Source organism: Streptomyces sp. PsTaAH-137 (assembly GCF_003259365.1).
Lineage (GTDB): Bacteria > Actinomycetota > Actinomycetes > Streptomycetales > Streptomycetaceae > Streptomyces.
On the sequence record NZ_QLLY01000012.1, the window covers coordinates 5,089 to 61,911 of the forward strand.

Consider the following 56,823-nt stretch of genomic DNA (forward strand, 5'->3'; position numbering starts at 1 on the left):
GGCCGGTGGCCGCTTCTCGCGCAGTTCCCCGCGCCCCTGAGATGCGCACTTCGTGCGGCATCTCATCAAAGGAGGCGCGGGGAGCCGCAGGCGGACGTCAGGCGCGAATGATCCCGAGGATCTCGTCGCGGATCTGTTCCATCGCGGAGCGGGTCCGGGCCTCGGTGTTCAGGCGGAGGAGGGGCTCCGTGTTCGACGGGCGGACGTTGAACCACCAGTCGGACGCCGTGACGGTGAGGCCGTCGAGCTCGTCCAGGGTGATGCCGTCCCGGTCGCCGTACGCGGCCTTGATCGCGGCGAGGCGGTCGGCCTGGTCGGCGACCGTGGAGTTGATCTCGCCGGAGCCGGCGTAGCGGTCGTAGGACGAGACGAGGGCGGAGAGGGGGCCGTCCTGGCCGCCGAGCGCCGCCAGGACGTGGAGCGCGGCGAGCATGCCCGTGTCCGCGTTCCAGAAGTCCTTGAAGTAGTAGTGCGCGGAGTGCTCGCCGCCGAAGATCGCGCCGGTCGTCGCCATCTCCTGCTTGATGAACGAGTGGCCCACGCGCGTGCGTACGGGCGTGCCGCCGTGCTCCTTGACGACCTCGGGCACGGACCAGGAAGTGATCAGGTTGTGGATGATCGTGCCCGAGCCGCCGTTGCGCGCGAGCTCGCGGGAGGCGACCAGGGCCGTGATCGCCGACGGGGAGACCGGGTCGCCGTGCTCGTCGACGACGAAGCAGCGGTCCGCGTCGCCGTCGAAGGCGAGGCCGAGGTCGGCGCCCTCGGCCCGGACGCGGGCCTGGAGGTCCACGAGGTTGGCCGGGTCCAGCGGGTTCGCCTCGTGGTTCGGGAACGTGCCGTCCAGCTCGAAGTACATCGGTACGACGTCCAGCGGGAGGCCCGCGAGGACGGTGGGGACGGTGTGGCCGCCCATCCCGTTGCCCGCGTCGACCACGACCTTCAGCGGGCGGACGGCGGTGAGGTCGACCAGGCCGCGCAGGTGCGCCGCGTAGTCGTCCAGGGTGTCCCGCCGGCTGATCGTGCCCGTGGTGGCGGCCGGCTCGGGGGCGCCCGTGTCGCTCCACTCCTCGGCGAGGCGGCGGATGTCGGCGAGGCCCGTGTCCCGGCCGACCGGGGCGGCGCCCGCCCGGCAGAGCTTGATGCCGTTGTACTCGGCCGGGTTGTGCGACGCCGTGAACATCGCTCCCGGCAGGTTCAGCGCGCCCGACGCGTAGTACAGCTGATCGGTGGAGCACAGGCCGATCTCGGTGACGTCCGCGCCCTGAGCGGTGGCTCCGAGCGCGAACGCGCGGGAGAGGCCCGGGGACGAGGGCCGCATGTCGTGCCCGACCACGATCGCCGTCGCGTCCGTGATCCGCACGAACGCGGCGCCGAACAGCTCGGCCAGCTTCTCGTCCCACTGGTCCGGGACCACCCCGCGCACGTCGTACGCCTTGACGATCTGCGACAGATCAGCAGCCATGGCCCGGTCCAGCCCTCCTGAAGTACTTCACGGACCCCACAAACTACCGGTCCGCACCGACAACAGAGCGTGACCCCCTCATTCCTCGCAAAGAACCCGCCGTCCGCCATCGGTGCTGGTCACGCGAGCGTCACGGCAGCATCCAGGACAGCACCGCCGTGCTCTGGGCGTACACGATGAGACACATCACGAGCAGCAGTCCCAGGCTCCACGGCAGCACCTTGCGCAGCAGATCGCCCTCCCGGCCCGCGAGGCCGACGGCCGCGCACGCGATGGTGAGGTTCTGCGGGGAGATCATCTTGCCGAGGACACCGCCCGAACTGTTCGCCGCCGCGAGGAGTTCCGGCGACAGGCCCGACTGCTGGGCGGCCGTCACCTGGAGTGCGCCGAAGAGGGCGTTGGCCGAGGTGTCGGAGCCGGATACCGCGACGCCGAACCAGCCGAGGACGGGTGACAGGAAGGCGAGGCCCGCGCCCGCCGCGGCCACGAAGTGCCCGATGGTGGCGGCCTGCCCGGAGAGGTTCATGACGTAGGCGAGGGCGAGCACGCTCGTCACGGTGAGGATCGCGAACCGCAGTTCGTGCACGGTCCCCAGCCACTCGCGTGCCGCCACGCGCGCGTGCACGCCGATGACGACGGCCGTCAGCACGCCCGCGATCAGGACCAGCGTGCCTCCGGTGGAGACCAGCGGCAGCGTGAAGACGTTGCCGCTCACCGGGTCGCCGTCCGGGTTCGCGACGTTCAGGAAGGGCCAGTCGAAGACGCGGTTCGCCTCGGCGAGCCAGTCCTTGACGGCCGGGATCTGGGCGAGGGAGAAGATCACGACGATGAGCGCGTACGGGGCGTAGGCGCGCAGCACTTCGCGCCGCGGGTCCTCCTCGTCGAGGTCTTCGCTGCGTACGCCGGTGAGGACCGCGGCGCGCACCGGCTCGGCGGCGGGCCTGCGCGCCTGCGGGACGGCGACCAGTGCGGCCGCGCCGATCAACGCGGCTCCGATGTCGGCGAGTTGCGCGGAGACGTAGTTGGAGGCCGCGAACTGGGCGACGGCGAAGGCGACTCCGCAGGCCAGCGCGGGCACCCAGGTCTCGCGCAGGCCGCGTCGCCCGTCGACCAGGCCGACGAGCACGAGGGGGACGACGAGCGCGAGCAGCGGGGTCTGCCGGCCCACGACGGAGGCGACGGCGTCCAGGGGCAGGCCGGTGACCGACGCGAGTGTCACGACCGGGGTGCCCATGGCGCCGAAGGCGACCGGCGCGGTGTTGGCCACCAGGGAGACGACCGCGGCCTTCACCGGGTCGAAGCCGAGGGCGACGAGCATCACCGAGCAGATCGCGACGGGCGCGCCGAATCCGGCGAGGGCTTCCAGGAGCGCGCCGAAGCAGAACGCGATGACGAGGGCCTGGATGCGCGGGTCGTCGGAGAGCCGGCCGAAGGAGCGGCGCAGGATGTCGAAGTGCCGGGTGCGGACCGTCATCCGGTACACCCACAGGGCGTTGACGACGATCCACATGATGGGGAAGAGCCCGAACAGCACGCCCTGCGCGCCGCTGGAGAGGGTCTGGCCGAGCGGCATGCCGTACGCGAGCCAGGCGACCAGGACGGCGACGGCGAGGCCGATGAGGCCCGCGCGGTGGGCCTTCATGCGCACGGCGCCGAGCAGGACGAGGACGGTGACGAGGGGCAGGGTCGCGACGAGGGCGGACAGGCCGAGGGAGCCGCTGACGGGCTCCAGTTGCTGGACGAACACGGGCGCCTCCCGGAATCCCGGATTCCCATGGACAGGGTGGCGAAAATGTTCTGTCCACAACAAACTCGCGTCAACGTGCGTGACAGAGATGGTGGCGAAGATCCGGTGAAGGCGGCTGCCGCGGGCGCGCTGTGCCCCCGTATGCGGTCAGTTGTCGGGCGAGCGAAGGACCCTGAGGTGGCCGCGGCGGGCGACCTCCATGGGGTCCGCGGTGCGCGGGCCGGCGCCGCCGGCCTCGGCGGCGCGCTCCTGGGGGCGGGCCGCCTCACGCACGGCGTTGGCCAGGGCCTCCAGGTCGTCGCCGCTGGGGCGGGACGGGGCGCTGCCGTCGGTGAGGCGGACGACCTCCCAGCCGCGCGGCGCGGTGAGGCGCTCGGAGTGCTCGGCGCACAGGTCGTAGCAGTGGGGTTCCGCGTAGGTGGCGAGCGGGCCGAGGACCGCGGTCGAGTCGGCGTAGACGTACGTCAGCGTCGCGACGGCGGGACGGCCGCAAGCGGTGCGCGAACAGCGACGTACAGGGCTCACAGCGTTGGACGGTACCGCACTCTTGAGCGGGCCGCGACGACTCTCCCCGAGGTCACCCCACCGTGTCGTGGTGTGAGACGGCGCACACCGGCTCGCACGGGCGCCTTCATGACCTGCGGCGACCCGGGGTCGTACGCCCCACGGTGCACATGAAAGCCGTCACCACTCGGGACAAATGGCGTCAACTTTCACGAGTTCAACGGTCCGGGAGGGATACAGAATCCGGCCCAAGAATGGCTTGATCGGTCGGGAAGCGACATGCGGCGGCCCGTCCGGGACTGCCCCGCTTCGTGCGCCGCTCCGGCGTCCCCAAGGACTACGCTGCGTCGGTGATGGAAAGGCCAGACAGTCAGGTACCGCGCTCCCCCGGCGAGCCGCGTCCGCCGCGCCGCCGCGACCGGCACGGGCGTGGCATGCGCGGGCCCGTGGCGCCCCCGCAGGTGCCGCTGTCCGCGAGCCGCGCCGACACCTTCGCGGACCTCGTGCAGGACTCCGTGGAGCGCCTGGAGCGGCGCTGGCCGCAGCTGGGCGAGGTCGACTTCCTCGTCCTCGAGGTGCCGCGCCTCACGGCCGAGGACGAGGCGTTCGGCGGCGACTCGGTGCCGCTGGGCGGCACGATCGCGGCGCGGGACGACCGCCCCGCGCGCGTGGTGATCTACCGGCGCCCCATCGAGATCCGCACCAAGGGCCGCGACGAGCGCGCGGCCCTGGTGCACGACGTCGTCGTCGAGCAGGTCGCCGAGGTCCTGGGGCTCACCCCGGAGACCGTCGATCCCCGCTACGGGGACGAGGAGGACTGACCGTCTCCCCCGGCGCTACTTCTGGAGCACCGCCAGGTCCTCGTCGGACTGGGGCACCGAGACCGTGCCCCGGTCGTCCGGCAGCGTCTGGATGGTGAACGCCGGGACGCCGTCCTGCTTCTCCTCCAGCATCCGCGAGCCGTAGACCTTGCCGCCCGACACCGGCTCGACGGTCAGCGCGTACGAGCCCTTCAGGCCGCTCGGCACCGGCGGGGTGACCGCCAGAGTCGTACCGGCCTTGACCGTGTACTCCTTCGTGACCGGGGTGCCGCCCTCGGAGCCCGCCGACGCGGTGACCTTCACCTTGCCGGTGGCGCCGGGCGCGGTCAGGGCGAGCGTGGAGCCCTTGGAGCGGTTGTCGGCGACCGTCGCGCGGGAGCCGATGTCGCTGGTCGCCGGGATGAACGCGGTCTCCTGGTCGGCGCCCTTGCCGCGGGTGACACGCAGGGCGGCCACCACCGGCACGGAGTCCTCGCTCGGGGTCAGGATCAGCGAGCCCGGGTCGCCGCGCGTGACGTCCTTCAGGTCGACGGCGGTCGTCATCCCGGACTTCACGTGCAGCGTGTCGTGCCCGGCGGGGGTGATCTTGCCGCTGGACGTGGCGAGCTGGAGTTTCAGGTCGGCGTCGTCCTGGCCCGGCGCGAAGGCCACCAGGCGCACGTCCGTCGCGTCCTTCGGGATGCCGGGCAGCACCAGCGAGGACGCCGGATCGGTGGAGGCGGGCAGCCAGTCGCCGCCCAGCTTCGCGTCGGCGGCGGAGACGGCGGCCGCGACCCGGCCGCTGCGCGCGGTGACGTGCAGCGTCAGGTTCGGGTACGCCGTGTCGGTCAGGGTCGACAGCAGCACCGGGACGCTGGAGTGCGCCGCGATCTGGATGCCCTCGCCGACCTCGGACTTGATGGCGCCGTCCGGGCCGTACAGCTGGACGTCGACGACCGCGGGCTCGTCGTCCGGGTTCGTGAGGTGGATGTAGTCGCTGCGGTCCTTGGCCGTGGAGGCACCCGGGAAGTAGAAGTCGGTGTCGGGCTGCGAGCAGTCCACGCCGAGCAGGCCGCGGCCCGTGCCCACGTCCACCGTGGTGGTCTGCTGGACGGTCCAGCCGGGCGCGAGGGCGCCGTCGGCGGTGCCGACCAGGGCCGGCGCGTCGCCGCCCGAGGCATCGCCCGTGAAGGGCTTGCCGGGCTCCTTCGGTGTGACGACCGCCTTGGCCTTCTTGCCCTTGCCGCCGTCGTCACCGCTGTCGGTCGCGCTCGTCCCGGCGGGCATCAGCTGCGCCGTGCCCTTGCCCTCCGTGCCCGCGGACTTCGGGGTGTACGAGGTGTACGCCGTCTCCGCGAGGTCGGACTGGCTGGGCTGCGGGCACAGCAGGCTGGAGCGCTCGACGGGCAGCCGGGCCGCCGCCTTGACGGGCGTGCCGTCCTCGCCGCCGGACCGGACGGAGGCGAACCCCGTGACGGCGGCCAGGGCGGTCACGGCGGCGATCAGGGACAGGGTCGTGCGGTTCACTGCTGGCTCCCGTCGGGGTGCTCACCGTCGGCGCCGGTGCCGCGCTGCGGGTGCTGCTCGTACGTCGGGTCGTACGTCGGTTCGTGCGGCGCCTGTTGGTCGTACGCGGGCTGCTGCTGCTCGTACCCGCCGTGCTGGTCGTACCCGGCCTGCGGGTCGTACGGGACCTGCTGGTCGTAGCCGCCTCCGTACGCGTACGGGTCGTACTGGCCCGCCTGGTAGGGGTCGGCCTGCTGGTCGTACCCGTAGCCGCCCTGCTGCTGGTACTGCTGCTCGCCCGCGGTGTACGCGCCGTACTCGGCGCCCGCGTAACTGGGCTGCTCCCACTCGCCGTACGCCTGCTGCTGCGGGATGTCCGCGACCTGGTCGGCCTGGTCGGCCTGGTTCCCGTCCTCGACGGGAGCCTGCGTCTCCGGAGCGGCCTGCTCGGCCTCGGCCTCCGCCTGGGCGCGCAGCCTGCGGGCCCTGCGGCCCTCGCCCTCGACGGCCTGGGCGGGCACGACGGGCTCCTCGGGGAGGTCGTCGTCGATGTCCTTGCGGCGGCCCGGCAGGGCGAGGACCACGAGGACGATCGCGAGCGCGCCCTGCGCCCACAGCCAGACGGTGTGGGTGAACGGTGTGTCGTAGGTGACGTCGAGGCGGCCGCCGGACGCGGGCAGTTCGAAGCCCTGCGCCCAGCCGTCGACCGTCGTCTTCGTCAGCGGCGTGCCGTCGAGGGTGGCGGTCCAGCCCTCGGCGGCCTGGTCGGCGAGGCGCAGGACGCGGCCGTCCTTGCCCGGGCCGACGGTCGTGTGGATGTCGACCGGGCCCGCGGCGACCGGCAGGGCGTCGTCCGAGGTCGAACCGGAGTCCGCCGTGGGCAGGACGACCGCCCGCGCCACCTGGCGGTCGACGCGCCACAGCGCGGTGCCGTCCTGCTGGCTGAGCCGGGTCAGGCCGGGGGTGGAGTCCAGGACGCGGCCCATCTCGCGCGGCGCCCCGTCCCGTACGAGGACGTAGCGCACGGCGAAGCCGCCGAGCTGGTCGGCCTGGTCGGCGCCGGAGCCCGCGACCAGGTTGGCGACGACCTTGTCGAGCCGGCCGTTCTCACCGGCCGCGTCGGTCAGTTCGCCGTCGCCGAGGCGGGCGCCCGCGCCGCGCACCAGCGCATACGACACATCGCCCGTGTCGCCGTCGAGGACGAGCGTGCGGGCCTGGTCGCGCGTGCCGGCCTCCTCGGCGACGAACGCCGGGACCTGCACCGGGTCCCGCCGCTCCAGCGGGCCGTCGGCGCCGCGGATCATCCAGCCCGCGGCGAGCAGCAGCGGGCCCGCCGCGGCGGCGAACGCGATCAGCGCGGCCACCGGCTGGCGCCAGCCGAAGCTCTGCTCTGCCACGCGCGTGCGTGCGCCGTCGGCGCCGAGCGCGGCGGCGGCGAGGAGGGCGATGCCGTAGACGAGGGTGGCGGGGCCCGCCCACGTCGAGCTGTTGGAGAGCACCGCGAAGACCAGGGCCACGAGGGCGACGGTCCACGCGGAGAGGACCGCGAGGCGGCGCTCCTGGCGCAGCAGCGCGGCGAGCGCGGCCAGGACGAGCCCGACGAGCAGCAGGCTGCCCATGGTGCCGGGGCCGCCCGGGGAGGCGCCGAGCAGGCCGAGCGCGCCGGCCGAGCCCTTGCCGAACGGGAGCCCGGCCTCGGTGAAGAAGCCGAACGGCAGCAGCGACAGCGACCACGGGGCGAGCACCAGGAGCGGGGTGCCGAGCGCGGCCAGGAAGCGCAGTCCGTAGGCGGTGATGTCGTCGCGGCGCACCACGAGGAGCGCGATGCCGAGGACGAGGGCCATCGGCCACACGATCGGGGTGAAGGCCGTCGTGATCGTCAGCAGCAGGGCGTACGCCCATGTGGCCCGCCAGCTGCCTCGCGCGCCCCGGTCGTTCATGAGCCCGGACGCCGAGGCACCCGCGCGAGCGATGAGCGGGAGCAGGATCGCGAGCACCGAGGTGCCGACCCGGCCGCCCGCGAGGGCTCCGGTGGCGGCGGGCAGGAACGCGTACGCGACGGCGGCCCACGCGCGCAGCAGCCGCGACTCGACCAGCGGCCGGGACGCGAAGTACGCGGTGAATCCGGCGAGCGGCACCGAGCCGATGAGGAGCACGGTGATCGCGAGTCCGGTGGAGCCGAACAGCACGGTGGAGAGCGCGGCGACGACGGCCAGGTAGGGCGGCGCGGCCTGGGTGCCGCCCGTGCTGGTGGCGTGCCAGGCGTCGAGGTAGCGCCCCCACAGGTCGGAGGCGTCACCGGGGGCGGGCAGCAGGGCGCCGCCCGCGAGCGCCCCGCCGCCCAGCAGCCCGCGGCAGGCGATCAGGGAGACGAAGAGCAGGACGACGAAGAGCAGCGGTCCGGGGTTGCGGGCGATGCGCTTGAGGCGGGCGAACTGCTCGACCTCGAAGAACTCGTCGTCACCCGGCCCCGATTCGAGACCGCCGCCGCCGTGCCGTCCGGCGGTCGTGGTCTCCGGGTCGTCGGCGCCGAACAGATTGCCGGCGACCTGCTCGACGGTGAGCCGCACGGTCGCGCCCGGCGGCGGGAACAGCGGCTTGAGCTCCTTGGGGTCGACGACTCCCTTGCCGCGCGAGCGGCGCCCGGCCATGATGCGGCCCGGCCGCAGCAGCGTCGCGAGCAGACCGGTGATCTCGTCGAAGGCCTGTCCGGGCACCTTGCCGACCAGGTACGCGACGGTGCGCAGCACGGTGCCGACGAGGAGCCGGACGAGGATCCAGGGGAGCGTCGCCGTGCGCGCGTTCACCAGCAGGGTGTAGACGGCGCCCGCCTTGTCGACCTTGTGCGGGGAGGACGCGGTGCGGCCCACGCAGTCGACGGTGCGGCGCTCGCGCGAGGACGCCTCGGCGTGCCGCACGACGGCGTCGGGTGCGACGACGACACGGTGTCCGGCGGCCTGGGCGCGCCAGCACAGGTCGAGGTCGTCGCGCATCAGCGGCAGTCGGCGGTCGAAGCCGCCGAGCTGCTCGAAGACGTCGCGGCGGATCAGCATGCCGGCGGTGGACACGGACAGGACGGGCCGCACGTGGTCGTGCTGTCCCTGGTCCTGCTCGCGGCGGTCCAGGCCCGTCCAGCGGCGTCCGGAGTGGGCGACGGAGACGCCGACCTCCAACAGCTGCCGGCGGTCGTACCAGCCGCGCAGCTTGGGGCCGACGATCGCGACGTCGGAGCCCGCCTCGCGCTCCGCCTCGACGACGGCCAGGAGCTGGGCGAGCGCGTCGGGTTCGGGCGCGCAGTCGTCGTGCAGCAGCCACAGCCACTGCTCGGGCTCGCCGTGCGGGAGGTCCGGCAGGTCGTACGCGTCGTCGCGCCAGGAGCGGCTGACGGGGTCCCAGCCGCTGGGCCGCTTCAGGTACGGCAGCTCTTCGGGCGTGAGGACCCCGGCGCTGCGCACCGCCTCCTCGACGGCCTGGCCGAAGCCGGTGCGGCGGGCGAGGTGCAGGACGCGCTCGTCGCCGATCGCGCGGGCGACGAGGGCCGCGGAGTCGTCGGCGCTGCCGGTGTCGGCCGCCACCGCGTTCTGCACCGGGCGCTCCTGGCCGAGCACTCCTGACAGAACGTCGGGCAGCCAGCGCGCGCCGTCGTGCGAGACGAGGACGGCGGTGACGACATGCCTGGGGAACTCGGGGGCGCTGCTCGGGTCGAGCCCTGCGGCGTGCCCCGGGTTGAACGCGGCGGCGGCAGTGCCGAATTGGTCTGCCGAGTGGCTGTGCACGGACATCGAGGTACGGGCCCCGGTTCGTTGGACTGCGGTGGACACCCGTGGCGCACGGGGGCGCTGGGGTGTCTCGGACGGGACCTCACACTAACGGCTGCCGACAACAGCGGCCCGCCGCCTGTGGATAACCCACCTGCGCCGGGCCGTACGTACCGCAAATATGGGGACTAGACAGCAGCCTTCTTCAGCCGCCTGCGCTCGCGCTCGGACAGTCCGCCCCAGATGCCGAACCGCTCGTCGTTGGCGAGTGCGTACTCCAGGCACTCGGAGCGGACCTCGCACGCCAGGCAGACCTTCTTGGCCTCCCTCGTGGAGCCGCCCTTCTCCGGGAAGAAGGATTCGGGGTCGGTCTGGGCGCACAGCGCGCGCTCCTGCCAGCCGAGTTCCTCTTCCGTGTCCTCGACCAGCAGATCCGAAAACGACTCGGTCATAGTGCGCCCCTCGTCTAGCCGTGCGTCCCCGTGATGTTGCCGTTACCGATTTCGGCTGAACGACACGAGTGAAATTACAAGTGTGCCGATCCGGGGCAGTCAAGCCGGGATCTGCTATTGGGCCCCTTATTCACTCTGCGGAACCAAGGCTATGCGGAAAGTGTTCAAATCGGCAAAAACCGTGACACTTGCCAGCGGCCCATTCGACTGATCCCGGCCACCCAAGCCCATGGAGACGCCACACAAGAAGGGACGCCGCAGAGTTTGATCTCGTTCCGGCGGCGCCCGTGAAGCGAGCCTGATCACATTCAGATCACAGGATCGCAACGACGTTTGCGCGCCGGTTCACTGCGCCAAGTGTCCGCACTCCGCCCTGAACAAACCTTTCACCAAACAGAACAACCGGAAAGGGCTAAAGATATCTCGCATTCCGGACATTGGGTTGACAGGGGAGGCATGAACCGATGTCCTGGTGGGCATGCTCGCGAACTTGGCACCCAGGACGACGACCGGCACCGCCGGGTCCGTCTGTGCTGCCCGCGCGCACCACAGCTGTTGCTGTTCCAGCTGTTGAGTCGTTGAGCCTCGGGCTCCGACCGCGTCTCCTCCTCTGCACGACCTCCGCATGACCTGCATGACCTGCATGACCTGCAAGAACTCTCTCTCGGCATGCTGCATGGCCCGTCTGCAACGACCCGTCTGATCGACCTGTACGACTGAGGAACCCCACACTCGATGAACAGCGACAGCGACCTCCAGATCGCCGGCGACATCCTCGAAGTCCCCCACCTGCTCCAGCCCGCGCGGGAACACCCCGAGACCGTGGCCGAGTTCGTCGGCCTCGCCCGCTCGATCGCCGCCGACCGCTCCCAGTGGGAGCACCTGGTCGAGTTCGACGCGACGACCCGCTGGTACCACCGGCTGCGCACCGGACCCGGCTACGAGGTGTGGCTGCTGTCCTGGGTGCCCGGGCAGGGCAGCGGGCTGCACGACCACGGCCGCTCGTCGGGCGTGCTGACGCTGCTCCAGGGGGAACTGACGGAGCGTTCGGAGCGGGGCGTGCGGACACTCGCGGCGGGCGCGCAGCGGGTGTTCGCGCCGGGGTATGTCCACGAGGTGGTGAACGACTCCCTCGAACCCGCCGTCAGTCTGCACATCTACTACCCCGGCCTCACCGACATGCCGATGCACACCGCCGCGTGCTCGGTCGCCGCGGAGGCCGCTGTCTGAGGCCGCTGTCTGAGGCCGCGGTCCGGGACCGCTGTTCCGAGACCGCCCGACGCGGTGTCGGTGCTGCCTGCGATGCTGGGCGCATGCGCATTGTGGTTCTGGCAGGCGGCATCGGTGGTGCCCGGTTCCTTCGCGGTCTCAAGCTGGCGGCTCCGGACGCGGACATCACGGTCATCGGCAACACCGGGGACGACATCCATCTCTTCGGCCTGAAGGTCTGTCCGGATCTCGACACGGTGATGTACACCCTGGGCGGCGGGATCAACGAGGAGCAGGGCTGGGGCCGTACCGACGAGACCTTCAAGGTCAAGGAGGAGCTGGCGGCGTACGGGGTCGGGCCGGAGTGGTTCGGGCTCGGCGACCGGGACTTCGCCACCCACATCGTCCGTACGCAGATGCTGGCGGCGGGCTTCCCGCTGAGCGCCGTCACCGAGGCGCTGTGCGAGCGGTGGCAGCCGGGCGTGCGGCTCATCCCCATGTCCGACGACCGCGTCGAGACCCATGTGGCCGTGGATGTCGACGGGGAGCGCAAGGCCGTTCACTTCCAGGAGTACTGGGTGCGGCTGCGGGCCTCCGTGGACGCGCAGGCCGTCGTCCCGGTCGGTGCCGAGCAGGCCAAGCCGGCGCCGGGTGTCCTGGAGGCCATCGCCGAGGCCGACGTGATCCTCTTCCCGCCGTCGAACCCCGTGGTCAGCGTGGGCACCATCCTCGCCGTGCCCGGCATCCGCGAGGCCATCGCCGAGGCCGGGGTGCCCGTCGTCGGGCTGTCCCCGATCGTGGGCGACGCACCGGTGCGCGGCATGGCCGACAAGGTGCTCTCCGCGGTCGGCGTCGAGTCCAGTGCCGCCGCCGTCGCCGAGCACTACGGGTCGGGGCTGCTCGACGGCTGGCTGGTCGACACCGAGGACGAGGGCGTCGTGGAGCGTGTCGAAGCGGCCGGAATCCGCTGCCGGGCCGTGCCGCTGATGATGACGGACCCGGAGGTGGGCACCGCCGCCGCCGAGATGGCGCGCGTCGCCCTCGCCCTCGCCGAGGAGGTGCGCGGCGCGTGAGCGAACTGCGCGTATGGGCCGTGCCCGGCATCCCCGAGGTGCGCGAGGGCGATGACCTGGCCAAGCTGATCGCCGCCGCGGAGCCCGGGCTCGTGGACGGCGACATCGTGCTGGTCACCTCGAAGATCGTCTCCAAGGCGGAGGGGCGGATCGTCCGCGCCGACGACCGGGAGGCAGCCATCGACGTCGAGACCGTACGGGTCGTCGCGCGGCGCGGCACGCTCCGGATCGTGGAGAACCGGCAGGGCCTGGTGATGGCCGCGGCCGGGGTCGACGCCTCGAACACGCCGGCCGGGACCGTCCTGCTGCTGCCCGAGGACCCCGACGCGTCGGCCGAGGCCGTGCGGGCCGGGCTGCGGGACGCGCTCGGCGTCGAGGTCGGCGTCGTCGTCACCGACACCTTCGGCCGCCCCTGGCGCAACGGGCTGACCGACATCGCCATCGGCGCCGCCGGAGTGCGCGTCCTGGAGGACCTGCGCGGCGGCACGGACGCGCACGGCAATCCGCTGAGCGCGACCGTGGTGGCCACCGCCGACGAGCTGGCCGGGGCCGGTGATCTGGTGAAGGGCAAGGCCGGCGGGCTTCCGGTCGCCGTGGTGCGCGGGCTCGGCGGGGCCGTCGTGGCCGAACAGGGCGGCGGCGCACGGGAGTTGGTGCGCAGCGCCCGGGACGACATGTTCCGGCTCGGGACCTCGGAGGCCGTGCGGGAGGCCGTGACGCAGCGGCGCACCGTGCGGGCGTTCACCGACGAGGCGGTGGATGCGGGCGCCGTGCGGCGGGCCGTCGCGGCCGCCGTGACCGCGCCCGCGCCGCATCACACGACACCGTGGCGGTTCGTGCTCCTCGAGTCCGAGGAGTCGCGGACGCGGCTGCTCGACGCGATGCGGGACGCGTGGGTCGCCGATCTGCGGCGGGACGGCAAGAGCGAGGAGTCCATCGCCAAGCGGGTCCGGCGCGGGGACGTGCTGCGCAACGCGCCGTATCTCGTGGTGCCGTGTCTCGTCATGGACGGGTCGCACACGTACGGGGACGCCCGGCGGGATGCCGCCGAGCGGGAGATGTTCGTCGTGGCCGCCGGGGCCGGGGTGCAGAACTTCCTGGTGGCGCTGGCCGGTGAGCGGCTCGGCTCCGCCTGGGTCTCGTCGACCATGTTCTGCCGGGACGTCGTGCGCGGGGTGCTCGATCTGCCCGCTGCGTGGGATCCGATGGGGGCCGTCGCCGTGGGGCATCCGGCCGCGGCGCCGGCCGATCGGGCGGCCCGGGTTGTTTCGGAGTTCGTCGAGGTCCGGTAAGGGGTGTCGCCGGGCCCCGCGCCCCTGAGGTGCGCACTTCGTGCGCCGTCTCATCACCACTCCGCGATGTTCACCTTGCGCATCTTCGGGTGTCTCCGCGGGGGTGAGACTCCTGACAGGAGGATCAGGCGGGCCGCTCGGTGGCGTTGGCCCTCGTACGGGGTCAGGAGGGTCAGCATGTCGGCGTCCGTGGCGTCGCGGTTGCCCGCGAGGGCGTAGCCGACGATGCCGGGCAGGTGCAGGTCGCCCGTCGTGACCTCGTCCGGGGCGCCGTTCGTGCGCTGGATCGTCTCGGCCGAGGTCCAGGGGCCGATGCCGGGCACGAGTTCCAGGCGGGCCCTCGCCGCGGCCGGTTCCATCGCCGCGGCTTCCTCCAGGCGGCGGGCCACCTGGGCCGCGCGGATGATCGTCGAGGCCCGCTTGTTGTCGACGCCCGCCTTGTGCCACTCCCAGGACGGGATGCGGATCCAGGTGTACGGGTCCGGGAAGATCCGCATGCGCAGGTCCTGGCCGCCCGCCGGGCCCGGGGCCGGTTCGCCGAACTTGTGGAGCAGGAGCCGCCAGGCGCGGTAGGCCTCGTCCGTCGTGATCTTCTGTTCCAGGATCGACGGGATCAGGGACTCCAGGACCAGGCCCGTGCGGGTCAGGCGGAGGCCTTGGCGGCGGCGGGCCGATTCGGCGAGCAGGCGGTGGCGGGGGGCGAAGGGCGCCGGGTCGTCCTTCTCGCCGAGCAGCGTCGGGAGGTGGTCGAGGAACCAGGATGCGCCCGCGCCCCAGGCGTCGGCCCGTACCGTGACGGCCGGGGTCGTCGCCGTCAGGCGGAGAGTGGCGGGGCCTTCGGGGGTGCGGCTCGTGCGCCACAGGGTGCCGTCGGGGGTGGCGCGGAAGGTGGGGTCCGCGGGGCCTCGGCGCAGGGGGCCGAGGGTGAGGCCCAGGTGGAGGGGGGACGGGGGCGTGTAGGTGCGGGTGGTCGGGGCCGCCGTCGGTGTCGTGGGGTGGGGCACGCGGAGGTCGCCGCCGCGCACTGTGGTGCGGGTGGGTGTCTCGGTGCGGGGGGTGTATCGGCGGCCTGCCACTGGGGTCCTCTGTCGGGGGGTGCCCTTAGAGGGTAGGGGGTCGGGACGGGGTGACGGTGGGGAGAGGGTCGCCCCCTCCGCCCCTTCCCGTCCCGAAACCGGGGGCTGCGCCCCCGGACCCCCGGTTGTGTTCGTTGTCGGGTGCGGCGCCGTCGTGGCTGGTCGCGCAGTTCCCCGCGCCCCTTACGGGGCTACTGGTCCGAGGAGAAGCGGACCGAGCCCGGGGGGAGGACAGCGTCGCACCAGATGCGGACTCCTGATCGGAGTTCGTTGTCCGCGCCGACGTGGGCGCCGTCGCCGATCACCGCGCCGGTGAGGACCGTGCGGGCGCCGACGGTGGCTCCTCTGCCGATGAGGGAGTCCGTGATCACCGCGCCGGGCTCGACGGTCGCGCCGTCCAGGAGGGTGGAGCCGGAGATCCGGGCGCCCTCGCCCACGCGCGCGCCGGAACCGACGACCGTGCCCTCGGTCAGTTTCGCGTCGGGGGCCACCACGGCCGTGTCGAGGACCAGGCGCTCGCCGCAGCGGCCGGGGACCGCCGGGGACGGGGCGCGGCCCAGGACCAGGTCGGCCGAGCCGCGGACGAACGCCTGCGGGGTGCCGAGGTCGAGCCAGTACGTGGAGTCGACCATGCCCTGGAGGTGGGCGCCTGAGGAGAGCAGGTCGGGGAACGTCTCGCGCTCCACCGAGACCGGGCGGCCCGTCGGGATCGTGTCGATGACCGAGCGGCGGAAGACGTACGCGCCCGCGTTGATCTGGTCCGTCACGATCTCTTCGGGAGTCTGCGGCTTCTCCAGGAAGGCCGTCACCCGGCCCGTCGCGTCCGTGGGCACCAGGCCGTACGCGCGCGGGTCCTCCACCCGGGACAGGTGCAGGGACACGTCCGCGCCGGTCGACTCGTGCTCGTGGACCAGGGCCGGGATGTCCAGGCCCGTCAGGATGTCGCCGTTGAAGATCAGCACCGGGTCGTCCGGTCCCGATCGGAGGTGCGAGGCGACGTTGCGGATCGCTCCGCCGGTGCCGAGGGGCTCGACCTCGGTGACGTACTCCAGGTGGAGGCCGAGGCGGGAGCCGTCGCCGAAGTACGGCTCGAAGACCTCGGCCAGATAGGAGGTGGCCAGGACGATGTGGTCGACGCCCGCCGCTTTCGCGCGCGCCAGCTGGTGCGTGAGGAACGGGACGCCCGCCGCAGGAACCATCGGCTTCGGCGTGTTCACGGTGAGGGGGCGCAGTCTGGTGCCCTTGCCGCCGACCAGGAGGATCGCTTCTGTCACCTGTCGTCTCTGCTTCCTGCTGGGGCCGGCCGAACTGTCTTTCGGCCGGCCAGTGTATGCAGACCGTTCGAGCAGCCCGGGAGCCGGCGTCAGCGACCCTGGAGACGGGCCGAGCTGCTACGGGCCGTGCCGAGCTTCTTGTAGAGACGGCGTCCCGGGCATTCGGTTGCGAACCCGTCCCGGTGACCGGAGATCACCTTCAGCCGTACATTCTTTCCCTTCTTGTACAGATTGCCACCGCCCGACTTCAGATACGTCGTGCCACGAGGGTTCGCCCCGTAGAGGCCGAGTTTCCAGGCCGTGAGGCGTGCGATGGCGTTCACCGCGGCCGCCGGCGGGTTGGAGCTGCCGAAGGTGCCGAGGACGGCGATGCCGGTGCTGTTGGTGTTGAAGCCGAGAGTGTGGGCACCCATGACCGGTTTCGTGACGCCCCCGGCGCGACCCTCGTAGATGTTTCCGCACTTGTCTACGAGGAAGTTGTAGCCGATGTCCCGCCAGCCGCTGCTCTTGACGTGGTAGCGGTAGATACTGCGAATGACGGAAGGGGCCTGTGAGCAGCGGTAGTTGTTGCCGGAGGCGCTGTGGTGGACGAAGGCAGCCTTCACCGTCTTCGTGTAGCCGAACTGGCGCTCGCGCAGCTTCTCGTCGGCGCCCCAGCCCTTGCGCGTGATGATCCGCGGGCGCGGGCCGACGTAGGGGCGGGCCTTGGTCGCGTCGGCGTCGCCGCCGCGGGCCGAGATCAGCTCGTCCTCCGTCTCCTTCTTCGTCAGGGCGGGGATGGCGGCCGCGCCGAGCGGGGCGAGGTCGGCGTTGACGGCGGAGGCGGCGGCGGTCTCCGCGCTGATTGTGGCGCGGGGGCTGTCGGCCTCGGCGCCGGCGGCCGGCTCCGCGCCGGGGTCGACGAGTTCCAGGCGCAGGCCCCTGGGGAGCGGCTCGGCGCCCGGGTCCGCCGCGCGGGATCCCGCCGGGGGCGCTTCGGCCTTGACCCGTACCTCGACGCCGTCGGAGTCGCCGACCCAGAGCGGGGCCGTAGCGCCGCGGACCGTGCTCGACGTGTGCTCCGCCGTGTCGGGGTCGGGGGCGTCGTCGCTGTGGGTCTCCACGTCCTGCCAGGTGGACCAGGTGGAGGTGCCCGTGGTGCGGGTGCGGACCTGGACCTGGCCGTGGAGCTGGGCGTTCGGGTTGTCCCAGACCACGCCGACGAGGGAGAAGGGGCGGACGTCGCGGCGGGGCAGGCCCTGTTCCTGTCGCTGCTGCTGTGGCGCGGCCGACCGGGTGCTGTCGCCGGGCGTCGCCAGGGGGGTGAGGGGGAGGGACTGGGTGGTGCCCGGGACCGCGGATTCCTGCGCCGCGGGCTTCGCCGCGTGCGCGGCTGTGGGCAGGGTGAGAGGGAGGGTGAGGGCGGCCGCGCAGGTGACGCCGATCGAGGAAGCAAGAAGACCACGCATGCGTACGATCGTGGACATAGGTGGGTTAATCCGGCTATCGGGGCTGGGTCATATGGGTGCCGGAAGTGGGTTGGCGGGGCGGGAGGGTGACGGGGCGTCGGGGCTGGTGCACCGGCGCCGGGGCTCGGGCCTGATGGGTGCTCACCCCGCACCGGGGGCCGCCTTGCCCACCCTGCCGCCCCGGGCGGCAGATTGCCCAAGGCTTGGGGCGGGCGGGGGGACGGCAGATTGCCTAAGGCTTGGGGCTGCGGCAGATCGCCCACGGCACGACGGCATCGGGCGGGGCCTAGGGTGGGGGGTGTGAATGATGTTGTGTTGACGGCTGGGCAGGTGCTGGACGAGGCGTTGCGGGGGGATCCCGGGCGGCCCCTCGTCACCTTCTACGACGACGCCACCGGCGAGCGGGTGGAGCTGTCCGTGGCCACGCTGGCCAACTGGGTGGCCAAGACCGCCAATCTGCTCCAGGGCGATCTGGGCGCCGAGCCCGGGGACCGGGCCGCCGTGCTGCTGCCCGCGCACTGGCAGACCGCGGTGTGGCTGCTCGCCTGTTCGAAGGTCGGCGTCGTCGCCGACATCGGCGGCGACCCGGCCCGCGCCGACCTCGTCGTCACCGGCCCCGACACCCTGGAAGCGGCGCGCGCCTGCTCCGGCGAGCGGGTCGCGCTGGCGCTGCGGCCGCTGGGCGGACGGTTCCCGCAGCCGCCCGAGGGGTTCCTGGACTACGCGGTGGAGGTGCCGGGACAGGGCGACCGCTTCGCCCCCTTCGTCCCGGTCGACCCGGAGGAGATCGCGCTCGCCGTCGGCGGGGAGGAGTTCACCGGCGCCGAGGTCGTGGCGAAGGCCCGCGCCGAGGCCACCGCTCCCGGCGAGCGCCTGCTGTCCGGGCTCGGGTACGACACCTGGCAGGGGCTCGCCGCCGGGCTGTTCGCGCCGCTGGCGACCGGCGGTTCGGTGGTGCTCTGCCGCCACCTCGACCGGCTCGGCGACGAGGCCCTGGCCAAGCGCGTGGAGAGTGAAAGGGTCACGGCGACCGTCAGGTAGCCCGTTCGGCTCAGCTCCCCCGGCCCCGCACCGCCGACGGGTCCATGGTCGTAGAGACGCGTTCCATGTCTTCTACGTCGCCGAGGGGGATCCGCACGTGACCGACTCTGCCGCCACGCCGCCGACCGGACCCGGTTCCGGTGCGTCGCCCACCGGCGCCTGGCGGGTGCGGCGGCGCAGGAGATGGCTGCGGAACGCGGCGATCGCCGTCGCGCTGCTGGTGCTCGCGGCGGGCGGTGCGGGCTGGGTCGCGTACGACAAGCTCGACGGGAACATCACCGCGGACGAGGACGCCGCCACCGAGCTGGCCCGCTACGACAAGGAGCGGCCCACCGTCCTGGTCCACGGGGCGCAGAACCTGCTGCTCATCGGGTCCGACTCGCGGGCCGGCGACAACGGGAAGTACGGACACAACGACGGCACCCAGCGCTCGGACACGACGATCCTGCTGCACGTCGCCGCGGACCGGAAGAGCGCCACCGCCGTCTCCTTCCCGCGCGATCTGATGGTCGACGTACCGGCCTGCCACACCTCCGACGGCTCCCAGATCGAACCGATGTTCGCGATGTTCAACTACGCCTTCGAGGTGGGCGGTTCGGCCTGCACGATCCGAACCGTCGAGAAGATGACGGGAGTTCGGGTCGACCACCACATGGTCGTGGACTTCCAGGGCTTCAAGAACATGGTCGACGCCGTGGACGGTGTCGAGGTCTGCCTGGACAAGCCGATCGACGACAAGGACGCCCACCTGAAGCTGGCCGCCGGGCGGCAGCGCCTGGACGGCGAGCAGGCGCTGGGCTACGTACGCGCCCGCAAGACCCTCGGCAACGGCAGCGACACCGACCGGATGGACCGCCAGCAGCGCTTCCTCGGCGCGCTCGCCACCAAGATGCAGAGCAACGGGGTGCTGCTGAACCCGACGAAGCTGTACCCGGTGCTTGACGCGGCCACCTCCGCGCTGACCACCGACCCGGGGCTCGCCAGTCTGCGCGGGCTCTACGACCTCGTGCGCGGGATGCGTGACATCCCGGCCGACCGGATCCAGTTCCTGACCGTGCCCCGGGAGTCGTACGTCTACAACGCCAACCGCGACCAGCTCGTCCAGCCCGCCGCCGACCGGCTGTTCACCCGGATCCGCACCGACGCCCCCGTCGTCGTCTCGAAGGAGACGCCCGCCGACGTGCGCGCCGAGAGCCAGCAGGAGTACGACAGTTCGGATGAGTCCGGAATGTCGGACGAGGACGTGTACTACGAGGACGACGGGGACGGCGAGGAGTACTACGAGGACGGCAAGCCCGGCGCCCACGGCCCCGGCGCCAGGGGACCCTCCCCCTCCCCCGCCCCTACTTTCCGGGGCAACACAGCGGCCCAGGACGCCTGCGGGTAAAGGTCAAGTCATCAGCAGCCTCACAGGTTTCAAGAAATGGTCCGGATTGCCCAGTTGTAGGGGAGTGGAATTTGTCACCGTCGTCGCTTGACGCTGAACTGGGCGGATAGTGTGAGCGATCCGGTGCACCCGGCCATGCCTCGATACTTCGTCGGCGGGGTCGCGCACTGCTTACCGACTTGACCGGGCGCCCCCTTGGTAGGGGGGTGGGGCGCCGCGTGGCCCCGACGGAGGATGCAGAAAACCGTGGACGCGCAAGGCCGTGGGCGGGCTGACAACAATGTCGACCCCGCAGACCAGTGGGTGCTCAATCCCCAGACTGGCGATTACGAACTGCGACTGACTCCTTCCGGAGGGCAGTCGGCCGTGCCGGGTCCCCGCCGCGGCGCACCCCGGCGCGGGCAGCAGGAGGTCCCCCCGCAGCGCAGGCGGCGCGAGCCGCAGCAGCCGACACAGGCCGCGGGCCGCCGCCGCTCGAAGCCGAAGAAGAAGCCGAAGGCCAAGAAGATCCTGCTCTGGACGAGCGGCAGCCTGGCCTTCGTCGTGCTCGCCACCGCGGCGGGCGCCTACTTCTACTACGAGCACCTCAACGGCAACCTGACCGTCACCGACACCCCTGAGGCGAAGAACAGCTTCAGCAAGGACGAGGCGTTCAACGTCCTCATCATCGGTACGGACAAGCGCACCGGTAAGGGCAACGAGGGCTACGGCGACAAGGGCAGTGTCGGCCACGCCGACACCAACATCCTGCTGCACGTCTCCAAGGACCGGTCGAACGCGACGGCGCTGAGCATCCCGCGCGACCTCATCGTGGACATCCCGGACTGCACGGACAAGGACGGCAAGGTGATCGCGGGCACCAGCCAGGTCCGCTTCAACACCAGCCTCGGGCAGTACGACCGCACCCCGGGCTGCACCATGAAGACGGTGAAGGCGGTCACGGGCATCACCCCGGACCACTTCATGATGGTCGACTTCAACGCGGTAAAGACGCTGACCAGCGCGGTCGGCGGCGTCGACGTCTGTGTCGGCAAGGACGTGGACGACAAGGAGTCGCACCTCAAGCTCAAGGCGGGCACGTCCAGCGTCGAGGGCGAGCAGGCCCTCGCCTTCCTGCGCACCCGGCACAGCTTCGGCAACCAGGGCGACCTGGACCGGATCAAGGTGCAGCAGCAGTTCCTCGGCTCGCTCGCCCGCAAGATGAGCTCCAGCGACACGCTCACCAACCCGTCGAAGCTGACGAGCCTGGCCGAGGCCGCGACCAAAGCGCTCACGGTCGACCAGGGCATAGGAACGCTGAACAAGCTCAAGGACGTAGCTCTTGAGCTGAAGAAGGTCCCGACGAAGAACATCTCGTTCGTCACCACGCCGGTCCTGGACAACCCGGCGGAGAAGGTCAAGGCCACGGTCGTGGTCAACGAGGCGCAGGCGCCCGCCGTCTTCAACGCCATCAAGAACGACGTGTCCCTGACCGAGACGAAGAAAAAGAAGAAGGCCGCCGAGTCGGCGAAGCTGAAGGGCACGAAGTCGGAGGCGTCCGAGGTCCGCGTCGACCTCTACAACGGCAGCCAGAAGACCGGCGCCGCTCAGGAGACGCTCACCTGGCTGCAGAACAGCGAGGGCGTCACCAAGTCCAGCCAGCTGGGCAACAAGCCGACGCAGAAGACGACGACGCTGGAGTACGCGCCCGACCAGGCCGACCAGGCCCGGCGCCTCGCCGACATCATGGGGCTGCCCGCCTCGGCGATGAAGCCCGGCAAGAGCGAGAAGAACGACCAGGGCCTGCCGGCGATCATCCTCGTCCTCGGCCAGGACTTCGAGGGTGCGGGCACGCCCATCGACGGCGCCTCGGCGAAGGCGCCGAAGGTCGACGGGCAGCAGACCGCGGACAAGACTGTGTGCGCCTCGTGACCAACCTCGGCCGCCCTTCGGCTGTCTAACCAGGAGACGGCGGGGCAGCCGGGAGATGGGCACAGGGGCGGGGAGGGCGGGGAGGACATGGGGCGAAGTGGTGTGCGCGGGGAGCGTTCACGACCGAGCGACCGCGGTGGGGCGGCGGCACACGCCGGTGATCTTGGCTGGGACGAGTCCCTGTACCAGGACACCGGGGACGCGGCTCCCGGACCGGACGAGCGAAGACCGCGGGGCAACCGGCACAAGGGCGGCCGCACGAAACGCAGCGGTTTTCGAATACTGCGCTGGACCGCGGGCACGCTCGCGGTCCTGGTGCTCGCGACGGCGGGCGCGGGCTATCTCTGGTACCGGCATCTGAACAGCAACATCAAGACGGACAAGCTCAACATCGGCGAGCACAAGGCCGCGAAGCCGACGCCGAACGCGGCGGGGCAGACCCCGCTGAACATCCTGCTGATCGGCTCCGACAGCCGGAACAGCAAGGAGAACCTGAAGCTCGGCGGGTCCAAGGCGAGCGTCGGCGCCGCCCCGCTCGCTGACGTCCAGATGCTGCTGCACCTGTCGGCCGACCGCACCAACATGTCGGTGGTGAGCATGCCGCGCGACACCCTCGCCCGGCTGCCCAAGTGCACCGACCCGGAGGACGGCAAGGTCTACGAGGCGACGGCCACCCGGCAGATGGTGAACACCTCGCTGGGGCGCGGCGGTCCCGGCTGCACGGTCGCCACCTGGGAGGAGATGACCGGCATCCACATCGACCACTTCATGATGGTCGACTTCTCCGGTGTGGTGTCGATGGCGGACGCGGTCGGCGGTGTGCCGGTCTGTGTCAGCGCCAATGTCTACTCGCGTAACAGCCGCGGTGAGGGCTCGGGCCTGAAGCTGAAGGAGGGCACGACGTCCGTCAAGGGCGAGCAGGCCCTCGCGTGGCTGCGGACCCGGCACGGCTTCGAGGACGGCAGCGACATCGCGCGCGCCAAGGCGCAGCACATGTACATGAGCTCGATGGTGCGTGAGCTGCGCAAGAACGCGACGTTCAGCCACCCCAACGCGCTGCGCACCCTCGCCGAGAAGGCGACGAAGGCGCTTCATGTCGACGACGGCCTCGACACGGTCAAGAAGCTGTACGACCTGAGCAACGAGCTGAAGAAGCCCGATCCGAGCCGGATCACGATGACGACGATGCCGTTCGTGTACGTGGGCGCGCGGGTGGCGCCGAAGGAGCACGACGCGGACGCGCTGTGGCGCCTGATCAAGGACGACGTCTCGCTCGACGGCAAGGACAAGAAGAAGAAGTCGCAGGACGAGACCTCCGACGATCCGGCGGCGGCCGACGACAAGATCGCGGTGCAGGTGCTCAACGGCACCCGTACGGCGACGACCGCCCCGGTGCCCGGCCGGGCCTCGCAGGTGGCGCAGGCGCTCGTGGCCAAGGGCTTCACCAAGGCGGTACGGGACCAGTCGCAGTCCCTCGCCGAGGAGAAGACGGTGCTGCGCTATCCGTCGTCCGATCTGGAGGGTGACGCCCAGGCGGTCGCCAAGTCCCTCGGGATTCCGCTGAGTTCGGTGAAGAAGTCGACGGACGTGTCCGGGGTGACGCTGACCGTGGGCGCCGACTGGACGACCGGGAACGCCTACCCGAAGTCGGCCGGCGACGAGGACGCGAGCAAGGCGCTCGACAAGGAGCAGACGCAGAACGGCGCGGACGACTCCAAGTGCATGAAGGTCGAGCCCGGCTACACCTGGTAGGACCTGTACGACGTGAGGGGCGCGGGAGATGAACTCCCGCGCCCCTCACGTCGTATGACGAGCCGTCAGCCCGCGGCGAGGACCGCCGGGCGGCGCGACGCGATGACCTTCTTCGCCAGCGCCTTGGGGCTGGTGAGGAAGCCCCAGCCCCACGTCATGTGCATGGTGGCGAGGGCGACGGGGATCTGGGCGCGTGCCTTGAGCGGCAGCCCCTTGCCCGCGGGCACGGAACCGGCCGCGATCGCCGCGACGTAGCCGGCGGGGATCACGAAGCCCCACGGGGTGAGCGCGGCGCCCACGACGATGCCCGCGGCGATCGCGCACACGGCGGCCGGCGGGGCGAGGTAGCGCAGATTGATGGAGCCCGAGTGGTAGCGGGCGACGACGTGCCGCCAGCGGCCGTAGTCCTTGTACTGCTTGGCGAGCGCCTTCACCGAGGGCCGCGGGCGGTACGAGACCTTCAGCTCGGGCGAGAACCAGATGAGCCCGCCGGCCTCGCGGATCCGGAAGTTCAGCTCCCAGTCCTGGGCGCGGATGAACTCCTCGTTGTACCCGCCCTGCTGCTCCAGCGCCTCACGCCGGAAGACGCCGAGGTATACCGTGTCGGCCCGCTGGGCCTGGCCGCCGGTGTGGAACACCGCGTTGCCGACACCGATCTTCGAGGTCATCGCGGCGGCGACGGCCTGCTCCCAGGCGTTGGTGCCCTCGGCGTGCATGATGCCGCCGACGTTCATCGCGCCGGTCTCCTCCAGGAGGCGGACGGCGGTGGCGATGTACCCGGCGGAGAGCGCGGCATGGCCGTCGACGCGGACCACGACCGGATGGCGGGAGGCCTTGATCGCGGCGTTCAGCGCGGCGGGGGTGCGGCCCGTGGGGTTCGGCACCGTGTGGACGCGCTTGTCGGCGGAGGCGGTTTCGGCGACCAGTTGCGCGGCGATCTCGTCCGTACGGTCGGCGGACGGGCCGAGGGCGAGCACGACCTCCATCGGGCCGTCGTACTCCTGCGCCAGGATCGCCTCGACGGCCTCTCGAAGATGCCGCTCCTCGTTGAGGATGGGCATGATCACGGAGACGGCCGGAAGCTGCTGCTCGGCAGTGTTGGCGGTTGCGTTCATCGGACGTCACGTTACCGCTAATGGGGGACACCGGCGCGCGCCGCCCGCCTCACTACCGCGGGCCGCAGATCGTATCGGCCTACGGTGCTCGCGTCCTACGCCCACCTTCTCGGAGGTGCTTCCCGGTGCCCACGCCGCCCCGCTCCCCCGCCCGTCCGCAGCGTCAACCGCGGCCAGGACAGGGCCGTCGTCCGGTCCGGCCGCCGCGCAGGAGGAAGCCCCGGTGGGCGATGCGGGTGGCGACCACGTTCTCGGTGTCGGTGCTGGCCGCCGCCGGGATCGGGCACGCGCTCGTCACCGGCCTGGACACCGGCATCCAGCGGATCGACCCCTTCAAGGACATGAAGAACCGTCCCGCCGCCGGGCACGGCATGAACGTGCTGCTGGTCGGGACCGACGGCCGCGACAAGATCACCGAGGAGGAGCGGCAGAAGTACCGGCTCGGCGGCTCGCCCTGCCACTGCACGGACACGATCATGATCGTGCACATCTCGGACGACCACGAGCGCGCCTCCGTCGTCTCGCTCCCCCGCGACTCCTACGCGGAGATGCCGCCGCACACCGACATGAACAGCGGCGACGAGCACCACGCGCACCCGGTGAAGATCAACGCGGCCTACGCGGAGGGCGGCCCGCAGCTCACCGTGCGCACCGTCGAGCACATGACGCACGTGAAGATCGACCACTATCTGGAGGTCGACTTCACCAGCTTCATGAAGACGGTCGACGAGCTGGGCGGCGTCAAGGTGTGCACCACCCGCCCGCTCAAGGACTCGTACACCGGTCTCGACCTGGGCGTCGGCACCCACGACCTGGACGGCGGGCAGGCCCTGCAGTACGTACGGGCCCGGCATCTGGACGGCGCGGGCGACCTCGGGCGGATGCAGCGCCAGCAGCGCTTCCTCGCCTCCCTCATCGCGAAGACGACCTCGTCGGGGGTGCTGCTCAACCCGGTCCGTTTCCGTGACGTGGCCCGTACGCTGCTCAGCTCGGTCCGCGCCGACAAGGGCTTCGGCTCCGATCAGATGGTCGAGCTGGCTCGGGCGATGCGCGGCTTCTCGCCCTCGTCGTCGGAGTTCACGACGGTGCCGATCGGCGACATCAGCTATCCGGTCAAGGGCATCGGGTCCACCGTGAAGTGGGACGACAAGAAGTCCGCGAAGCTGTTCCAGGCGCTGCGCGACGACAAGCCGCTGGCGCCGCACCGGGCGAAGAAGAAGGCGACCGTCGTCGATGTCGCGCCGCAGCAGATCCGCGTACAGGTGGAGAACGCGACGATGACGGCCGGGCTGGGGAAGAAGGCCGACGCCGCGCTCAAGGGGACCGGGTTCCGTACGACGGGGGCGCCGGTCAACGCCGACCGTCGCACCGGCGTGCACACCACGGTGCTGTACGACCCGCGCTGGGACCGGTCCGCCAAGTCGCTGGCCGCCGCGTTGCCGGGGGCCCGGATGCAGGTCGTCAACGGTCAGGGGGCCGTGCTCAAGGTGCTGGCCGGGGACGATTATCGGGGGGTTCGGGCTGTGCGGGCCGAGGATGCGTCCGAGGGGGAGTTCGGGGCCGTTACCGGGGACGAGGTCTCTTGTTCCTGACGGCCGGATGAGGTGCGGGTCGCGGGGCTCCGCCCCGGACCCCGCTCCTCAAGCGCCGGAGGGGCTCCATTTACTACAGGTCGTCGTTCAGGCCCTCTGCGATGCGCTTCTCCCGTAGTTCCTTGATCGCCCTGCGGCGGGCCAGGCGGTGCTGGCGGCGGATCTGGGCCTCCTGGTTGCGGCGGCGGTCCTTCTCCGTCTCCATCTCCACCGGAGGGACCGGGCGGGGCTTGCCGTCGGCGTCGACCGCGGCGAAGACCAGGTAGGCGGAGCCGACGCGGGTGGGCGGCGTCGACTCGTTCCAGCGCTCGGCCAGGACGCGGACGCCGATCTCCATGGACGTACGGCCCGTCCAGTTGACCTGGGCGCGGACGTGCACGAGGTCGCCGACGCGGACCGGCTCCATGAAGACCATCTCGTCCATGGAGGCGGTGACGGCGGGACCGCCCGAGTGACGGCCGGCGACGGCGCCCGCGACGTCGTCGACGAGTTTCATGATCACGCCACCGTGGACGGTGCCGAGGAGATTGGTCTCGGCGGCCGTCATGATGTGGCTCAGCGTCGTGCGGGAGGCCGAGACCGGCTTGCCGGGAAGGGTGTCCTCCGGGGCCGCTCCAGGCGATATGGCGTGATCAGTCATGGTTCAACTGTATGGCCCGCCGACCGGGCCGGCCGCCTATGTGTCAGGTCTGCAACAGCCCTGGTCCGATTTCTCACACGCTCTTGTGGGGCACACAGCGGCTCACTGCACACTGTTCCCATGAGCGATTGGCCCGACGGGCGGAGCGACAGGCAGAGCGGCGGCGGCCGCGGCGGATACGGCCGTGGCAGCGGCAGCGCACGCCCCGAGGGAGCCCGCGTCATGCGGCAGGTGCAGCGGGGGCAGGTGCCGCCCCAGCAGCAGCCGCCCGCGTACGACGACGGGTACGGCAACAACCAGGGCGACGGCTACGACAGCGGCTACAACACCGGGCAGGTCTACGGGCAGCCCAGCCGCGCGGGCGGGGGCGGCGGTGACGGGTACGGGCCGCCGACCGGCCGCCCGGCGCGCACCCCGAACTGGCGCAAGCGCATCAAGTGGACGGCGATCACGCTGGTCACGGTGCTCGTGGTGACCAGCGTCGTCACCTACTTCTGGGCCGACTCCAAGCTGAACCGCGACGTCGACCTGTCCAAGGTGATCGACCGGCCCGACGCGGGCGACGGCACGAACTACCTGATCGTCGGCACCGACAGCCGTGAGGGCATGTCCGCCGAGGAGAAGAAGAAGCTGCACACCGGCTCCGCCGAGGGCAAGCGCACGGACACGATGATGATCCTGCACACGGGGAGCAACGGGGACACGCTCGTCTCCCTCCCCCGCGACTCGAACGTCACGATCCCGAGCTTCAAGGGCGCCGAGTCCGGCAAGCTCTACCCGAACACGGGCCGCCAGACGAAGCTGAACGCCGCGTACGCGGAGGACGGCCCCGAGCTGCTGGTGCGCACCGTCGAGTACAACACCGGGCTGCACATCGACCACTACGCGGAGATCGGCTTCGGCGGCTTCGCGGGCATCGTCGACGCGGTCGGCGGGGTCGAGATGAACCTGAAGGAAGGCTTCAAGGACAAGTGGTCCGGCGCCGACTTCAAGGCCGGGAAGCAGACCCTCGACGGACAGCAGGCCCTCGCCTACGTCCGCACCCGGCACGCCTTCGCCGCGTCCGACCTCCAGCGCACCAAGAACCAGCAGGCGTTCCTGGCCGCGCTCGCCCACAAGGTGGCCTCGCCGAGCACCGTCATGAACCCGTTCCGGCTCTACCCGACGCTGGGCGCGGGCCTGGACTCGCTCGTCGTCGACAAGGACATGAGCCTGTGGAACCTGGGCTCGATGTTCATGGCCATGAAGTCCGTCTCCGGCGGTGACGGCAAGTCCATGAACATGCCGACGGCGGGCAGCACCGGCGGCAACCTGCTGTGGGACAAGGCCAAGGTCAAGCAGCTCGTCGAGCAGTTCAACAACGACGAGAAGGTCACCGTGACGGGCAATTAGTACCGTCCTGTACGTGTGAAGGGGCCCCGCCGGTCATCGGCGGGGCCCCTTCACGTACGTACGCGTGGTTACGGCAGGTTGCGCGCCATGACGATGCGCTGGACCTGGTTCGTGCCCTCGTAGATCTGGGTGATCTTGGCGTCGCGCATCATGCGCTCGACCGGGTAGTCACGGGTGTAGCCGTAGCCGCCGAGCAGCTGGACGGCGTCCGTCGTGACCGCCATCGCCGTGTCCGAGGCGAAGCACTTGGCGGCCGCGCCCAGGTAGGTCAGATCGGCGTCGCCGCGCTCGGAGGCGGCCGCGGCCTGGTAGGTCAGGGCGCGGGCGGCGGAGATCTTCATGGCCATGTCGGCGAGCATGAACTGGATGCCCTGGAAGTCGGCGATGGCCTTGCCGAACTGCTTGCGCTCCTGGACGTAGCCCTTGGCGTAGTCGAGGGCGCCCTGCGCGACACCGAGCGCCTGGGCGGCGATCGTGATGCGGGTGTGGTCGAGGGTCTTCATCGCCGTGGCGAAGCCGGTGCCCTCGGCGCCGATCATGCGGTCGGCGGGGATGCGAACGTTGTCGAGGTAGACCTCGCGGGTCGGCGAGCCCTTGATGCCGAGCTTCTTCTCCGGGGCGCCGAAGGAGACACCCTCGTCCGACTTCTCCACGACGAAGGCCGAGATGCCCTTCGAGCGCTTCTCGGGGTCGGTGACCGCCATGACCGTGTAGTACTCGGAGACGCCGGCGTTGGTGATCCAGCGCTTCACGCCGTTGAGCACCCAGTCGTCGCCGTCGCGGACCGCGCGGGTCTTCATGCCCGCCGCGTCGGAACCAGCGTCCGGCTCGCTCAGGCAGTACGAGAACATCCCGTCGCCCTTGGCGAGCGGGCCCAGGTACTTCTTCTTCAGCTCCTCGGAGCCGGAGAGGATGACCGGGAGCGAGCCCAGCTTGTTCACGGCCGGGATGAGGGAGGACGAGACGCAGGCGCGGGCGACCTCCTCGATGACGATGACCGTGGCGAGCGCGTCGGCGCCGGCGCCGCCGTACTCCTCCGGTACGTGCACGGCCGCGAGGTCGGCCGCGACGAGCGCGTCCAGCGCCTCCTGCGGGAAGCGGGCCTCCTCGTCGACCGCGGCCGCGTGCGGGGCGATCTTCGCCTCGGCCAGCGCGCGGACGGTGTCGCGGAGCATGTCGTGCTCCTCGGACGGGCGGTAGAGGTCGAAATCAGCCGATCCGGCCAAGGTTCTCACGCTCCAAGCGACGCTAATTACTGTTAAGTAACCCGAATTTTAGGTGTCTGCCCACGCAGGCGATACGTGAGCTATACGACAGCGGGAATGTGCCCCGTGAGCAGCTCCGGCACGCCCGACTATGCTCAGGCAGCGCAGATCAGCCCCCAGACCTCTGGAGCACCGCATGGCCCCCAAGATCACCGTGATCGGCACCGGCTACCTCGGCGCCACCCACGCCGCGGCCATGGCCGAGCTCGGCTTCGAGGTGCTTGGCCTTGACGTGGTGCCCGAGAAGATCGAGATGCTCACGCGGGGCGAGGTCCCCATGTACGAGCCCGGTCTGGAGGAGATCCTGCGCAAGCACGTCGCCGGGATCGAGGGGTCCAGCGGGCGGCTGCGCTTCACCATGGACTTCGCGGAGGCCGGTGACTTCGGCGATGTGCACTTCGTGTGCGTGAACACCCCGCAGAAGCACGGCGAGTACGCCTGCGACATGAGCTACGTCGACTCCGCCTTCGCCGCGCTCGCCCCGCACCTGCGCGCGGGCGCCCTGGTCGTCGGCAAGTCGACGGTGCCGGTCGGCTCGGCCGCGCGCCTCGCCGAGCTGCTGCCCGAGGGCGTCGAGCTGGCCTGGAACCCGGAGTTCCTGCGCGAGGGCTTCGCCGTCAAGGACACCCTGCACCCGGACCGGATCGTGGTCGGAGTGACCAGCGAGCGGGCGGAGAAGCTGCTGCGCGACGTGTACGCGGGGCCGCTCGCGGAAGGCACCCCGTTCGTCGTCACCGACTTCCCCACCGCCGAGCTGGTGAAGACCGCCGCGAACTCCTTCCTGGCCACCAAGATCTCCTTCATCAACGCCATGGCCGAGGTGTGCGAGGCCGCGGGCGGCGACGTCGTGAAGCTGGCCGAGGCGATCGGCTACGACGAGCGGATCGGCCGCAAGTTCCTGCGGGCCGGCATCGGCTTCGGCGGCGGCTGTCTGCCCAAGGACATCCGGGCGTTCATGGCGCGCGCCGGTGAGCTGGGCGCCGACCAGGCGCTCACCTTCCTGCGCGAGATCGACTCCATCAACATGCGGCGGCGCGGGGCGATGGTCGAGATGGCCCGCGAGGCGCTCGGCGGCGGCCCCTTCCTCGGCAAGCGGGTCGCCGTGCTCGGCGCGACCTTCAAGCCCGACTCGGACGACGTCCGGGACTCGCCCGCGCTGAACGTCGCCGGGCAGATCCACCTCCAGGGCGGCCAGGTGACCGTCTACGACCCCAAGGGCATGGACAACGCGCGCCGTCTCTTCCCGACCCTCGGGTACGCCGAGACGGCCCTCGACGCGGTGCGCGGCGCCGATGTCGTGCTGCACCTCACCGAGTGGCGCGAGTTCCGCGACCTGGACCCGGCGGAGCTGGGCGCCGTCGCCTCGAACCGCCTGATCCTCGACGGGCGCAACGCGCTGGACTCCGCGCTGTGGCGCGCGGCCGGCTGGACGTTCCGCGCGATGGGCCGTCCCGCCGCCTGACCTACGGGCCGCCGCTCAGCGCTGACTCCTCGCGCGATAGCGGCGCATCTTCGCCCGGGCCCCGCAGACCGCCATGTCGCACCAGCGGCCGCGGCCCGCGGGGCTGCGGTCGTAGTACACCCAGTGGCAGTCGTCGGCCTCGCACGCCTTGAGGCGGGACCAGGTGCCGGCCGCGTCGGCCTCCGCGATGGCGGCGGCCACCCGGGAGGCGAGGGCGTCCTCGTCGACCGGGACGAGGCGTGCCGAGCCGTCGTCCGCGTCGACCGCCACCCGCAGCGGCGCCCGCGCCAACAGCTCGTCCAGCGGCGTCACTTCACGGTGCGGGGGATGTCCGGCGTGGGCCAGGCACGCCGCGCGCAGGGATTCGCGCAGCTCGCGGGCGGCGGGCGCGTCGGCCGCCGCGACGCCGAAGGGCGCGCGGCCCTCCGGCGTGTCCAGCGCGTCCGTGCCCGCCTCGGTGTTCAGCGTGTTCACCAGCGCGGCCACGAGGGCCAGGGCACCGGGCGCGGGTTCACGGTCGTTCATGGTTGCGACGTTACCCCCGATGGGGGAGGATGCGGTAACGACAGCGTTACCCCTTCAGCGGTTCTATCGGTAACTCCTTGGAGGAGTCATGGCCATCGCGCGGTTCGGCGCCACCGTCCTGGACTGTCCCCAGCCGCTCGCCCTCGCGGAGTTCTACGCGGCGGTGCTCGGCGGCACCCCCAGCGTGAGCCCCGACGAGAGCGACTGGGTCGACCTGGAGATCCCGGGCGGCCCCGCACTCGCCTTCCAGGAGGCGCCGGGATACGTGGCGCCGCCCTGGCCCTCGCCGAACGGCGCGCAGCAGTTCCACCTCGATGTGCGGGTCGACGACCTGGACGCCGCGGAGAAGGAGATCCTGGCGCTCGGCGCCACGGTCCTGGACAACGAGGACAAGGACCGGTCCTGGCGGGTCTACGCCGACCCGGTGGGACACCCCTTCTGCCTGTGCGCCTGCTGACCGGCCGTCAGGGCCGCGCCGTCGACGGACCTCTGCGCTGCCGGGCGGCCCGGGCGGTGAACTCCGCGACGCGCAGCACCCGTTGGACGTTGCCCCAGGTGAGCAGGGCGAGATGGTCCTCGGGCCAGCCGCGGCTCTGCAGCTCCGCGATCAGCGCCGGGTAGCCGGCGGCGTCGGCGAGGCCCTCGGGGTGCGCGTCCCCGGTGTCGTACATCCCGGACAGGCCGACCGACTCGGGGCCCGCCACCTCGCGTACGTGGTCGAGGTGGTCGGCGACGTCCCGCAGCTCGGGGCCGGTGCGCGCGGCCGAACAGGGCACCAGACACAGGCCCTTGCGCCCACCGAGTTCTGCGAGCAGGTCGTCCGGGACGTTGTCCGGATGGTGGTTGAGGGCGCGGGCACCGGAGCGGGTGAACAGCGCGGGGGCCTTGGACACGGCGAGGGTGCGGGCCGCGGTCGCCCGGGCGGCGCCGGTCAGGTCGACGAGCATGCCGAGCCGGTTCATCTCCCGTACGACTTCTTCGCCGAACCGGGTCAGGCCCTGCTCGCACTCCGCCCAGGAGGCGCCCGCGAGGGTCAGTGCGCGCAGGCCGAGGGTATGCAGGGCGCGCAGGGTGCCCAGGGAGTCGCCGGTGGCGGCGGCCGGGGCCGGGCCGATGACGACGGCGATGCGGCCGTGGGCGCGGGCGTCGGCGGTCTCCGACGCGGAGCGGGCCAGGCGCAGGCCCTCCGGGTAGCGGGCGACGACGTTGTTGATCAGGTCGATCTGTTCCAGGGCCGCCGTGAGCGGGCGGCCCTCGGTCGCGTCGAGGGCCCAGAGCAGGGCGCCGGTGCCGCCTGCGCGCAGGCGTGGCAGGTCGCTCTCGACCGAGGTCTCCCCCAGTTCGAGGTCGTGCCAGGGCCGGGTCCGCAGGGTCTCCGGCAGGCCGGAGTATCCGTCGGCCACGGGGTGCCGGGCCAGGAGGGTGTGGGGGTCGGGGGCGGGTGCGGGGACGGGGACGGAGTGGGTGGGAGCGGGCTGGTCGAGCTCGCCCGCCTCTGCGGGGGCGGTGACTTCGCCCTGTAGGTCTGCCATGGCAGGCTCCGGTAAACGGTGGGACGGCGTTCGATCCACCGTCCCACGCGGTGCCCTGCGGGGCTCGACGGGCTCGGCCAAACGGGGTGCCCCCGCGCTCTGAATCGCGGGCTGCTTGTCAGCCCCGTAAGGGGCGCGGAGCTGTACACATCAGCGCCTCCGGCGCGGGGCGCGGGGCTGTGCACATCAGCGCCTCCGGCGCGGGGCGCGACCAGCCCCGTAAGGGGCGCGGGGAACTGCGCGAGAAGCCCCACCGGGGCGCACCCGCGAACGGCGCCGAGGTGACCGCCCCCTGAAGCGCTCACCCCGCGCCGGGGTGCCGCCTTGCCCACCCTGCCGCCCCAGGCGGCAGATTGCCCAAGGCGGGAGGCGGGCGGGGCGGCAGACCTAGCCGTCGAGTTGGGTCAGCGTCGCGTTCGACGGGCCGCGGCGGGACTGGAGGTCCCGGGAGACGGATTCGGCGGCGCCCAGGACACGGACGGCGTTGCGCCACGTCAGTTTCGACAGGTCGTCGTTCGACCAGCCGCGGTCCAGGAGTTCGGCGATCAGGTTCGGGTAGCCCGAGACGTCGTTCAGGCCGTCCGGGGTGAACGCCGTGCCGTCGTAGTCGCCGCCGATGCCGATGTGATCGACGCCGGCGACCTCGCGCATGTGGTCGAGGTGGTCGGCGACCGTGGACACCGTCGCGACCGGGCGCGGGTTCGTCTCCTCGAACGCGCGGTGCAGCTTCATCGCCGCCGGGGACGAGTCCAGGTGGTGGAAACCGTGCGCGCGCAGGTTCTCGTCGGCGGCCGCGGTCCAGTCGACCGCCGCCTGCAGGACGAACTTCGGCACGAAGGTCGCCATCGCCACTCCCCCGTTGCCGGGCAGCCGCTCCAGGACGTCGTCCGGGATGTTGCGCGGGTGGTCGCAGACGGCCCGCGACGAGGAGTGCGAGAAGATCACCGGCGCCTCGGTGACGTCCAGCGCGGCGCGCATCGTCGTCGCCGCGACGTGCGACAGATCGACGAGCATGCCCTCGCGGTTCATCTCCCGGACCACCTCGCGGCCGAAGGCCGACAGGCCGCCGACCCCGGGCTCGTCCGTCGCGGAGTCCGCCCACGCGATGTTGTCGTTGTGGGTGAGGGTCATGTAGCGCACGCCGAGCGCGTACAACGCCCGTAGCGTGGCGAGGGAGTTGTTGATGGAGTGGCCGCCCTCGGCGCCCTTGAGCGAGGCGATGCGCCCGTCCCGCCGCGCCGCCTCCATGTCGGCGGCCGTCAGCGCCTCGCGCAGATCATCCGGGTACCGCGCGATCAACTGGTCGACGCAGTCGATCTGTTCGAGCGTGGCGCTGACCGCCGCGTCACCCGTCAGATCCGTACGGACGTACACCGACCAGAACTGCGCGCCCACGCCACCGGCCCGCAGCCGCGCCAGGTCGGTGTGCAGGTGCGCGCTCTGGTCGGCGGCGATGTCCCGGGCGTCGATGTCGTAGGTGACCTGCTCGCGCAGCGCCCACGGCAGGTCGTTGTGCCCGTCGACGACGGGGAACTCGGCGAGCAGCTCGCGGGCCCGCTCCGACGACGTACTCATGCCGCTCACTTCCCGAAACCGAAACCGGACCCCGCGCCCTCGGCCTTGGCGCGCAGCCGCTTGCCCTTCTCGGTGGCCTGGTCGTTGAGCTCCTGCTGGAACTCCTTCATGCGGGCGAGGAGGTCCTCGTCGTGCGCGGCGAGGATGCGCGCGGCGAGCAGCCCCGCGTTGCGCGCGCCGCCGACCGAGACGGTCGCGACCGGCACCCCGGCCGGCATCTGCACGATGGACAGCAGGGAGTCCATGCCGTCGAGGTACTTCAGCGGCACCGGGACGCCGATCACCGGGAGCGGCGTCACCGAGGCGAGCATTCCGGGCAGATGTGCGGCGCCGCCCGCGCCCGCGATGATCGCCTTCAGGCCACGCTCGGCGGCGTGCTCGCCGTAGGAGATCATCTCGCGCGGCATGCGGTGCGCGGAGACGACGTCGACCTCGTAGGGGATCTCGAACTCGTCGAGGGCCTTGGCCGCGGCCTCCATGACGGGCCAGTCCGAGTCGGACCCCATCACAATGCCAACCACAGGGCTCATTCGGTGATCGTTCCCCTCAGGTATCCGGCTGCGTGACGAGCGCGGTCCAGTACGTCGTCCAGGTCGTCGCCGTAGGTGTTCACGTGACCGACCTTGCGGCCGGGCTTCACGTCCTTGCCGTACATGTGGATCTTCAGTTGCGGGTCGCGGGCCATGCAGTGCAGGTACGCGCTGTACATGTCCGGGAAGTCGCCGCCGAGGACGTTACCCATGACGGTCCACTTCGCGCGCGGGCGCGGGTCGCCGAGCGGCAGGTCGAGGACCGCGCGCACATGGTTGGCGAACTGCGAGGTGATCGCGCCGTCCTGGGTCCAGTGGCCGGAGTTGTGCGGCCGCATCGCCAGCTCGTTGACCAGAATGCGTCCGTCATGAGTCTCGAACAGCTCCACCGCCAAGTGGCCGACGACGCCGAGCTCCTTGGCGATGCGCAGCGCGAGTTCCTGCGCCTCACCGGCGAGGTCCTCCGCGAGGCCGGGGGCCGGGGCGATGACCGTGTCGCAGACGCCGTCGACCTGCTGGGACTCGACGACGGGGTAGGCGACGGCCTGGCCGTGCGGCGAGCGGACGACGTTGGCCGCCAGCTCCCGCGCGAAGTCGACCTTCTCCTCGGCGAGGACCGGCACGCCCGCCTTGAACGGGTCCTCCGCGTCCGCCGCGGAGCGCACGACCCACACGCCCTTGCCGTCGTAGCCGCCGCGCACGGTCTTGAGGACGACGGGGAAGCCGTCGCCCTCGGAGGAGCCCTCCTCGGCGAAGGCGACCACGTCCGCCGGATCGCGCACGATCCGGTGCCGCGGGCACGGCACGCCGAGCGCCGTGAGCTTCGCGCGCATCTCGCCCTTGTCCTGGGCGTACAGCAGCGCGTCGGGCCCGGGGCGCACGGGGATGCCGTCCGCCTCCAGGGCCCGCAGGTGCTCACTGGGTACGTGTTCGTGGTCGAAAGTGATCACGTCACAGCCGCGCGCGAACTCGCGCAGCGTGTCCAGGTCGCGGTAGTCGCCGACGACGACGTCGCCGACGACCTGTGCCGCGGAATCCTGCGGGGTGTCACTGAGGAGCTTGAATCTGATGCCGAGCGGGATGCCCGCCTCGTGTGTCATACGAGCGAGCTGGCCACCGCCGACCATGCCGACTACCGGAAACGTCACATCCCCAGGGTATCGGCCAAATGACTGGTTCCCACGCGCCCCTCTTTCTGTAGGAAAGAACGAGGTAAGACCATCGACGGCGTCCGCAGGCGCCCACGAGGGGCCGTGGTTAGCATGACTGGGTCGGCTCCTGCCGGAGCCGCGTGACCGAACACACGGGGACGACGGGGGCAGAGGCGACGATTATGAGCGTGACGACCAACCGGCCGGCCAAGGGCCTCGGCGCACTGCGGGTGCGGTTCGCGTCCCTGGCCAGGGAGATCGCCAAGTTCGGCGTCGTCGGCGCCCTGGGCGTCCTCGTGAACTTCGCGGTCTTCAACCTGATGCGGCACGGCACCGACCTCCAGGTGGTGCGGGCCAGTGTGATCGCCACGGTCGTCGCCATCGTCTTCAACTACGTGGGGTTCCGCTACTTCACCTACCGTGACCGCGACAAGAGCGGCCGCGCCAAGGAACTCACGCTGTTCCTGCTGTTCAGCGTGGTCGGCCTGGTGATCGAGAACGGTGTCCTGTACGCGGCGACCTACTGGTTCCACTGGGACAGCTCGCTGCAGAGCAACATCTTCAAGTTCCTCGGCATGGGCCTCGCGACCCTGTTCCGCTTCTGGTCCTACCGCACCTGGGTGTTCCGGGCGCTGCCGGCCAAGGAGGCGGTGGCCAGCGCGGAATCGTTCCTGGACGAACCGGCGCCCCCGGTCCAGCGCATCAAGTAGCGGTCCTAGCGGATCGTCTCGGAATCGCCGGACTGCTTCTTCAGCGGCGTACGGGACAGGAACAGACCGAAGACCGGCGGGCTCGCCTGGAGCATCTCCAGACGGCCGCCGTCGGCCTCGGCGAGGTCGCGGGCGACCGCGAGGCCGATGCCCGTCGAGTTGCGGCCGCTGATGGTCCGCTCGAAGATCCGCGAGCCCAGCTCCGAGGGGACGCCCGGGCCCTCGTCCGTGACCTCGATGACCGCCTGGTTGCCGGTGACGCGGGTGCGCAGGGCGACGGTGCCGCCGCCGTGCATCAGCGAGTTCTCGATCAGCGCCGCGAGTACCTGGGCGACCGCGCCCGGGGTGCCGACCGCCGTGAGGTGGCGCTTCCCGGACGAGACGATGGCGCGGCCCGCGCTGCGGTAGGCGGGGCGCCACTCCTCCAGCTGCTGCTTGATCACCTCGTCGAGATCGAAGGTGACGGCCGAGCCGGTGCGCGGGTCGCGGGCGTTGGTCAGCAGCCGCTCGACGACGTCGGTGAGCCGCTCCACCTGCGTGAGCGCGATCGTCGCCTCCTCCTTCACCTCGGCCAGGTCCTCGGTCATGGTGATCTCCTCCAGGCGCATGGAGAGCGCCGTGAGGGGCGTACGGAGCTGGTGCGAGGCGTCGGCGGCGAGCCGCCGCTCGGCGGTCAGCATGCGGGCGATGCGCTCCGCGGAGCCGTCCAGGACGTCGGCGACCCGGTCCAGCTCGGGCACCCCGTACCGCTTGTGCCGCGGACGCGGGTCGCCGGAGCCCAGGCGCTCCGCCGTGGAGGCCAGATCGGTGAGCGGGGACGCGAGGCGGTTGGCCTGCCGTACGGCGAGCAGCACGGCGGCGACGATGGCGAGCAGCGCCACCCCGGCGATGAGCAGCAGGGTGCGGCCGACCTCGGCGGTCACCTCGGAGCGGGGCTCCTCGACGGTGACCTTCTCGCCCTGCTCCCCGTCGGCGGTGTACTTGATGACCTCGCCGTCCGGGCGGGTGCCGATCTCGATGGGCTTGTCGCCGGGCATCTCGATCAGCGCGTAGCGCTCCCCCGCGACCTGGTTCTTCAGGACGTCGCCGCTGATCAGCTCGTCGCTGAGCATCCGGCTGTCGACGATGGAGGCCAGCCGGATCGCTTCGGACTGCACGCGCTCCTGGGCGCTGTTCGTGATGGTCCGGGTCTCCACGATGACGAGGGAGATCCCGAACACGGCGATCACGACCAGAACGACGGCGAGCGTGGAATTGATCAGTCGGCGGCGCATGGCTCCAGTGTCCCGGATCCGGTGGGCGCCCCCTCAGGGGCGCGGGGAACTGCGCGAGCAACCGCACACGACCGGCGGCCGGACCCGGAGATCAGCCCCTACGGCGCGAAGACCCCGGGGCCCGAGCGGCCTCAGCTCTTCTCGAACCTGAAGCCCACGCCGCGCACGGTGGCGATATAACGAGGATTCGCGGCGTCGTCGCCCAGCTTCTTGCGGAGCCACGAGATGTGCATGTCCAGGGTCTTGGTCGAGGACCACCAGGTGGTGTCCCAGACCTCGCGCATCAGCTGGTCGCGGGTCACGACCCGGCCCGCGTCCCGCACGAGCACCCGCAGCAGGTCGAACTCCTTGGCGGTGAGCTGGAGCTCCTCGTCGCCCATCCAGGCCCGGTGCGACTCGACGTCGATCCGGACGCCGTGGGTGGCCGGGGCCTCCTTGGGCTCGGCGGCGCCGCGCCGCAGCAGCGCCCGGACCCGGGCCAGCAGCTCGGCGAGGCGGAACGGCTTCGTCACGTAGTCGTCGGCGCCGGCGTCGAGGCCGACGACCGTGTCCACCTCGTCGGCGCGCGCGGTCAGGATCAGGATCGGCACCGTGTGGCCCTCGGCGCGCAGCCGGCGGGCCACCTCCAGTCCGTCCATCCCGGGCAGGCCGAGGTCGAGGACGACGAGGTCGATGCTTCCCTGCAGTCCGGCGTCGAGGGCGGTGGGTCCGTCCTCGCGCACTTCCACCTCGTAACCCTCCCGGCGCAGGGCGCGGGCCAGCGGCTCCGAGATGGACGCGTCGTCCTCGGCGAGCAGTACACGGGTCATGGGGTGATGGTAGTCCGCGTCGGACGAGGGCCGTGGGGTGATCCGCCGGTACGGGACCGAGACCGGGTCCGCGAGGGGCCCCGGCGAAAGCGGAGTCATGACCTCCGCGATTACGTCATCCGACTTCGAAGTGCGATCCTGGGGAAAACCTTGGAATCAGCAGAACGGTTCCGTCCGGACCTGTGATCCATCTCTCAAGTCCTTCCATATGCCGCACTGTCGTGTCGTATGGTGACCAAACGCCTGATGCACTACTGGGGGACCTTTGGAGCGCACTGCGCCCGAAGGTCCTTTTCATGTGCGGTCAAAAGCAATGACCTGTGGCCGGGCCCCGAGACACGTGACGAAGCGTGGACGGGGTGTGGATCCCGGGCCCCGCTGTGACACCTCTTCCCTCGGGCGTGGAGAGGTCGGCGGGACTCCGGTGCCGGCCGCCCCCCACCGGGCGCTCAGCCGCTGTGCGGCGCGCGTCCCGACACCCCACAAGGATCGACCATGGCGTCCAGCCTGACGAAGGACTCGGCCAGTACCCCTGGCTTCGAGAAGACCTTCTTCGGCCACCCCCGCGGACTGGCCACTCTCTTCATGACCGAGATGTGGGAGCGCTTCAGCTTCTACGGCATGAAGGCCCTGCTCCCGCTGTATCTGATCGCTCCCGGCGGGCTGCACATGAACCCCGCCACGGCCACGGCGATCTACTCGGTCTACATGTCCATGGTCTACCTGCTCGCCATGCCCGGCGGCTGGGTCGCCGACCGGTTCTGGGGTCCCCGCAAGACGGTGGCCATCGGCGCCTCCATCGTGATCCTCGGCCACATCACACTGGCCCTGCCCAGCGCGGGTTCGTTCTTCGCGGGTCTGGCGCTGGTGGCGCTCGGCTCGGGTCTGCTGAAGGCCAACATCTCCACGATGGTCGGCCACCTGTACAAGGGCCCCGAGGACCCGCGCCGCGACAGTGGCTTCACGGTCTTCTACATCGGCATCAACGTGGGCGCCTTCCTCGCGCCGCTGACCATCGGCACCGTCGGTGAGAACGTCAACTGGCACTTCGGCTTCGCGCTCGCCGCGATCGGCATGGCCCTGGGCCTGGCCCAGTTCCTGCTCGGCAGCCGTCACCTGAGCTCCGAGAGCGACATCGTCACCAAGCCCGCCACGGCGCAGGAGAAGGCGAAGACGCTCCGCACCAGCCTGATCTGGGCGGCCGTCGCCGCGGTCTTCTACGTGATCGTGGTTGCCACCGGCACGTACACGCTGAACTGGATCCTGGTCCCGCTGACCCTGATCGGCCTGATCATCCCGGTCGCCGTGCTGTACCGGATGAAGACCGACAAGGAGCTGACGGGCGAGGAGCGGTCGAAGCTCTCCGGCTACATCTGGTTCTTCGTCGTCGCCGCCATCTTCTGGATGATCTACGACCAGAACGGCTCGACGCTGTCGATCTTCGGCGAGAACTCGACGACGAACTCCCTGCTCGGGTTCGACTTCCCGACGTCCTGGTACCAGTCGCTGAACCCGATCTTCATCATGGCGCTGGCCCCCGTGGTCGCCTCCGCCTGGATCTGGCTGAACAAGCGCGGCAAGGAGCCGAGCACGGCGGTCAAGTTCGCGTCGTCGCTGGTCCTGATGGGCATCTCCTTCGCCGTCTTCCTGATCCCGCTGATCGACACCGCAGCCAACGGCGGCAAGGTCTCCCCGATGTGGCTGGTGGCGATCTACTTCATCCAGACCGTCGGCGAGCTGTGCCTCTCCCCGGTCGGCCTGTCGGTCACGACGAAGATGGCCCCGGCGAAGTACAGCGCGCAGATGATGGGTGTCTGGTTCCTCGCGGTCACCGCGGGCGACTCCGTCACCGGTCTGCTCTCCACCGCCGGCGTCGACCTGAACACGAAGGGAGCGGTCGCCATCGAGGTGGCCCTCGCCGTCGTCGCCGGTGTCGGCATCTGGATGTACCGCAAGAAGGTCAAGCAGCTCATGGGCTCGGTCAACTGACCCGACCCGCACCCGAAGGGGCCCGGTCCGCACCACACGGTGCGGGCCGGGCCCCTTCCGCTGGCCGCTACCTCCTGGCCGCCCGCCGCTTCGGCAGGAACGTGAAGACCGCGCCGCCCAGCAGGATCACCGTGCCGGCCACCAGGCCGAGGGCGCGCAGGGCGCCGTCGTTCGAGGCGCCGGTCTCGGCGAGGCCGCCGCTCGCGGCCGAGCCGCCCGCCGCCGAGCCGGAGGCCGAACCGCCCGCCGAGCCCGAGCCGGAGCCCGAGGCGCCGCCCTCCACGGCCGTGGTGTCGATCTCCAGGGAGACCGCGTTCGTGGTCGGCGTGCAGGTGGTGGTCGTGCCCAGCGCCTCCACGATGAGGACGCCCGGGGACAGCGTCGACTTGCCGTCGGCGCCCGGCTTGTAGGTGCCGGTCAGGTCCGGGATCTCGATCGGGGCGCCGGACTTGATGGCCTCCTTGTTCGTGGGTCCCTCCACATGGACGGTGCCCTTGTCGGCGCCGCCCAGCTTCACCTCCATCGACGGCTTGACCGAGTCGGCCGGGATGTCGGCCGGGCTGTCCATCACGGACTTCTTGAACTGGACGGTGAGGGCGTAGTTCCCGCCGTCCTTCTTGGCGTTGATCTGCACCGGGGACGTGGCGTTCTTGTCGCCGATGGGGGTCTTGCAGGCGTACGGGATCGAGACCTCCTTGCCGGTGAGGTCGGTCTGCCCGCCGGAGCCGCCGCTCGTGCCTCCGGTGTCGGTGGACCCCGTCGTGCCGGACGTCGTCGTACCGCCGCTGTCCGTGGTCCCCCCGGAGTCGGTGGTGCCGCCCGAACCGGTGGTGCCGCCGTTGGACCCGCTCGTGGTGCCGCCGCCCGAACTCCCGCCGCCGTCCGTGACCTTGATGGTCGCGCCGGGCTTCACCGTCTCCTTCGGCGAGCACTTGGTGTCCGTCGAGATGGGCTTGTTGACGTTGATGTTGTACGCGTCCGGGGTCAGCGTCACATCACCGGCCGCGGTCAGCTTGACCTTGCCCGTCATCGTGGACAGCTTCATCGCGCTGTTCTTGGGGATCGCCGGGTTCTCCCGCGGCCCGGTCATCGAGATGTTCCCGGTCTGCGCCCCGGCCGCCTTCAGCGTGCCGGTGGGCTGCACGGTGTTCGCGTCGAGATCGAGGACGTCCGGGTTCTTGGAAGCGGCCTGCACGAACTTCCAGGTCACCTCGACCTCGTCGCCGACCTTCGCCGTCGCGGGCGCGGTCAGCTCCACCTGCGTGGTGCCCTCGACGGGATCGAGGCCGGAGATCGCGGGCGGGATGCACTCGGTCTTGTACGAGACTTCTGCGGCCTGCGCGGGGGACGCGAGGAACAGCAGTCCCGCCCCGCCGAGCATCAGGGCGACGCCGGCCGCGCTCACTCTCCGTTGGGTGGTCACGGGTTTCCTTTCGTCGTCGGGCTGTGGTCGGACGGTGCGGAGAGCTGCCCGGCCTCCGGAGCGCCGGGACCGGTGTCCGGGGCGAACCAGGGCAGGGTGTTCGTGGTGGTCGCGTCCGCCGACGGCCCGGGGGGCCTGTCGGACGGCGGCGGATCCTGCTGAGGGAGCCTCAGCTTCGGCATACGGACGGTGAGTTCGGCGAGCCGCTGCCCGCGGTGACGGCCCTGCGCCCCGTACCGGTCACGCGGCCTGACCCGGTCCACGACCGCCATGCCGATCCGGAAGACGGCGGCCGGGACGACGACGCAGAGCAGGATCCAGAAGAGCGTCACGCCCCACGGGCGGCCCACGCCCCAGGGCTGCTCGGCGAGGACCTTCCCGCCGTACTTCAGGGACACCAGATAGCTGCCGTGGTCGCCGGCCGTCAGCTCCACGGGCAGCTTGATCTGCGCCTTGCGGCCCGGCTCGACGGTGCCGCGCCACTGCTGCTCCTCCCACTGCGGCGCGAACACGCCGTGGGAGGTGCCGACTTGGAAGACCGGGTCCTTGACCGGGGCCGAACCGACGTTGCCGACGGTGAAGACGAACGAGCGCGAGGGCGGCGCCCCGAACCAGGTGAGGATGCCGCTCGAACCGTCGAGCCGGGTGTCGGTGACCATGGACAGCTGCCCGGTGCCGGACTCCTTCGGCAGCGCCTTCACCGGATGCCCGGCGACCTGGAAGGCGGCGTCCGCCTGCGCCTTCGGGCCGGTCGCGGTCGCCACGTGCACGACGCAGGGACAGGCGGCGGGCGGCTCGGCCACCGGCAGCTTCTTGCTGAAGGTGCCCGAGGCGTCGGTGGTGACGGCGAGCCCGTCCGCGTTGGCACAGGAGTTGGTGCCGCCGACGACCCCGCGCTCCGGGGTCGCCTGCCCGCAGACGAGGAGCATGAGCAGCGCCTTCGGACCCCACCCCGCGCCCTTCACGGTGATCGAACCACCCGTTCCGGCCTGGGACTTGGAGAGCGTGACGGTGGGCTTGCCGTCGGCGGCCGACGCCCAGGGAGCGGCGCCCGCCACCAGCGCGGCGACGAGGGCCAGGACGGTCAGCAGCCGCGGTGCGCGGGCGCTGCGGCGGTTCATGTGGTTCCTCCTCGGTCCCTTCGGTCCCTGTGGGTGCGTACGTACCAGTAGGCGGCGCAGCCCGCGCCCGCGAGCACCGCGAGGGCGCCGCCGAGCACGCCCCACGGCACGAACCGGGCGGTCGTCGTGGCCGAGTCCGCCGCGCCGCCGCCCGCGGTGACCGTCACCTTCACGTCGACCGAGTCCAGCGCGGGCGCGCCGGGCCAGGGCTCGGTGAGCGTCACGCGGCGGCCCGGGAGCAGCTCGACCGGCAGGGTGCGGGCACGGCGGTCGAGGACGCTGCCGAAGACTCCGTCGGCCCGCACGGCCAGGCGGGGGGTGAGCGTGGTGTTGCCGCGGTTCACCACGTCGTACGCGATGGAGTCGCCGTCCTTCACGCGGACGTGCTCGACGGTGAGCGCGGCGAGGGTGGGTCCGCCGACCCGCAGCCGGACGCTGACCCCGGCGTCCCGGCCGCCGCCGCTCGCCACGATCGCGCCCGGGTGGTCGCCCGGGGTGGCGCCCGCGGGGACGGTCACCGTGAAGGGGACCTCGGCGCGGGTGCGGGCCGGGATCTTCACGTTCTTCTCGGCGAACGTGATCCAGGCGCCGGTGTCCTTCGCCTTGTTGCGCAGGTCGAGGGTGCCGTCGGTGCGGTTGTCGGCGTCGGCGCCGCGCAGGGTGACGCGCAGCGGCTTCTTGGTGGGGTTGGTGACGGCCACCTTGTCCTCCAGGACGGTGCCGGGGGTGCCCTCCGCATAGATGTAGGGCCGGCCGTCGTCGGTCGCCGGGCGGGTGCCGGCGCCGGCCGACGGGGCGATGGTCCATTGCGGCTGGGCCGCAGTCGCCGGCGCCGCGGTGCCGCCCCACATCAGTAGGGCGGCACCCATGAGCGCCCACGCGCCGTAGGAGCCTCGGTTTCGTCTGCGAGTGCGGCTCATATGTGGTTGCTCGCGCAGTTCCCCGCGCCCCTAGCGGGGCGCCTGCTGGCGGCGACGAGTCAGCCACAGGGTCCCGGCCGCTCCGGCGAGGAGCACCGTGGCGCCGAGGGTGCCCAGGGCTATCGCTGAGTCCTCCGGGCCCGTCTGGGGGAGCTGGCTGCCGCCCGATGACGACGAGGAGGAGGACGATCCGGAGCCGGTCGAGCCGGAGCCGGAGGAGCCGGTCGAGCCCGAGGAGCCCGAACCGCCGCTGCCGCCCGCGGCCTTCACGTCGAGTTCCAGGGACGGCTTCGGGTTGTTCGACGGGGTGCAGGTCGTCGTCGTGCCCAGCGCCTTGATGGTCAGCACGCCCGCCGTGAACGTCACCTTGCCGCTCTTCTTCGGCGTGTACGTGCCGCTCAGGTCACTGATCTTGATCGGCGAGTTGGCGGGGATCGCCTCCGAGTTCGGCGGTCCCGAGACGGCCAGCTGCCCGGTCTCCGCGCCGCCCAGCTTGATGACGGCGCTCGGCTTCATGGCGCCCTTGCCGAGCTCGACCGGGCTGGAGGAGACGCCCTTCTGGAAGGACATCGTGATCTTGTAGCCGCTGCCGCTCTTGACCGACTTCATGTCGATCGGGGAGACGGCTCCCTTGTCGCCGATCGGCGTTTTGCACTGGTAATTGACGTCCTGCACCGTGGCCGAAGCGGTGGGGGCGGCCATCAGCACCGCCGAGCCGGCCAGGGCCGCGCTGAGCGCGTACGCGGCGGTTCGTTTCTGGTACGTGCGGTACGACACCTTGAAATCCCTTCACACCGACGGTTACTGACGGTTCATCAGATGCGGGTGGCTCAAGGTACGCCGGGGACCTTGCCGAGGGAAGACAAAGAGCACGCCGGATCGAAGACGATCCGGCGTGCTCGGAGAACACGGACGGGACGGGCCCGCGCGGCGGGTCAGGCGGGGGCGCCGACCTCGGCCCACACGGTCTTGCCGGTGACCCCGGGGGTGCGCACGACGCCCCAGTCGAGGCAGAGGCGCTGCACGATGAACATGCCGTGGCCGCCGGGGCGGCCCGCGCGGTGCGGGGTGCGGGGGGCCGGCTCGCCCGCGCCGCGGTCGGTGACCTCGATGCGCAGCACCTTGTTGGCCGGGGAGTCCCCGTAGAACAGGGCGATCTCGTCCGGGCCCTCGGCGTGCAGGCAGGCGTTGGTGACCAGCTCGGAGACGACGAGCAGCACGTCCTCCGCGGCGGCGCGGCGGTCCGCGGTCGCGGCCGGCAGCCAGCCCCAGGCGTGCAGCGCCTCCCGGGTGAAGTCGCGGGCCAGCGGCACGATGCCGCTCTCACCGCCCAGGCTCAGCCTGCGGACCCGACGGCTCTCGGCGTCCGGCTCGTCGCCGGATCCGGGGCCGTGGTCGCCCGGCGAGTAGGGCCGGGTGGCGCTCATCAGCACTTCACCTCACCGATTCACCAATGTCAGCTTCAAAGTTCAGGGATATCAGGGGTAGGAGTCGGGACGCCCGTGTCGGTTACGCCGTGTTGTCGGTCGGGGGTCTCCTGCCCGGAGGGGCGGTGAGAACACCCCTCACTTCGATGGAGACCTTGTGACGCTGGTAACGCCTCGATCACGTAGAGACAACTGGAGCGTAACTTCTGCGTCCCGGGCGTGCGCGCCCTTTCGGAGCCTTCGCATCACTCCGCGGCGAGCGCCGCTTCCAGTGATTCGTGCACGGTAAAAACGGCCTCCGCGCCGGTGATCTCGAAGACCCGGGCCACCACCGGCAGCATCCCGGCCAGATGGACTCCGCCGCCCGCGGCCTCGGCCTTGAGGCGGGCACCGAGCAGGACGTTCAGCCCGGTCGAGTCGCAGAACTCCAGGCGCGAACAGTCGACGATCAGCCGGGAAAGTCCGTTCGCGAGGCATTCATCCAGGGGTTCGCGCAGCAGATCGGCGGTGTGGTGATCCAACTCACCCGCCGGTGTCACCACGGCGCTGGAACCCTCCTGGCGCACCTCGACCAGAAGCCGGCCCCTATTGGCGCTGCCGACTGTCCCGCGGTCCATGACGACCCTCTCCCGCTCAAGCTCTGCACTGCTTACGACGTGCGGTTGACGCCCTCGAACACTACGCCTTCCCTACGCGTCCCGGTACCCGAACAACCCCTAGGAACCGGACATTTCACCATCAAGCGCACTTGCGGCCCGATGTGGAAAACGGGTAGGCCTAGTAAGGACACCAATCGACACGGCCGGCTTTGGAGGCGCCGCACACCGCACAGTGCACGTATTGGCATCGGCAGCCATATGCCGAGAACGATGGAGGACATCATGTCACCCCGGCTCGACGCATCGCGTACTGACCAGGCGTCGTCGACTCTCCCCCCGGAACCCCGCGCCGACGCCGACGCCACCGCTTCGGACGCTTCCGGCACCGCGACGGACTCCCTGGAAGGGCTCGACGGCCTGCCGGAGATCCCCCCGTTTGACGAAGTCGCCCCACTCGACGCCCGAGCGCTCTCCAAGACGCTCTTCGAGCGTCTCGAGTCCCTCGAAGAGGGCACCCACGACTTTTCCTATGTCCGCAACACCCTGGTCGAGCTCAATCTCGCCCTGGTGAAGTTCGCGGCCTCCCGGTTCCGCTCCCGCAGCGAGCCGATGGAGGACATCATCCAGGTCGGCACCATCGGCCTGATCAAGGCGATCGACCGCTTCGAGCTGAGCCGAGGCGTCGAGTTCCCCACCTTCGCGATGCCAACCATCGTCGGTGAGATCAAGCGCTTCTTCCGCGACACCTCCTGGTCGGTGCGCGTACCGCGGCGCCTTCAGGAACTCCGCCTCGACCTCGCCAAGGCGGGCGACGAACTCGCCCAGCAGCTCGACCGCGCGCCGACGGTGGGCGAGCTCGCCGAACGCCTGGGCCTGTCGAACGAAGAGGTCGTCGAGGGCATGGCGGCGTCCAACGCCTACACCGCCAGCTCGCTCGACGCCCAGCCCGAGGAGGACGACTCCGAGGGCGCCCTCGCGGACCGCATCGGTTACGAGGACCACGGCCTGGAGGGCATCGAGTACGTCGAGTCCCTCAAGCCGCTGATCGCCGAACTCCCGGCGCGCGACCGCAAGATCCTGTCCTTGCGCTTCGTGGCGAACATGACCCAGTCGGAGATCGGCGAAGAGCTGGGAATCTCGCAGATGCACGTGTCGCGACTGCTGTCGCGCACCTTGGTACGCCTGCGCAAGGGGCTGACGGTGGAGGAGTGAGCCCGCCCTCCGGCCCCTTAGAACGGTTCCTCGTGGAAACGGGTCCGTCTCCCTGATCCCCGGGAGACGGACCCGTTTCGCGTGCGCCCACCGGGCGCGGTCAGACGGCGCGGGCGGTGATGTCGCCGTAGGACGTGGTCGCCGTGACGGTCAGGGCGGGGGTGCCGTCGTTCTTGAGGGAGTTGTTCACCCGGCCGAACGCGGTGGTCGCGTCCAGAGTGGCGGAGCCCGCGGCGGCGACGGTGATGTCGCCCTTCTGCGTGCTCAGCGCGAGCCGGCCCGCGGTGGCCTCGGAGACCGTCAGGTCGCCGCGCTGGGTGGACAGTTCGCCGCCCTTCGTGAGGCGGCCGATCGTGACGGCGCCGTCCTGGAGGCCGATCCGGGCGCTCGCGGCCTCGGCGAGCGAGACCGGGCCCAGGGCGCTCTCGACGACGACGTCACCGAGCGGGCCGGATCCGGTCACCTCACCGGCGGCGCCCGTGACCTCGACACCGGAGCCGGCGGGCAGCGCGACGGTGATCTCGACGGAGCCGGACGAGCCGAGGGCCCGGTTCTTCGCCTCGGGGGCGGCGATCCGCAGCACCCCGTCGGCGTAGACCGCGGTGATCTCCCCGGCCGCCTGCACGTCGCGGCTCTTGGCGGCGTTCGCGGGCCGGACGTCGACGGTGGTGTCGGCGCGGTCCGCGGCGACGATCTCGATGCGGGTGGCGGGGACGGCGAGAACGGCGGTGATCTGGGCGGGGGTGGCGAAGGTCTGCATGGTTTTCTCCTGGGAATCGTTGTTTCCGTTGAGAGAAACGCTACGTTGCGTTCGCGGATTCATCAATGTCTTCGTTGCCGTTGTGCGACTAAATAGCAGGTCAGGCGAGGGAATTCGTTGCACTCGGGTTGTGGGTTAACGCAATGACGACTCTGATTTCATTGCAATGGCTGCTGGTGAACGCTCCGGAGGGCTTAGGCTGGCCGCCGCAGAACAGGAGCCATCACCTGCCATGACCAGCCAGCCCGCGCTCTCCGTGCGCGCCGTCTCCCGCGCGGAGCATCTGGCCCACCGCACCCTGTATCCCGGGGTGAGCCACCTCCAGATCCCCGAGTGGGGCGCCGTGAAGCCCGACTGGGAGGCGGAGAGCGTCGGGTGGTTCGAGGGGCCGAGCCGGGTGGCGGCGGCGCTGGTGCTGTACCGGGCGCTGCCCGGGACCCGGCGCACGCTCGCCTATCTGCCCGACGGACCGTCCCTCGACTGGACCGACCCGCGGCTCGGCCGGTGGCTGGAGCCGCTGATCGCGCATGTGACGCGGCGCGGGGCGTTCTCGCTGCGCATCGGTCCCCCGCTCGTCGTACGGCAGTGGGAGCCGGCCACCGTCGCGGAGGGCATCGCCGACAGCGGCGTACGGCATCTGCACGGCATGGCGGCCGACCACATCGACGGCATCGCGCTCCAGGTCGGGGAGCGGCTGCGGCGGCTCGGGTGGCGGCCGTGCGCCGACGGCGACGACGCCGGGTTCGGCGTGGGGCAGCCGCGGTACGGGTGCCAGGTGCCGCTCGCCGAACGGTCGGCGCAGGCGGTGCGCTCCGGGCTCGCGCCGCACTGGCAGGAGGCGCTGGACACGTCCGAGGCGGCCGGGGTCCGGGTGACCTGGGGCTCCGACGCCGATCTGCCCGCCTTCCACCGGCTGTACGCCGAGACCGCCGCCCGGGACGGGTTCAAGGCCCGGCCCGTCGCGTACTTCGAGCGGATGTGGCAGGCGCTGAACACGGACGACGGCGACCGGCTGCGGCTCTATCTCGCCGAGCGCGACGGCGAGGCGCTGTCCGCCGCGCTGATGATCTCCGTGGGGCAGCGGTTCTGGCACTCCTACGCCGCGTCCGGCTCACGCGGGCGTGAACTGCGCTCCGACCACGCCCTGTTGTGGCGGATGCTGGGCGTCGCGCGGGCCGCGGGCGCGGACACGTACGACCTGCGGGCCGTCAGTCCGCTCCTCACCGAGGACAACCGGCTGCTCGACCGGCTCCGCTTCAAGACCGGGGCCGGCGGGCGGGCCGTGGAGTACCTCGGCGAGTGGGAGCTGCCCGTCGGGCCCCAGGGGCGGGTGCTGCAGCGGGCGTTGGGGTTCTACCTCGGACACCGCTGAGCCCGCCGCGTCAGGCCGCGCGCACCCCGGCCCGCCAGACCTCGGACACCAGCGGCACGCCCGGCCGGTACGCCAGGTGTACGTGGCTGGGGGCGTCCAGGAACGCCAGGTCCGCCCGCGCACCGGGCGCCAGGTGGCCGACGTCCGTGCGGCGCAGTGCCTTCGCGCCGCCCGCCGTCGCCGCCCAGAGCGCCTCGTCCGGGGTCATGCCCATGTCCCGTACCGCGAGGGCGATGCAGAACGGCACCGAGGACGTGAAGGACGAGCCCGGGTTGCAGTCCGTGGACAGCGCCACCGTGGCGCCCGCGTCGAGGATGCGGCGGGCGTCCGGCCACTCGGCGCGCGTGGAGAACTCGGCGCCGGGCAGCAGCGTCGCCACCGTGTCGCTGTTCGCGAGGGCGTCGACGTCCGCGTCCGTGAGGTGGGTGCAGTGGTCGGCGCTCGCCGCGTCCAGCTCGACGGCCAGCTGGACGCCGGGGCCGTAGGAGAGCTGGTTGGCGTGGATGCGCGGGAGCAGGCCCTTGGCCTTGCCGGCCGTGAGGATCGCGCGGGCCTGGTCGCCGTCGAAGGCGCCCTTCTCGCAGAAGACGTCGATCCAGCGGGCGTGCGGGGCGCAGGCGTCCAGCATCTCGCCGGTGACGAGGGCCACGTAGGCCGCCGGGTCGTCGGCGAAGTCCGGCGAGACGATGTGCGCGCCGAGGTAGGTGACCTCGTCGGTGTGGGCCTTCGCGATGCGCAGGGCGCGTTCCTCGTCGGCCGTGGTGAGGCCGTAGCCCGACTTGGTCTCGAAGGTGGTCGTGCCCTGGCGGAGCGCTTCCGCGAGGTGGTGGGTGAGGTTCGCTTCGAGGTCGGCGTCGGTCGCGGCTCGGGTGGCGGCGACCGTGGTGCGGATGCCTCCGGCCTTGTAGCTCTGGCCGGACATGCGGGCGTTGAACTCTTCTGTGCGGTCGCCTGCGAAGACCAGGTGGGAGTGGGAGTCGACGAAGCCCGGGATCACGGCTTTGCCTTCGGCGTCGCGGGTGGTGTCGGTCTGCGGGACCTTGGCCGTCGGGCCCGCCCAGGCGATCTTGTCGCCCTCGATGACGAGCGCGGCGTCCTTGATCTGGCCGAGGGGGCCGTCGCCGAGGTCCGGGTTGTTGGTGACCAGGGTGCCGATGTGGGTGATCGCCGTCGCGGTCGTCATGGGTTCCTCTCCGGGGTGGGTGGTGCGAATGTTCCGAGCGCGCGGGCCGGTGGCCGCTTCTCGCGCAGTTCCCCGCGCCCCTGAGGCATGCGCTCCGCGCAGCCTCCCCTGGGCGAGCGGAGCTCGTCTCAGGGGCGCGGGGAACTGCGCGGCCAGCCACGACGTGAGCCGCACCCGGCGACGCGTCGCTACCTCAGTGCCGCGATGGCTTCCGTCAGGGCCGATGCCACGTCGCCGACGGCCACGTGGTCGCCGTCGCGGACCACCACACGGCCCCCCGCGACCACGTGAGTGACATCGGCGCCGCCCGCCGAGAAGACGGCCGTCTCGGCGCCGAGGCGGGGGAGGGCGCCCGCGGTGCGGACCGAGTCGAGGGTGAGGGTGACCAGGTCGGCAAGGGCGCCGGGTTCGAGGGTGCCGGCGTCGGGCCAGCCCAGCGCCGCGTGTCCGTCGGCGGAGGCGGCGCGGAGCAGCGCGGCCGCCGTCCAGTGGCCCCGGGTGCGCGAGCGCAGGCGCTCGTTCAGCTCCATCGCGCGCGCCTCCTCGAAGAGGTCGATCACGGCGTGGCTGTCCGAGCCGAGCGAGAGCGGCGAACCGGCCCGCTGGAGCTGGACGGCGGGCCCGATGCCGTCGGCGAGGTCGCGTTCGGTGGTCGGGCACATGCAGGTGCCGGTGGACGAGCCGCCGATCAGCTTGATGTCGGCGTCGGTGAGGTGGGTGTTGTGGACGCCGGTGGTGCGCTCGCCCAGCACCCCGTGATCGGCGAGGAGCTGGGTCGGCGTACAGCCGTGGGCGGCCTGGCAGGCGTCGTTCTCGGCGGTCTGCTCGGAGAGGTGGACGTGCAGCGGGGCACCCCGCTCGGCGGCCCACTCCGCGACGGTGGCCAGCTGGTCCGCGGGAACGGCCCGCACGGAGTGCACGGCCGCGCCGATCCGCGCGTGCGGCCGGTCGGTGAGGAGGGAGGCGCGCTCGGCCCAGCCCTGCGTGGTGCCGTCCGAGAAGCGCAGCTGGTGCCGGTCGGGCTCCTTGCCGAAGCCGGAGGAGACGTACGCCGTGTCGAGGAGCGTGATGCGGATCCCGGCGTCGGCCGCGGCGGCGATCAGCGCCTCGCCCATCGCGTTCGGGTCGCTGTACCGGGTGCCGCCGGGGGCGTGGTGGACGTAGTGGAACTCGCCGACGGCCGTGATGCCGGTCAGCGCCATCTCCGCGTACACCGCCCGCGCGAGCGCGTAGTAGGTGTCGGGCGTGAGCCGGTCCGCGACCCCGTACATGACCTCGCGCCAGGTCCAGAACGTGCCCGAGCCGACCTGCACCGTCGCGCGCAGCGCCCGGTGGAAGGCGTGGCTGTGGGCGTTGGCGAGGCCCGGCAGGGTCAGGCCGCGCAGGACCGTGGCGCCGGGCGGCGGGGTGGGGACGTCGGTGCGGACCGCGGTGATGCGGCCGGTGCCGTCCGTGCCGTCGCTGCCCGTCACGTCGACGGCCACGTTCGGCTCGACGTGGGTGCCGAGCCAGGCGTGTTCCAACCAGTACGTCGTCACTTGCAGGCCAGCCCTTCCAGTACGTCGGCCAGTGCGCGCACCCCGGCGAGGCAGTCGTCCTCGGCGGCGGACTCGGCCGGGGAGTGCGAGACGCCCGTCGGGTTGCGTACGAACAGCATGGCGGTGGGGATCGACGAGGCGAGGATTCCGGCGTCGTGTCCCGCGCCCGTGCCGAGGACGGGCACGTCCAGGCCGGTGTCCAGGCCGAGGATGCGGGAGAGCTCGCCGCGCAGCGCGTGGTCGAACTCGACGACCGGGGTGAACGACTCGCGGGTGAGCGTGACGTCGATGCCGTGCGCGTCGGCGTACTCGCGGGCCGCTTTCTCGATCGCGGTGACGGTCCGGTCGAGGGCGTCCTGTCCTGCGGCGCGGGAGTCGAGCCAGCCGCGGACGAGGGAGGGGATGGCGTTGACGCCGTTGGGCTCGACGGAGATCTTGCCGAAGGTGGCGACGGCGTCGGCGAGGCGGGCCTCGCGGCGGGCGGCGAGCACCGTCTCGGCGTAGGGCAGCATCGGGTCGCGGCGGTCGACGAGGCGGGTGGTGCCCGCGTGGTTGGCCTCGCCCGCGAAGTCGAAGCGCCAGCGGCCGTGCGGCCAGATGGAGCTGGCGACGCCGACCGCGTCGCCGGACAGGTCGAGGGCGCGGCCCTGCTCCACGTGGAGTTCGATGAACGCGTCGATCCGCGCGAGGCGTTCGGGGTCCGGGCCGATCGCGTCGGGGTCGTACCCGGCGCGTTCCATGGCCTGCGGGAGCGTGACGCCGTCGGCGTCGGTGAGCCGGTGGGCGGCCTCGCGGGTGAGATGGCCGCCGGTGAGGCGGGAGCCGACGCAGGCCAGGCCGAAGCGGGCGCCCTCCTCGTCGCCGAAGTTGGTGATGGCGAAGGGCTTGGTGAACTCCGCTCCCCTGCGGCGGAGTTCGTCCAGGGCGGCGAAGGAGGAGACCACGCCGAGGGGGCCGTCGAAGGCGCCGCCGTCGGGGACCGAGTCCAGGTGCGAGCCGGTGACGACGGCGCCGCCGGCCTCCGGGTCGCCGTGCCAGGCCCACTGATTGCCGTTGCGGTCCAGCTCGTAGGTCAGGCCGCGGGACTCCGCCTGCTCCCTGAACCAGGCGCGGCAGTCGGCGTCGGCGCCCGTCCAGGCGTGCCGGCGGTAGCCGCGGGTGTCCTTGTCCCGGCCGACGGGGAGCAGGTCCCGCCACATCTCCAGGAAGCCCGAACCGCCGTCCCGCGCCCCCGACGGGGCTTGAGTGCTCACTGACTGTCGTCCTCTCGCATCGGGCGTCCCGGTCCGCGTACCCGGTGAATTCTCTATTCACATCCTCGCGACCTGAATAGATCTAGTCAACACCCTGCCTCGGCGGCGCACCGGTGGTTGCCTGGACGCATGGCATCCACGGACGCGCCCACCGTTCCCCTTCCCGGACTCCCCGACCGTCGCGCACGCGACCGCGACCTGGCCGTGCGCGCGGCCGTCGAGCAGGGCCTCGTCGGGCCCGGCGCCCCCGTGGCCGGGCTGCTCGACGTGACCGGCATCCGCGCCTCCGCGGCCGCCCTGCGCGCCGCCTTCGACGCGGTCGCCGCGCCCGGCACCGAGATCCTGCACGCCTTCGCGGTGAAGGCCACCCCGCTCGTGCCGGTGCTGCGGCTGCTGCACCGCGCCGGTCTCGGCGCCGAGGTGGCGAGCCCCGGCGAGCTGGCCCTGGCCCGCGCCGCCGGGGTGCCGCCCACCCGCACCGTCCTCGACTCCCCCGCCAAGACCGGCGCCGAACTGCGCGAGGCACTCGCCCTCGGCATCGCGGTGAACGCCGACAACCCGCAGGAGCTGGCCCGCCTCGACGCCCTCGTCGGCTCCGCGCCCACCCGCTCCCCGCTCGGCGTGCGGGTGAACCCGCAGACCGGAGCCGGGTCCATCGGCGCCACGTCGACCGCGACCGCCACCTCCAAGTTCGGGGTGGCGCTGCGCGACGAAGGGGCCCGCGAATGGATCGTCCGGGCCTACCTGGACCGCCCGTGGCTGACCCGCCTGCACACGCACTCCGGATCGCAGGGCGTGCCGCTGGAGCTGCTGGCCGAGGGGGTGCGCGCGGCGTACGAGCTCGCCGAGGAGATCAACGCTCTGGCCGGGCGGCGCCAGATCGACACCCTCGACATCGGCGGCGGCCTCCCGGTGAACTTCGGCTCCGACGAGGACACCCCCGACCACGCCGGATACGCCCGGCTGCTCGCCGAGCGGGTGCCGGGGCTCTTCGACGGGCGCTACGGCCTGGTGACCGAGTTCGGGCGCTCCCTGCTCGCCAAGCACGGCACGACCCTCGCGCGCGTGGAGTACGCCAAGGAGAGCGGCGGACGCCCGATCGCCGTGACCCACGCGGGAGTTCAGGTGGCGACCAGGACCGTGTACCTGCCCGAGGCGTGGCCGCTGCGGATCGCCGCGTACGACGCCCAGGGGCGCCCGGCGGCCGGCCCCGGGACCGCGCAGGACATCGCGGGGCCCGCCTGCTTCGCCGGAGATCTGCTCGCCGCGGACCGCACCCTGCCGCTGCTCGCGGCGGGCGACCACGTGGCCGCGCTGGACACCGGCGCCTACGGCTTCGCGCACCACTACGCGTACAACTCGCTGGCCCGGCCCGGGATCTACGGCTTCGCCGCCGGGCCCGGCGGCGACGTCCGCTTCGCGACCGTACGGGAGCCGCAGACGGCCGAGGAGATCGTCGCGGAGTCCGGCGGCGCCCTGCGCGCCGCGCTGCTCGATCTCTGACGTCCCGGTAATACCGGTTCGTTCAGGGCGGGTTGGCGGATTCTAGACGGTCGTCAAATGTTCCACTGGAAAATGCCAGAACGCTCACCAGGCCGCCGCACTGTGCGTAGCGTCTTCGTCACACGCGCATCAGCGGTAGGACAACGCGGTAGAGGTGGGGGGTTTCAGGCGTGCCCGGAATCGACGAGTGCCTGCTCGAGGCCATGCGGCTGCCGGGAGCGCGCGGCGCCTCCGTCGTCGACTGGACCAGCGGGCTCGCGCTGGGCACCATCGGGGACTCGCCCAACGGCGACCACGAGGCGACCGCCACCGAGGCCGCGGAACTGGCCCGGCTCGCCGCCGAGCACCGGGCCTTCGCCCCCGCCGACGGCAACGACTGGACGCAGGAGGCGGCCGGCGACAAGTCGCCGCCCGTCGAGGACGTCATCGTCACCAGCCGCGACGGCTACCACCTGCTGCGGTTCGTGCCGACCACCTTCGACAGCAGCGTCTTCCTGCATCTGTGGCTGGACCGCGACGAGGGCAACCTCGCGCTGTCCCGCATACGCCTGGCCGACCTCGCAGACCGCCTGGTCCTGGGATGACCACGGCCCCCGCGCCCGCAGGCGTCTCCCCGATGCTCAGCAGACTCGCCGCCGAGCAGGCCACCGGCGCACTCATACGGGAGCACGGCACCCTCTATCTCGCCGACGGCCGGATCGTGCACGCGGAGTCCCCGGCGACACCCGGGATGGACGTCCTGCTCACCGCGGGCGGTGCCGTGCACGCCGACGGCTGGTGGGAGGCGGTCGACCGGGCCGGGGCCCGGCGCGGGGTGGGCCGCTATCTCGTCGAGCACGGCGGACTGAGCGACGGCGCGCTCGAACTGTGCCATCTGGGCGCCCTGTTCGACGCCGCGTACTTCACCCTCGCCCCGAGCAGCGGCCCGACCCGGTTCCGCTACGGGGTCTCGCACTGGTTCGGCGTGGTGCGCCCGGTGCCGGTGGCGTCCGTCGAGCGGGAGACACTGCGCCGCCGCGATCTGCTCCAGCGGATCTGGCCCGAGCCCGACACCGACACCGCCCCGCTCACCCGGGCCGGCACCGAGGACGCCCGGGTGCCGCCGCGCCGGCGCCGCGTCCTCGATCTGGTGGACGGCGAACGCACCGCCTCGCAGATCGCGCTCCTGCTGGGCCGGCCCGCCTTCCACACCCTGGTGGACCTGCGCCGGCTCGCCGCGGGCGGTCTGGTCACCACCGCGCCCCCGGCACCGGCCGCCG

General features: G+C 71.6%; 48 protein-coding genes (1 of these 48 only partly in view). 19 read left to right on the forward strand and 29 right to left on the reverse strand.

The features are described from left to right. Positions 1–97 precede the first annotated feature (97 nt). The 3 genes from K377_RS25470 to K377_RS25480 form a co-directional block, all read right to left on the reverse strand. Positions 98–1,462 carry a phosphomannomutase/phosphoglucomutase gene (locus K377_RS25470; RefSeq protein WP_111665845.1) on the reverse strand — a complete coding sequence of 455 codons (1,365 nt, stop codon included), beginning with the start codon at positions 1,460–1,462 and terminating at the stop codon, positions 98–100. 130 nt (positions 1,463–1,592) lie between these two features. Continuing rightward, the gene (locus tag K377_RS25475; RefSeq protein WP_111665846.1) at positions 1,593–3,209 is read right to left on the reverse strand and encodes an L-lactate permease; all 1,617 of its coding nucleotides are present in this window, start codon (positions 3,207–3,209) and stop codon (positions 1,593–1,595) included. 147 nt (positions 3,210–3,356) lie between these two features. Beyond that, positions 3,357–3,734 carry a DUF3499 domain-containing protein gene (locus K377_RS25480; RefSeq protein WP_111665847.1) on the reverse strand — a complete coding sequence of 126 codons (378 nt, stop codon included), beginning with the start codon at positions 3,732–3,734 and terminating at the stop codon, positions 3,357–3,359. A 332-nt stretch (positions 3,735–4,066) separates the two neighbouring features. On the opposite strand from K377_RS25480, the gene K377_RS25485 reads away from it, so the two are divergent. Next, a complete protein-coding gene (locus K377_RS25485; RefSeq protein ID WP_111665848.1) occupies positions 4,067–4,534 on the forward strand; it encodes a metallopeptidase family protein in 468 nt (155 codons plus the stop codon). A gap of 15 nt (positions 4,535–4,549) precedes the next feature. Here the strand turns inward: K377_RS25485 and K377_RS25490 are convergent, their stop codons facing one another. The 3 genes from K377_RS25490 to K377_RS25500 form a co-directional block, all read right to left on the reverse strand. Then, positions 4,550–6,040, reverse strand: coding sequence for a DUF5719 family protein (locus tag K377_RS25490; protein WP_111665849.1), 1,491 nt, complete (start codon positions 6,038–6,040; stop codon positions 4,550–4,552). Beyond that, positions 6,037–9,801 (reverse strand): glycosyltransferase, encoded by a 3,765-nt coding sequence (locus K377_RS25495; RefSeq protein WP_111665850.1) that lies wholly within the window; start codon positions 9,799–9,801, stop codon positions 6,037–6,039. Before K377_RS25495 ends, K377_RS25490 begins: the two co-directional genes overlap by 4 nt. Before the next feature lie 164 nt (positions 9,802–9,965). Continuing rightward, entirely contained in the window at positions 9,966–10,229 is a 264-nt protein-coding gene (locus K377_RS25500) for a WhiB family transcriptional regulator (protein WP_111665851.1), read from the reverse strand. A 735-nt stretch (positions 10,230–10,964) separates the two neighbouring features. Here K377_RS25500 and K377_RS25510 point away from each other — a divergent pair. From K377_RS25510 to K377_RS25520, 3 genes are all read left to right on the forward strand, one after another. Then, positions 10,965–11,459, forward strand: a complete 495-nt coding sequence (locus K377_RS25510) for a cysteine dioxygenase family protein (protein WP_111665853.1) — start codon at positions 10,965–10,967, stop codon at positions 11,457–11,459. An 83-nt stretch (positions 11,460–11,542) separates the two neighbouring features. After that, complete coding sequence (gene cofD / locus K377_RS25515) at positions 11,543–12,511, forward strand: 2-phospho-L-lactate transferase (protein ID WP_111665854.1); 969 nt, start codon at positions 11,543–11,545, stop codon at positions 12,509–12,511. Further along, positions 12,508–13,803, forward strand: a complete 1,296-nt coding sequence (locus K377_RS25520) for a coenzyme F420-0:L-glutamate ligase (RefSeq protein WP_111665855.1) — start codon at positions 12,508–12,510, stop codon at positions 13,801–13,803. Before cofD ends, K377_RS25520 begins: the two co-directional genes overlap by 4 nt. Before the next feature lie 53 nt (positions 13,804–13,856). Here K377_RS25520 and K377_RS25525 read toward each other — a convergent pair whose 3' ends face one another. From K377_RS25525 to K377_RS25535, 3 genes are all read right to left on the reverse strand, one after another. Then, a complete protein-coding gene (locus tag K377_RS25525) occupies positions 13,857–14,879 on the reverse strand; it encodes a DNA-3-methyladenine glycosylase (protein WP_111665856.1) in 1,023 nt (340 codons plus the stop codon). 191 nt (positions 14,880–15,070) lie between these two features. Next, a complete protein-coding gene (locus K377_RS25530; protein WP_111665857.1) occupies positions 15,071–16,153 on the reverse strand; it encodes a sugar phosphate nucleotidyltransferase in 1,083 nt (360 codons plus the stop codon). Positions 16,154–16,242: 89 nt separating this feature from the next. Continuing rightward, positions 16,243–17,601, reverse strand: coding sequence for a peptidoglycan recognition protein (locus tag K377_RS25535; RefSeq protein WP_237551688.1), 1,359 nt, complete (start codon positions 17,599–17,601; stop codon positions 16,243–16,245). Between the two features lie 315 nt (positions 17,602–17,916). Between K377_RS25535 and K377_RS25540 the strand changes: the two genes are divergently transcribed. From K377_RS25540 to K377_RS25555, 4 genes are all read left to right on the forward strand, one after another. Then, positions 17,917–18,642, forward strand: coding sequence for a TIGR03089 family protein (locus K377_RS25540; RefSeq protein WP_202455409.1), 726 nt, complete (start codon positions 17,917–17,919; stop codon positions 18,640–18,642). Between the two features lie 97 nt (positions 18,643–18,739). After that, entirely contained in the window at positions 18,740–20,029 is a 1,290-nt protein-coding gene (locus K377_RS25545) for an LCP family protein (protein ID WP_111665860.1), read from the forward strand. Positions 20,030–20,275: 246 nt separating this feature from the next. After that, complete coding sequence (locus tag K377_RS25550) at positions 20,276–21,940, forward strand: LCP family protein (RefSeq protein ID WP_111665861.1); 1,665 nt, start codon at positions 20,276–20,278, stop codon at positions 21,938–21,940. Between the two features lie 87 nt (positions 21,941–22,027). After that, the gene (locus K377_RS25555) at positions 22,028–23,692 is read left to right on the forward strand and encodes an LCP family protein (protein WP_181512643.1); all 1,665 of its coding nucleotides are present in this window, start codon (positions 22,028–22,030) and stop codon (positions 23,690–23,692) included. A 65-nt stretch (positions 23,693–23,757) separates the two neighbouring features. Here K377_RS25555 and K377_RS25560 read toward each other — a convergent pair whose 3' ends face one another. Then, on the reverse strand, positions 23,758–24,807 hold the full coding sequence (locus tag K377_RS25560; protein WP_111665862.1) for a glycosyltransferase family 2 protein: 1,050 nt from the start codon (positions 24,805–24,807) through the stop codon (positions 23,758–23,760). A 230-nt stretch (positions 24,808–25,037) separates the two neighbouring features. Between K377_RS25560 and K377_RS25565 the strand changes: the two genes are divergently transcribed. Further along, positions 25,038–26,399 carry an LCP family protein gene (locus K377_RS25565; protein WP_111665863.1) on the forward strand — a complete coding sequence of 454 codons (1,362 nt, stop codon included), beginning with the start codon at positions 25,038–25,040 and terminating at the stop codon, positions 26,397–26,399. 73 nt (positions 26,400–26,472) lie between these two features. Here the strand turns inward: K377_RS25565 and K377_RS25570 are convergent, their stop codons facing one another. After that, positions 26,473–27,039 (reverse strand): acyl-CoA thioesterase, encoded by a 567-nt coding sequence (locus tag K377_RS25570; RefSeq protein WP_111665864.1) that lies wholly within the window; start codon positions 27,037–27,039, stop codon positions 26,473–26,475. 120 nt (positions 27,040–27,159) lie between these two features. Here K377_RS25570 and K377_RS25575 point away from each other — a divergent pair, with 120 nt between their 5' ends. Then, positions 27,160–28,431 (forward strand): LCP family protein, encoded by a 1,272-nt coding sequence (locus K377_RS25575; RefSeq protein ID WP_111665865.1) that lies wholly within the window; start codon positions 27,160–27,162, stop codon positions 28,429–28,431. Positions 28,432–28,499: 68 nt separating this feature from the next. On the opposite strand, the gene K377_RS25580 is transcribed toward K377_RS25575, so the two are convergent. Further along, a complete protein-coding gene (locus tag K377_RS25580) occupies positions 28,500–29,657 on the reverse strand; it encodes an acyl-CoA dehydrogenase family protein (protein ID WP_111665866.1) in 1,158 nt (385 codons plus the stop codon). Positions 29,658–29,832: 175 nt separating this feature from the next. On the opposite strand from K377_RS25580, the gene K377_RS25585 reads away from it, so the two are divergent. Next, positions 29,833–31,158 (forward strand): UDP-glucose/GDP-mannose dehydrogenase family protein, encoded by a 1,326-nt coding sequence (locus K377_RS25585; RefSeq protein WP_111665867.1) that lies wholly within the window; start codon positions 29,833–29,835, stop codon positions 31,156–31,158. Between the two features lie 15 nt (positions 31,159–31,173). Here the strand turns inward: K377_RS25585 and K377_RS25590 are convergent, their stop codons facing one another. Then, positions 31,174–31,683: a CGNR zinc finger domain-containing protein gene (locus K377_RS25590; protein WP_111665868.1), complete on the reverse strand. Its 510-nt coding sequence runs from the start codon at positions 31,681–31,683 to the stop codon at positions 31,174–31,176. A gap of 88 nt (positions 31,684–31,771) precedes the next feature. On the opposite strand from K377_RS25590, the gene K377_RS25595 reads away from it, so the two are divergent. Then, positions 31,772–32,140 carry a VOC family protein gene (locus K377_RS25595; protein ID WP_111665869.1) on the forward strand — a complete coding sequence of 123 codons (369 nt, stop codon included), beginning with the start codon at positions 31,772–31,774 and terminating at the stop codon, positions 32,138–32,140. Positions 32,141–32,147: 7 nt separating this feature from the next. On the opposite strand, the gene K377_RS25600 is transcribed toward K377_RS25595, so the two are convergent. From K377_RS25600 to K377_RS25615, 4 genes are all read right to left on the reverse strand, one after another. Further along, positions 32,148–33,215 (reverse strand): membrane dipeptidase, encoded by a 1,068-nt coding sequence (locus K377_RS25600; RefSeq protein ID WP_111665870.1) that lies wholly within the window; start codon positions 33,213–33,215, stop codon positions 32,148–32,150. A 387-nt stretch (positions 33,216–33,602) separates the two neighbouring features. Beyond that, positions 33,603–34,790, reverse strand: coding sequence for a dipeptidase (locus tag K377_RS25605; protein ID WP_111665871.1), 1,188 nt, complete (start codon positions 34,788–34,790; stop codon positions 33,603–33,605). A 5-nt stretch (positions 34,791–34,795) separates the two neighbouring features. After that, positions 34,796–35,320, reverse strand: a complete 525-nt coding sequence (gene purE / locus K377_RS25610) for a 5-(carboxyamino)imidazole ribonucleotide mutase (protein WP_111665872.1) — start codon at positions 35,318–35,320, stop codon at positions 34,796–34,798. Next, a complete protein-coding gene (locus tag K377_RS25615; protein WP_202455427.1) occupies positions 35,317–36,447 on the reverse strand; it encodes a 5-(carboxyamino)imidazole ribonucleotide synthase in 1,131 nt (376 codons plus the stop codon). The genes purE and K377_RS25615 overlap by 4 nt, the downstream gene beginning before the upstream one ends. Positions 36,448–36,653: 206 nt before the next feature. On the opposite strand from K377_RS25615, the gene K377_RS25620 reads away from it, so the two are divergent. After that, positions 36,654–37,181, forward strand: coding sequence for a GtrA family protein (locus K377_RS25620; protein WP_111665874.1), 528 nt, complete (start codon positions 36,654–36,656; stop codon positions 37,179–37,181). A 5-nt stretch (positions 37,182–37,186) separates the two neighbouring features. Here the strand turns inward: K377_RS25620 and K377_RS25625 are convergent, their stop codons facing one another. After that, positions 37,187–38,455: an ATP-binding protein gene (locus K377_RS25625; protein WP_111665875.1), complete on the reverse strand. Its 1,269-nt coding sequence runs from the start codon at positions 38,453–38,455 to the stop codon at positions 37,187–37,189. Between the two features lie 131 nt (positions 38,456–38,586). After that, complete coding sequence (locus tag K377_RS25630) at positions 38,587–39,264, reverse strand: response regulator transcription factor (RefSeq protein WP_018529729.1); 678 nt, start codon at positions 39,262–39,264, stop codon at positions 38,587–38,589. A 495-nt stretch (positions 39,265–39,759) separates the two neighbouring features. Between K377_RS25630 and K377_RS25635 the strand changes: the two genes are divergently transcribed. Next, entirely contained in the window at positions 39,760–41,253 is a 1,494-nt protein-coding gene (locus K377_RS25635; RefSeq protein ID WP_111665876.1) for a peptide MFS transporter, read from the forward strand. Between the two features lie 67 nt (positions 41,254–41,320). Here K377_RS25635 and K377_RS25640 read toward each other — a convergent pair whose 3' ends face one another. The 6 genes from K377_RS25640 to K377_RS25665 form a co-directional block, all read right to left on the reverse strand. Then, positions 41,321–42,634: a hypothetical protein gene (locus K377_RS25640; RefSeq protein WP_202455428.1), complete on the reverse strand. Its 1,314-nt coding sequence runs from the start codon at positions 42,632–42,634 to the stop codon at positions 41,321–41,323. A 38-nt stretch (positions 42,635–42,672) separates the two neighbouring features. Continuing rightward, the gene (locus tag K377_RS25645) at positions 42,673–43,797 is read right to left on the reverse strand and encodes a hypothetical protein (protein ID WP_111665878.1); all 1,125 of its coding nucleotides are present in this window, start codon (positions 43,795–43,797) and stop codon (positions 42,673–42,675) included. Next, the gene (locus K377_RS25650; protein WP_111665879.1) at positions 43,794–44,666 is read right to left on the reverse strand and encodes a hypothetical protein; all 873 of its coding nucleotides are present in this window, start codon (positions 44,664–44,666) and stop codon (positions 43,794–43,796) included. Before K377_RS25650 ends, K377_RS25645 begins: the two co-directional genes overlap by 4 nt. An 81-nt stretch (positions 44,667–44,747) precedes the next feature. Beyond that, positions 44,748–45,494, reverse strand: coding sequence for an LPXTG cell wall anchor domain-containing protein (locus K377_RS25655; protein ID WP_111665880.1), 747 nt, complete (start codon positions 45,492–45,494; stop codon positions 44,748–44,750). Between the two features lie 158 nt (positions 45,495–45,652). Next, positions 45,653–46,144, reverse strand: coding sequence for an ATP-binding protein (locus K377_RS25660; protein ID WP_111666044.1), 492 nt, complete (start codon positions 46,142–46,144; stop codon positions 45,653–45,655). 245 nt (positions 46,145–46,389) lie between these two features. After that, on the reverse strand, positions 46,390–46,761 hold the full coding sequence (locus K377_RS25665) for an STAS domain-containing protein (protein WP_111665881.1): 372 nt from the start codon (positions 46,759–46,761) through the stop codon (positions 46,390–46,392). A gap of 264 nt (positions 46,762–47,025) precedes the next feature. Between K377_RS25665 and K377_RS25670 the strand changes: the two genes are divergently transcribed. After that, positions 47,026–47,955 carry an RNA polymerase sigma factor SigF gene (locus tag K377_RS25670; RefSeq protein ID WP_111666045.1) on the forward strand — a complete coding sequence of 310 codons (930 nt, stop codon included), beginning with the start codon at positions 47,026–47,028 and terminating at the stop codon, positions 47,953–47,955. A 100-nt stretch (positions 47,956–48,055) separates the two neighbouring features. On the opposite strand, the gene K377_RS25675 is transcribed toward K377_RS25670, so the two are convergent. Then, positions 48,056–48,715 carry a DUF4097 family beta strand repeat-containing protein gene (locus tag K377_RS25675; protein ID WP_111665882.1) on the reverse strand — a complete coding sequence of 220 codons (660 nt, stop codon included), beginning with the start codon at positions 48,713–48,715 and terminating at the stop codon, positions 48,056–48,058. A gap of 232 nt (positions 48,716–48,947) precedes the next feature. Between K377_RS25675 and K377_RS25680 the strand changes: the two genes are divergently transcribed. Beyond that, positions 48,948–50,087 carry a peptidoglycan bridge formation glycyltransferase FemA/FemB family protein gene (locus K377_RS25680; protein ID WP_111665883.1) on the forward strand — a complete coding sequence of 380 codons (1,140 nt, stop codon included), beginning with the start codon at positions 48,948–48,950 and terminating at the stop codon, positions 50,085–50,087. A 10-nt stretch (positions 50,088–50,097) separates the two neighbouring features. Here K377_RS25680 and hutI read toward each other — a convergent pair whose 3' ends face one another. The 3 genes from hutI to K377_RS25695 form a co-directional block, all read right to left on the reverse strand. Further along, the gene (gene hutI, locus K377_RS25685; protein WP_111665884.1) at positions 50,098–51,270 is read right to left on the reverse strand and encodes an imidazolonepropionase; all 1,173 of its coding nucleotides are present in this window, start codon (positions 51,268–51,270) and stop codon (positions 50,098–50,100) included. Positions 51,271–51,458: 188 nt separating this feature from the next. Beyond that, complete coding sequence (locus tag K377_RS25690) at positions 51,459–52,814, reverse strand: formimidoylglutamate deiminase (RefSeq protein WP_111666046.1); 1,356 nt, start codon at positions 52,812–52,814, stop codon at positions 51,459–51,461. After that, positions 52,805–54,007 carry an allantoate amidohydrolase gene (locus K377_RS25695; protein ID WP_111665885.1) on the reverse strand — a complete coding sequence of 401 codons (1,203 nt, stop codon included), beginning with the start codon at positions 54,005–54,007 and terminating at the stop codon, positions 52,805–52,807. The genes K377_RS25690 and K377_RS25695 overlap by 10 nt, the downstream gene beginning before the upstream one ends. A gap of 183 nt (positions 54,008–54,190) precedes the next feature. Here K377_RS25695 and K377_RS25700 point away from each other — a divergent pair, with 183 nt between their 5' ends. From K377_RS25700 to K377_RS25710, 3 genes are all read left to right on the forward strand, one after another. Beyond that, positions 54,191–55,564 (forward strand): diaminopimelate decarboxylase, encoded by a 1,374-nt coding sequence (locus tag K377_RS25700; RefSeq protein ID WP_111665886.1) that lies wholly within the window; start codon positions 54,191–54,193, stop codon positions 55,562–55,564. A 170-nt stretch (positions 55,565–55,734) separates the two neighbouring features. After that, entirely contained in the window at positions 55,735–56,148 is a 414-nt protein-coding gene (locus K377_RS25705; RefSeq protein WP_111665887.1) for a hypothetical protein, read from the forward strand. Further along, positions 56,145–56,823, forward strand: partial view of a transcriptional regulator gene (locus K377_RS25710; protein ID WP_111665888.1) — the 5' portion only. It continues 95 nt past the right edge of the window; the window shows 679 of its 774 coding nt (coding positions 1–679); its start codon is at positions 56,145–56,147; its stop codon lies beyond the right edge, outside the window. Before K377_RS25705 ends, K377_RS25710 begins: the two co-directional genes overlap by 4 nt.

What these genes read in the sequence shown, in the direction of transcription:
- K377_RS25470 (WP_111665845.1), bottom strand. Translation starts at nt 1,462, where the DNA reads ATGGCTGCTGATCTGTCGCAGATCGTCAAGGCGTACGACGTGCGCGGG.
- K377_RS25485 (WP_111665848.1), top strand. Translation starts at nt 4,067, where the DNA reads ATGGAAAGGCCAGACAGTCAGGTACCGCGCTCCCCCGGCGAGCCGCGT.
- K377_RS25495 (WP_111665850.1), bottom strand. Translation starts at nt 9,801, where the DNA reads ATGTCCGTGCACAGCCACTCGGCAGACCAATTCGGCACTGCCGCCGCC.
- K377_RS25500 (WP_111665851.1), bottom strand. Translation starts at nt 10,229, where the DNA reads ATGACCGAGTCGTTTTCGGATCTGCTGGTCGAGGACACGGAAGAGGAA.
- K377_RS25510 (WP_111665853.1), top strand. Translation starts at nt 10,965, where the DNA reads ATGAACAGCGACAGCGACCTCCAGATCGCCGGCGACATCCTCGAAGTC.
- cofD (WP_111665854.1), top strand. Translation starts at nt 11,543, where the DNA reads ATGCGCATTGTGGTTCTGGCAGGCGGCATCGGTGGTGCCCGGTTCCTT.
- K377_RS25535 (WP_237551688.1), bottom strand. Translation starts at nt 17,601, where the DNA reads ATGCGTGGTCTTCTTGCTTCCTCGATCGGCGTCACCTGCGCGGCCGCC.
- K377_RS25555 (WP_181512643.1), top strand. Translation starts at nt 22,028, where the DNA reads ATGGGGCGAAGTGGTGTGCGCGGGGAGCGTTCACGACCGAGCGACCGC.
- K377_RS25560 (WP_111665862.1), bottom strand. Translation starts at nt 24,807, where the DNA reads ATGAACGCAACCGCCAACACTGCCGAGCAGCAGCTTCCGGCCGTCTCC.
- K377_RS25565 (WP_111665863.1), top strand. Translation starts at nt 25,038, where the DNA reads ATGCGGGTGGCGACCACGTTCTCGGTGTCGGTGCTGGCCGCCGCCGGG.
- K377_RS25570 (WP_111665864.1), bottom strand. Translation starts at nt 27,039, where the DNA reads ATGACTGATCACGCCATATCGCCTGGAGCGGCCCCGGAGGACACCCTT.
- K377_RS25575 (WP_111665865.1), top strand. Translation starts at nt 27,160, where the DNA reads ATGAGCGATTGGCCCGACGGGCGGAGCGACAGGCAGAGCGGCGGCGGC.
- K377_RS25585 (WP_111665867.1), top strand. Translation starts at nt 29,833, where the DNA reads ATGGCCCCCAAGATCACCGTGATCGGCACCGGCTACCTCGGCGCCACC.
- K377_RS25590 (WP_111665868.1), bottom strand. Translation starts at nt 31,683, where the DNA reads ATGAACGACCGTGAACCCGCGCCCGGTGCCCTGGCCCTCGTGGCCGCG.
- K377_RS25595 (WP_111665869.1), top strand. Translation starts at nt 31,772, where the DNA reads ATGGCCATCGCGCGGTTCGGCGCCACCGTCCTGGACTGTCCCCAGCCG.
- K377_RS25600 (WP_111665870.1), bottom strand. Translation starts at nt 33,215, where the DNA reads ATGGCAGACCTACAGGGCGAAGTCACCGCCCCCGCAGAGGCGGGCGAG.
- K377_RS25605 (WP_111665871.1), bottom strand. Translation starts at nt 34,790, where the DNA reads ATGAGTACGTCGTCGGAGCGGGCCCGCGAGCTGCTCGCCGAGTTCCCC.
- purE (WP_111665872.1), bottom strand. Translation starts at nt 35,320, where the DNA reads ATGAGCCCTGTGGTTGGCATTGTGATGGGGTCCGACTCGGACTGGCCC.
- K377_RS25615 (WP_202455427.1), bottom strand. Translation starts at nt 36,447, where the DNA reads ATGGTCGGCGGTGGCCAGCTCGCTCGTATGACACACGAGGCGGGCATC.
- K377_RS25620 (WP_111665874.1), top strand. Translation starts at nt 36,654, where the DNA reads ATGAGCGTGACGACCAACCGGCCGGCCAAGGGCCTCGGCGCACTGCGG.
- K377_RS25625 (WP_111665875.1), bottom strand. Translation starts at nt 38,455, where the DNA reads ATGCGCCGCCGACTGATCAATTCCACGCTCGCCGTCGTTCTGGTCGTG.
- K377_RS25630 (WP_018529729.1), bottom strand. Translation starts at nt 39,264, where the DNA reads ATGACCCGTGTACTGCTCGCCGAGGACGACGCGTCCATCTCGGAGCCG.
- K377_RS25635 (WP_111665876.1), top strand. Translation starts at nt 39,760, where the DNA reads ATGGCGTCCAGCCTGACGAAGGACTCGGCCAGTACCCCTGGCTTCGAG.
- K377_RS25640 (WP_202455428.1), bottom strand. Translation starts at nt 42,634, where the DNA reads ATGCTCGGCGGGGCGGGACTGCTGTTCCTCGCGTCCCCCGCGCAGGCC.
- K377_RS25645 (WP_111665878.1), bottom strand. Translation starts at nt 43,797, where the DNA reads ATGAACCGCCGCAGCGCCCGCGCACCGCGGCTGCTGACCGTCCTGGCC.
- K377_RS25650 (WP_111665879.1), bottom strand. Translation starts at nt 44,666, where the DNA reads ATGGGTGCCGCCCTACTGATGTGGGGCGGCACCGCGGCGCCGGCGACT.
- K377_RS25660 (WP_111666044.1), bottom strand. Translation starts at nt 46,144, where the DNA reads ATGAGCGCCACCCGGCCCTACTCGCCGGGCGACCACGGCCCCGGATCC.
- K377_RS25665 (WP_111665881.1), bottom strand. Translation starts at nt 46,761, where the DNA reads ATGGACCGCGGGACAGTCGGCAGCGCCAATAGGGGCCGGCTTCTGGTC.
- K377_RS25670 (WP_111666045.1), top strand. Translation starts at nt 47,026, where the DNA reads ATGTCACCCCGGCTCGACGCATCGCGTACTGACCAGGCGTCGTCGACT.
- K377_RS25675 (WP_111665882.1), bottom strand. Translation starts at nt 48,715, where the DNA reads ATGCAGACCTTCGCCACCCCCGCCCAGATCACCGCCGTTCTCGCCGTC.
- K377_RS25680 (WP_111665883.1), top strand. Translation starts at nt 48,948, where the DNA reads ATGACCAGCCAGCCCGCGCTCTCCGTGCGCGCCGTCTCCCGCGCGGAG.
- hutI (WP_111665884.1), bottom strand. Translation starts at nt 51,270, where the DNA reads ATGACGACCGCGACGGCGATCACCCACATCGGCACCCTGGTCACCAAC.
- K377_RS25695 (WP_111665885.1), bottom strand. Translation starts at nt 54,007, where the DNA reads ATGTGGCGGGACCTGCTCCCCGTCGGCCGGGACAAGGACACCCGCGGC.
- K377_RS25700 (WP_111665886.1), top strand. Translation starts at nt 54,191, where the DNA reads ATGGCATCCACGGACGCGCCCACCGTTCCCCTTCCCGGACTCCCCGAC.